Genomic DNA, 54,318 nt, shown 5'->3' on the forward strand with positions numbered 1-54,318 from the left:
CATGAGCGGCTCAACGGCGAGGACGGCCTGGGCGCCATCTTCCCGGCAATGGCCAACAGCGTGATGATGTTCGACGTGCTGGGCGTGCCGCCCGACGACCCGGCGCGCGCGCTGGCGCGGCAATCCGTCGAGCGGCTGCTGGTCGAGCACGGCGACGAAGCCTATTGCCAGCCGTGCCTGTCGCCGGTGTGGGATACAGCGCTGGCCGCGCACGCGCTGCTGGAAACCGGCGAGGCGCGCGCGACGGCCGCGGCCGGGCGCGGCCTGGACTGGCTCAGGCCGCTGCAGGTGCTGGACGTGCGCGGCGACTGGGCCGTGCGCCGCCCGCTGGTGCGCCCCGGCGGCTGGGCCTTCCAGTACGCCAATGCCTATTACCCGGACGTGGACGACACCGCCGTGGTGGCCGCCGCGATGAACCGCTACATGCGCGCCCACGATATGCCGGGCCGCTATGACGAAGCCGTGGCGCGCGCCGCCGAGTGGATCGTCGGCATGCAGGGCGGCGATGGCGGCTGGGGCGCGTTCGAGCCCGAGAACACGCATCTCTACCTGAACAACATCCCCTTTGCCGACCATGGCGCGCTGCTGGACCCGCCCACCGCGGACGTGTCCGCGCGCTGCCTGTCGATGCTGTGCCAGATCGGCGCCACGCCGGGCAAGAGCGAACCCGCCGCGCGCGCGCTGCGCTACCTGCTGGCCGAGCAGATGCCCGACGGCAGCTGGTTCGGCCGCTGGGGCACCAACTATATCTATGGCAGCTGGAGCGCGCTGTGCGCGCTGAACGCGGCGGGCCTGGCACCGGAAGCCCCCGAGATGCGCCGCGCCGTGGCGTGGCTCGAGCAGATCCAGAACGCCGACGGCGGCTGGGGCGAGGACGGCAGCAGCTACCGGCTCGACTACCGCGGCTACGAGCCCGCGCCCAGCGTGGCCTCGCAGACCGCGTGGGCGCTGCTGGCGCTGATGGCAGCCGGCGCCGCGCAGCACGCCGCGGTGGCGCGCGGCATCGACTACCTGCTGCGCACGCAGCAATCCGGCGGCCTGTGGCATGAGCCACGCTTCACCGCGGTGGGCTTTCCGCGCGTGTTCTACCTGCGCTATCACGGCTATGCGCGCTACTTCCCGCTGTGGGCGCTGGCGCGCTACCGCAACCTGCAGCGCGGCGGCGCGCACCAGGTGTCGTGGGGGCTGTGACGGCACCTTTCGTGCTGGTCGTCACCGGCATGGCGTTCGAGGCGCGCATCGCCGCCGGCCCGCATTGCCGCGTGGTGCACGGCCTGCGCGGACTTGCACTGGAACAAGGCGTTTCCGCGATGGCAAGCCGGCACTGCATGGGTATCCTCAGCTTTGGCGTGGCGGGCGGGCTGGATCCCGCGCTGGCGCCGGGCGCCCTCGTGCTGGCGGACTCGGTGTGCGCGGCCGTCGAACGCTACGACACCGACATGACCTGGACCCGGGCGATGCACGCGGCGCTGCCGCATGCCAGGGTCGGGATACTTGCCGGCGCGGACCAGCCGGTGCTTTCGGTCGCCGCCAAGCAGATGCTGCACCGGGCCACGGGGGCGCTCTGCGTCGACATGGAATCGCACCTCGCCGCGCGCATGGCGGCGGCTTGCCGGCTGCCGTTCGCGGCCTGCCGCGTGGTGATCGACCCGGCCAGCCGCGCGGTCCCAGCTGCCGCGGCGGCGGGCATGGGTGAAGATGGCAAGACCGATGTGGGCGCGGTGCTGGGCGGGCTCTTGCGGGCGCCGTGGGAACTGCCGGCGCTGATGCGGCTGGCGGGCGATGCCGCGGCCGCGCGCGGCGCGCTGCGGGCGGCCCGGCTGGCGCTGGGGGACGAATACGGCTTGCGCGATGTGCGGACGCAGCAAGCTGACACCTGAACTGGCCGATGAAATGCTCCCTCTCCCGCAGGCGGGAGAAGGGAGCAAACAAGCAGGCCGCTAAACTCCAACGGCAACCGGTAGCCTGCCCCTCACCCAAACTTCCTCACCGCATCCAGCGCCAGCCCGCTGCCGATGCTGCCGAACCGGTCCCCTTCCACGCAACGCGCTTGCGGCAACAGCGCCGCCAGCCGCTGCCGCAGCAGCGGCACGCTGCTGGAGCCGCCGGTGAAAAAGATGGTATCGACCGCGGCGCCATCCACGCCGGCATCCACCAGCAGCTTCTGCACGGTCTGCTCGGTCTTCACCACCAGCTTGTCGATCGACGCATCGAACTCGTCGCGCGTGATGGTCAGCGTCAGCCCCTGCTCCAGCCGGTGCAGGTCCACGTCGGCGCTGCCGGCGTCGGACAAGGCGATCTTGGCGGCTTCCACCTGGATCGCCAGCCAGTGCCCGGCGCGCTCGCGGATCAGCCGCACCAGGCGGTCGAGCTTCACCGTATCGGCCGCGTCGCGGTAGTTGTCCATCACCAGCGACCACGCCTTGCGCGTATAGACCAGGTTGATGGTGTGCCAGCTGGCCAGGTCGAAATACTGGCTGGACGGCATCGCCTTGCCGTTGCGCAGCGCGCTGCCCAGGCCCAGCAGCGGCATTGCGCGCGCCAGGCTGAGCGCGCGGTCGAAGTCGGTGCCGCCGATATGCACGCCGCCATTGGCCAGGATGTCGTCGCGCCGGTCGCTGCGCGCGGCGCGCTCGGGCGACAGGCGCACCAGCGAGAAGTCCGAGGTACCGCCGCCGATGTCGGCCACCAGCACCAGTTCCTCACCCGTGATCCGGGCCTCGTAGTCGAAGGCCGCGGCGATCGGCTCGTACTGGAACGCGATCTCGCCGAAACCCGCGTCGCGCGCGATCTCGGCCAGGGTGTCTTCGGCGAGCTGGTCGGCGGCCGGGTTCTCGTCGATGAAGAATACCGGGCGGCCCAGCACGGCGCGCGAAAACTCCGTGCCGGCGGCCTGCTCGGCACGCGTCTTCAGCTCGCGGATGAAGTGCGCCAGCAGCTTGCGGAACGGCATCGCCTGGCCCATCACCTCGGTGCTGTCGTCCATCATCGAGGTGCCCAGCAGGCTCTTGAGCGAACGCATCAGCCGGCCTTCATAGCCGGCCAGGTAATCGCCCAGCGCGGCGCGGCCATAGCTGACCAGCGGATCCTCCGCGTGGAAGAAGATCACCGAGGGCAGCGTCACCTTGCCGTCCTCCAGCGGCAGCAGCGCCGCCGGCCGCGCCGGATGGCTCCAGCCGACCGTTGAGTTGGACGTGCCGAAGTCCAGGCCGCATGCGTTTGACATCATTGATTCCGTTTCCTGCAAGACACCACTAAAAAGGCCCGCGCGCCAGCAGGCCGCGCGGACGGGGCGCCATTGTATGGCAGGTGCCGGCCAGGCGCCCGGCTTGACACGCCCAAACGCGGCTCCTATCCTCCGCATGTTCTCTGTTAAAGATCATCATTCTGTTGTACAGAACATGAAAAAGCCCCTGCGCCATATCCGCGTGCTCGACCTGACCAATGTGCTGGCCGGGCCGTTCTGCTGCCACCAGCTTGCCCACCTGGGCGCCGAAGTCATCAAGCTGGAAACCCCCGGCACCGGCGACCTGGCCCGGCAGCTGGGCGCCGATGCCGAGCTGAACCAGCGCCTGATGGGCGTGTCGTTCCTGGCCCAGAACCCAGGCAAGCAGTCGGTCACGCTCAACCTGAAGCACGCGCGCGGCAAGGAGGTGTTCCGCAAGCTGGTGCAAAGCGCCGACGTGCTGGTGGAGAACTTCCGCCCCGGCGTGATGGACCGGCTCGGGCTGGGCTACGAGACCCTGAAGCAGGACAACCCGCGCCTGATCTACTGCGCGATCTCGGGCTTTGGCCAGGACGGGCCGCTGGCCGGGCTGCCGGCCTATGACCAGATCATCCAGGGCATGGCCGGCGTGATGAGCATTACCGGCGATGCGCAGAGCGCACCGTTGCGGGTCGGCTATCCGGTCTCGGACACCATCGGCGGGCTGACCGCGGCGCTGGCGGTGGCGGCGGCGCTGGCGGACCACCAGCGCACCGAAGGCTATTTCATCGACGTATCGATGCTGGAAGCGACGCTGGCCACCATGGGCTGGGTGGTGTCCAACCACCTGATCGCCGGCAAGGTGCCGGCGCCGATGGGCAACGAGAACATGACCGCCAGCCCTTCGGGCACTTTCCGCACCGCGGACGGGCTGCTCAATATCGCCGCCAACAAGCAGGAACAGTTTGAAGCCGTGTGCCGCGTGCTGGGCCGCCCCGAGCTGGCCACCGACCCGCGCTTCGCGCAGCGCCAGGCGCGCCTGGCCAACCGGGGCGAACTGACACAGGCGCTGGAAGCGGAACTGGCGAAAAAGCCGGCCACCGAATGGTGGCCGCTGCTGACCAACGCCGGCGTGCCCGCCGGCCCGGTGCTGGACGTGCCACAGACGCTGGCCCATCCGCAGGTGCGCGAGCGCGGCATGATCGGCGAGTTTGCCGATGCGCCCGGCGTGGGCCGCGATATCCGCGTGGTGCGCACCGGCTTCAAGCTCAACCGCGAGGCCCCGGCCGTGGACACGCCGCCGCCGGAGCTGGGCCAGCATACGCGGCAGGTGCTGGCCAGCCTGGGCTACAGCGATACGGACATCGACCAACTGAGCGAGGAGCGCGCGATATGAGCGGCATCGAAACCAGCGGCCAGCCCCGGGATGACGCCATGGACCCGGGCCAGCGCCTGTCGCAGGACTGGTGGCGCACCGGCATCATCGACATGCGCCCGGGCGAGATCCGCTACCGCGGCTACCCGATCGAACAACTGATCGGCCGGGTCTCGTTTGCGCAGATGATCTGGCTGATGCTGCGCGGCGAGCTGCCCGGCCCCGGCGAGGGCGAGCTGCTGGACGCGGCGCTGATGGCCGCGGTCGACCACGGCCCGCAGGCGCCCAGCATTGCCATCGCGCGCATGGCGGCCACCTGCGGCGTGGGGCTGAACAACGCCATGGCTTCCGCCGTCAACGTGCTGGGCGACGTGCATGGCGGCGCCGGCGAACAGGCGGTGGCGCTGTACCAGGACGTGGCGCAGCGGCTGGATGCGGGCGGCGCCATGGACGACGCCGTCACCGCCGCGCTGCGGCACTACCGCGACCTGCACGGCAAGTTCATTGCCGGCTTTGGCCACCGTTTCCACCCGGTCGACCCGCGTGCGCCGCGGCTGCTGGCGCTGGTCGACCAGGCCGCGGCCGACGGCGTGGTCAGCGGGTGCTACGCGGGGATCGCGCGCGCGGTCGAGGCGGCGCTGGGTGCCGGCCGCGGCAAGCCCATCCCGATGAATATCGATGGCGCCACCGCGGTGATCTATGCCGAGCTGGGCTTTGCCGCACCGCTGGCGCGGGGGCTGTTCTGCCTGTCGCGCTCGGTCGGCATCCTGGCGCATGCCTGGGAGCAGACCTGCGAGGGCGGGCGCAACAAGGGCCCGATGCCGCGCCAGTTCCTGTGGACCTATGACGGTGCGCCGCAGCGCGACGTGCCGGAGCCTGGCCGGCAGGCATAACCGGTTCAGCCGGCCAGGTCGGGCTCTGGCTCCAGCAGCGGCGCCGGCGATGCACTCGCGGCCGCCGGCGCCGCCATGGACGAGGCCAGCACGTAGCGGTCGCGCCCATGTTCCTTGGCGTGGTAGAGGGCGCGGTCGGCATCGGCAAACAGCAGGCGCCACAGCGCTTCCTTGCTGCCCGGGCCGCCGCGCAGCTGCGCCACGCCAATGCTGACGCTGGCATGGCCGCGCCCGGCGGGCAGTTCAATCGCGCGCACCTTGCGCAGGATGCGGTTGGCCAGCGCCGAGGCCTGCTGCTCGTCGGTATGCGGGCACAGGATGCAGAACTCTTCGCCACCGTAGCGCCCGGCCACGTCCGAGGCGCGGCGCGAGTTGTCCAGCGCATGCGCGACTTCGCGCAGCACGGCGTCGCCGGCGTGATGGCCGAAGGTATCGTTGACCTGCTTGAAATAATCGATGTCGATCACCAGGCAGGACAGCGCCTGCCCGTCGCGCTGCCAGCGCGCCACCAGCGACAGTGCCGACATCTCCAGCGCCCCGCGGTTGAGCAGCCCGGTCAGGGCATCCACGCGCGCGCCGCTTTCGTTGTGCGCGACGATCTGCTCCATCGCCATCACGGTAAAGCCGAACAGGCCCAGCAGCGTGGCCATCAGCGGCGCCAGCAGCCAGGCCGAGCCGGCCGGGCCGGCAAAGAACAGCGTCAGCGGCGCGGCGCCCGCACCGCCCGCCACGGGCAGGTTCATGGCATGGCTGAAGCCGGCCAGCTGCGTGGCCAGATGCACCAGGCTGGCCACCAGCACCAGCGGCGCGCCGATGCTGCGGCGCCCGCGCCCGGCACGCGCCAGCGTGGCAAAGGTGGCCAGCGAGACCAGCGCCAGCAGGCCGTAGACGATGCGCAGCACCACCTGCTGCCCGTCGGGCATGCCGCTGGTGGCCGCGATCAGGCCAAGCCCGATCACACCCGCGGCGGCCAGCGCCGCGGGATGGGCCGGCACGCCGTAATAGACCCGCACGCCGCGGTAGATCAGCAGCCAGCCAGCCACGAACGCCAACGCTCCCAGCGTGCCCAGCTGGCCGGTGCCGCTGGCCGCGCTGATGGCCAGCGCCAGGCCCGCGGCCGACACCAGCACGTGCCCGAACGCCCACAGCCGCCCCGCCTCGCTCGCGCGCAGCGCGAACACCAGCCCCGCCGCAATAATCAGCGTGCTGCAAAAAAACACCATCATCACCACCGCAATGGTCTGCTGGTCCAGGTGCACGGGGATTTCCTCAAGGATGCCGTCTGCCGTGCCGTCATATCGAGCGGCGGGCATCGGGCCACAGGGGCGCGGCGCAGGCATCTCTCGCACTTGTTTTCACAAAATGTGACGTGCGTTGTTTTCAATGCCAGCCGCATGATAGCCCGCGCATGCAGGCGCGTGGCACCCCCGACAAGCCGGGTCGGGCCGGCTGCACACGCAAGCCCGGCGGCTCAGCCCGCGGGGGCGTTGTCCGCAATGCTGTCCGGAAAGGAGCCGCCCAGCGCCTGGGTCAGCGCGCGCGCCGCATGCAGCACATCGACGCGGAAGCCTTCACGGTAGCGCGAGGCCGGGCAGGTCAGCGTCAGCGCGCCGCACAGCACATCGCCGGGACCGAACACCGGCGCCGATACCCCGGCAAGATCGGGGCTGCGGTCGCCCACCAGTGCCGCCACGCCCTCGTGCCGGATGCGCTCGTAGAGCGAGCCGGACTCGCCGGCAAAGGCGCGCAGCACGCGCGCGCCGGCGCCCCGGTCGCGCGGCAGCAGTTCGCCGGCGCGGACATGGTCGCGCACCGGCTGCGGCGAATCGACGCGGTACAGGCACAGCCGGTGCTCGCCCTGCTCGACATGGAAGGCCGCGCTTTCACGCGTGATGCGCACCAGCTCGCGCAGCGCCGGCATCACCACCGCCTCCAATGAGAACGACGCGGCGTAGACGGCATTGAGCCGCGCCACCTCGGGGCCCAGGCCATAGCGCCCGTCGGACTGGCGCCGCACCAGCCCGGCGTGCTCAAGCGAGGCCAGCAAGCGCAGCAGCGTGCTCTTGTACAGGCCGCTGCGTTGCGCCAGCTCGGCCAGCCCCAGCGCGGTATCGCCAAGACGGAACACCGACAGCACGAACAGCGCCCGGTCCACGGCGATGGCGCCGCCCGCGGCGGCGTGCTTGTCGGCTTCTGAAACCTGTGCGGCTTTGCGTGGCATGGCTGACGGCGGCGATCCTGGCTGGACCGGATGACGGAACGATGCGCCAACGTATAGAACGCACCCCGGCTTGTCAATCCGCCCTGCCGCGTGTCAATGGCCCGGCACACGTCCGGCGAGGTCGCACCACAGATGGCCGCATGCATTCGCGTATCCGGCCGGCGCGCTGGCGTTTTTCTGCAACACCGTGGCCGGCACCTGTCGCCGCCCGGGGCGGCGCCAAAGCGCCTTCGCCGCTCCCTCGGCTAGCGCATGCGCCACATTGCTTGCGCGTACTCGCCACTCCCCGGTTTGCAAGCGGAATTAGAGGGAAAGTTACCTGCTTTTGATTCAGCAGCCGCTGCACGGGGTGGATAAAATCATGTGTTGCTGACCTTCGCGCAATCCCTGCGCTGCTTTCCGTACCCTCGCTGCAATGTCTCACCGCCGTGCTTTTCCCGACCCTGGTATGACCGTTCCCGCTCTCTCGCTTGGCGCCATCCTGGATGACCTGCGTAGTGCCCCGCGCCCGCTGACTTCCGCGGAGTACACATACCTGGCCCACCTGCGGCAGCGTATCGTCACCGGCGACGCAGACCTCTGGACCACGCTCGAGACCGCGGGCGTGCCATGCAGGGAACGCCGCCTGTCGCCCGAGGTGGTGCAGGCACTGACCGCGATCGGCCATTTGCCGATGCACTGAGCCCGGCGCGCGCCACCCCACATTGCAGAAATTTCCCCGGATCATTTCGGAAAACCGCACCCTCCAGCCTGCCTGCGTCCCGCTACGATCGATTTCCTTTCGATTCGCCGGGCACCGTGCTTTCAGTCAACTGCCAAGCATGCCCCGGCCACGGCCCAGCCATGGCTTACCCATCCAGCAACCGGCGCGTCAGCTTCCTGTCGTTGCGCGCCTATGTCGCAGTGATGCAGAACCGTGATGCCGTCCGCGCCGCGCAAGCGCTGCGCATCCATCCGCAAACGCTGTACTACCACATCCGCGGCCTCGAGGCCGCGCTCGGCAAGCCGCTGTTCAGCACTTGCAGCCCGGACTGGCTGCCGACATCCACGGGCGTGACCGCACTGCCCAAGGTCGTCGCCATGCTGGCCATCTGGGATCAGATCGAGGCCGGCATCCGTGCCAGCCGGCGTGCCGCCGCGGCCCGGGAAGCCGAGCCCGGCGCCATTGCGCGCCACGGCACCGCATTCTGGGTGCGGCAGGCGACGATGTAGCGTCAGGCCAGCCGTTCGCAGCAATAGGCCTCGGTGCGATAAGGGAAGGCAACCTCGGCACGGCCCGCCAGCGCGGGATGTCCGTCGATGACCGCCTCCAGCCGTGCGCGCACGCGGGCCTGCTCCGCCGCCGGCAGCGCGGCAATGAAGCTCACCGACATCACCCGGTCCACGATCACCTGCTGCGGCGCCCCCACATGCGTGTAGGGCAGGCACTGCAGCGCCAGCGGCCCGAAGCCCCCGGCGGGAAAGACCCGCTTCCAGTCACCCTTGTAGAAACGCGGCGCGTCGCCTTCATACGGCGTCATGATGGCTGTCAGCTGCGCCACCCAGTCCACGCTTTCATCGCGCACGTTCCATACCAGCCCGAGCCGGCCGCCAGGGTGCAGCACGCGGCCGATTTCCGCCATCGCGCCCGCATTGGCAAACCAGTGGAAGGCCTGCGCGCAGACCACGGCATCGACGCTGGCATCGGCCAGCGGAATGGCCTCGGCACTGCCTTCCAGCGCCTGCACCGACGGCAGCGCCACGGCCAGCTGAGCGCGCATCTGCGCCACCGGTTCGACGGCGATCACCGTCGCCCCGGTCTCCGCCAGCCGGCGCGTGAACTTGCCGGTGCCAGCGCCCAGGTCCAGCACGGTGCGGCCGGCGCGCAGGCCCAGCGTGCCGCGCAGCCAGGCATCGATTTCAGCGGGATATTCGGGGCGTCCGCGCGCATAGGTATCGGCCTGGCTGGCGAATCCCTGTGCGGCGGCCTGGTGGATGGCGGTCATGGGCGGGCTCCGGTTGCATACCGGAGGCGTAGCCTACGCCCCATGCCGGCACAGGGCAAGCGGGCGGCTACTGCTGCATGCCCCAGCGGCGCACCGTCAGCCGTTCCAGCGTGGTGAACACCAGTCCCTCCACCAGCAGCCCGATCAGGATCACCGCGGCCAGCCCTGCAAAAACGCGGTCGGTGTAGAGCTCGTTGCGGTTCTGGAAGATAAACCAGCCCAGCCCGCCCTGCCCCGACGACGCGCCGAACACCAGCTCGGCCGCGATCAGCGTGCGCCAGGCAAAGGCCCAGCCGATCTTCAGGCCCGACAGGATCGCCGGCAGCGCCGCCGGCACCAGCACCAGCGCGACATAGCGCAGCCCGCGCAGGCCGTAGTTGCGGCCCGCCATGCGCAGCGTCGGCGGCACCGCCCGGAAGCCCGCGTACATGTTCAGCGCCAGCGGCCACAGCACCGAATGGACCAGCACGAAGACCAGGCTTTTGGTGCCCAGCCCGAACCACAGCAGCGCCAGCGGCAATAGCGCGATCGCCGGCAGCGGATTGAACATGGCGGTGAGCGTGTCCAGCACATCGCGCCCGAAGCGCGTGGACACCGCCAGCGAGGTCAGCACGAACGCCAGCACGATCCCGGCGGCATAGCCGCGCAGCAGCACCGACAGCGAAATCGCCGCCTTGCCCGGCAGCTCGCCGCTGGCCACCGCGTCGCCGAAGGCGCGCATCGTGGCCAGGCATGACGGCAGCAGCAGGTCGTTGTCCTGCACGCGCGCCACCAGCTCCCAGATCAGCCCCAGCGCCAGCAGGATCACCGCCTTGCGCAGCCAGCCGTGTTGCCACAGGCGCTGGTGCCACGGCAGCGCGCGCGCAAGCGGGGCTTCGGTGAAGGGTTCAGGCTCGCGTTCGTATTCGGGCCGATGCGTGTCGGCCAGTGTCAGTGTCGGTTGCGTCATGATGCGATGTCCCGGTTCAGCGGCCCGCCGCGCTGCGCGCACGCGGCGCGGCCTCGGCGGCGGGCTCGTCGAACAGCAAGGTATGGATGCGTTGCGCGGCGGCCTGGAATTCGGCGCCGCCCTGGCTGGCCAGGCTGAACTGGTGGCTGTTGAGCTCCGCGCGCACGCGGCCCGGGTGCGGCGACAGCAGCAGGATGCGGCTGCCCACCACCAGCGCCTCTTCGATCGAATGGGTGACGAACAGCAGCGTGAAGGCCGCGTCGTCCCAGAGCGCCAGCAGCTCTTCCTGCATGCGCCGGCGCGTGAGCGCATCCAGCGCGGCAAAGGGCTCGTCCATCAGCAGCACCTTGGGGCGCATCGCCAGTGCGCGCGCGATCGCCACGCGCTGCTTCATGCCGCCCGACAGCGTATGCGGGTAGGCATCGGCAAAATCGGCCAGCCCCACCTTGTGCAGGCTGTCCAGCGCCAGCTCGCGCGCCTCTGCGCGCGACAGCTTGCGCGCTTGCCGCAGCGGGAACATCACGTTCTGCACCACCGTTTTCCACGGCGGCAGCTGGTCGAACTCCTGGAACACCACGATGCGGTCCGGCCCGGGCTGCAGCACACGCCGGCCTTCGAGCCGGATCTCGCCCTCGCTGGGCGGAACGAACCCGGCAACCGCCTTCAGCAACGTGGACTTGCCGCAGCCGGACGGGCCCAGCAGCACGAAGCGGTCGCCGGCATGCACGTCGAAGCTGACGCGATGGGTGGCGCGCACGATGCGCTCGGGCATGCGGTACTCCAGCGACACGCCGTCGACCTGCAGCAACGGCGTGGCGCGCTCCGACACCACGCGCAGGTTATGGGTGGCCATGCTCAGCTCCCCTGCGCGGTGACCGGGTCCTGGAAGAAGTAGTCCTGCCAGGACTTGGGCTGGTTGCGGATCGCGCCCACGCGGTGCATGAAAGCGGCCAGCGCAAAGGTGTTCTGCGGCGCCACGCGGAACTGCACCTGCGGATTCTTCAGCACGCGCAGCAGCAGCGCGCGGTCGGTCTTGGCCTTGCTCTGGCGCAGGTAGATATCGGCGGCCGCTTCCGGATTGGCGGTGGCAAAGGCCGCGGCCTCGGCCAGCGCATCGACGAAGGCGCGATAGGTCTTGGGGTTGTCGCTGCGGAACTTCTCGGTCGCGTACAGCACCGTGGAAGAACTCGGACCGCCCAGCACGTCATAGGAATTCAGCACGATGCGCGCGTTGGGGTTGCCCGCCAGTTCCTGCTCCTGGAACGGCGGATTGCCGAAGTGGCCGGTGATCTCGGTGCCGCCGGAAATGATCGCCGCGGCCGCATCCGGGTGCGGCACCGCCACAGTCCACTTGTCGAGGCGGTTGTATTCCTTGTCGCCCCATTGCCTGGCCGCAGCCAGTTGCAGCACGCGCGACTGCACCGACACGCCCACCGCCGGCAGCGCGATGCGGTCCTTCTCGGTGAAGTCGGCAATCGACTTCACCTTGGGGTTGTTGCTGACCAGGTAGTACGGGAAGTTACCCAGCGATACCACGCCGCGCACGTTCTGCTTGCCGTGGGTGCGGTCCCACAGCGTCAGCAGCGGGCCCACGCCGGCGCCGGCGATATCGATGGCACCGGACAGCAGCGCGTCATTGACCGCGGCGCCGCCCGACAGTTGCGTCCATTCGACCTTGATGTCGACACCCTGCTGCTTGCCGTGCTTTTCGATCAGCTGCTGGTCGCGCGCCACGTTGAGCAGCAGGTAGACCACGCCGAACTGCTCGGCGATGCGCAGCTTGCCTTCGGCGTGCGCGGTGCCGGTGATGGCGAGGCCGGCGCTCAGCGCCAGCAGGCCGAGCTTGCGGGAAAAACGAGTGAACATGATCAGGACTCCGGGGAATACGGTGGATTGGCGCTCGCCGCTGCGAGCGCCCTGGGATGACTTGCGATACCGCTGCCGCCTTCAGCGCGGCACGTCGCCTTCGATGGTGGTGCGGTACATCACGCGCCGCAGTTCCGGCGGACAGCCCGCGGCAAGATGCAGCAGCGAGCGGTTGTCCCAGAACACCAGGTCATGTGGCTGCCACTGGTGGCGGTAGATGTGGGCGGGCTTGACGCTGTGCGCGAACAACTGGTCCAGCAGGTCGCGGCTTTCCTGCTCGGGCAGGCCGACGATGCGGGTGGTGAAGTGCTCGCTGACAAAGAGCGCCTTGCGCCCCGTTTCCGGATGGGTGCGCACCACCGGCTGCAGCACCGGCCTGACCTGCGCGACCTGCTCCGGCGTCAGGTTGGGCCGCCACGGGCTGCGCTGCTGCAGCTCGGCATAGCGCGCCAGGTAAGTGTGCTCGGCCTGCAGGCCATCGACGGCGCGTTGCAGCGCCGCCGGCAGCGTGTCCCAGGCCAGGTGCATGTTGGCGAACAGCGTGTCGCCGCCTTCGGCGGGCAGCTCGCGCGCATGCAGCAGCGAACCGAGGCTGGGCTTTTCCTTGTACGACAGGTCCGAATGCCAGAAGTGGCCGGCATCGCCCAGCCCGATCGGCTTGCCGTTCTCGACCACGTTGGACACCACCAGCACTTCCGCATGGCCCGGCAGCTGGAACTGGTGCAGCACGTGGATCTGCAACGGCCCGAAGCGGCGGCTGAAATCGATCTGCTGCGCCGGCGTGATCTGCTGGTCGCGGAACACCACCACGTGGTAGTCGAGGTGGGCGCGATGGATGCGGGCAAAATCCGCGTCGGACAGTGGCTGCGACAAGTCGAGCCCGATCACTTCCGCGCCCAGCGGCGCGTCCAGCAGACGGATCTCGAAGTTGCCCGCGCCTGCGGACAATGCGGTGGAAAGCGGTGCGCTCTGCTGGCGCGAAACACTGGCGTGGGCGGTTGCGGTCGTCATGGCAAGCTCTGGCACGGGGGAAGCCGATGCGGCATCCGGGATGCCGCGTACAAGCTTGCACTGTAGAGAGCCGGCCACTGCACGGTCAACGAATCAAATCGCTGGCCCTTATCCGCTTATCGCATATCCATGTCTCGACATTGGCGGGCCATCAGGGCTTGCCGGGGCAACCGCTGCGGCACGGCACGTTGGCGGTATCCGGGCGCGCGTCGGCGACAAAGCCATCGCGGTTCGGCATCTTCACCTGCGGCAGCGTGCGCGCGTCCAGCACCGCATCTGCGGGCAGGATGCCGTTCTTGTGCAGCAGCCACGCGGTGACGGCATAGACCTCGTCCGGTGCCAGGCTCTGCGGCGCGTTGTAGGGCATGGCACGGTTGATGAAGTCGAATACCGTGGTCGCGTAGGGCCAGAAGCTGCCGATGGTCTTGACCGGGTCCTTGCCCCTGGCGGCGTCCTTCAGCGTGCCCTGCCCGCCTACCAGCGCATCGGCCGGCTTGCCTTCGCCATTGACGCCGTGACATGCGGCACAGTGCTGCGCATAGACCTGCTGGCCACGCGCGACCGTGCCGCTGCCCGGCGGCAGGCCCGTGCCGTCCGGGGTCACGTCGATATTCCACGCGGCAAGGTCGCGCTCGCTGGCGGGGCGGCCTATGCCATAGGTCTGCGCAACCGCCGTTTGCGCGGTGCAGGCCAGCGCGAGCACCGCGACGGTACCGCTGAATCGTTCAAGCGCGCGCATTGGCAATACTCCCGTCCGCGGCCACGCGCCAGCGCTGGATCGCGTTGTAGTGATAGGTGGAAGCCACGCCGCGCGCGGCCACGAGCTGGTCCGGCGTAGGCTGGACGTTGCCGGCTTCGTCGATGGCGCGGCTCTCCAGCGAAGCTGGCCCGCCATCCCAGCGCCACGGCAGGCGAAAACGCACCAGCGCGCGGTCCAGCACCGGCTCCTGCAGCTGCGCCTCGCGCCAGCTGCGGCCGCCGTCGACCGACACCTCGACGCGGCGGATGCGCCCATGGCCCGACCACGCCAGGCCCGAGATCTCATAGAACCCGCGCTCACGCAGTTTGTGGTCCGGCGCGGGGAAGGTGATCACGGACTTCACGTCCATCAGGAAGGTGAACTGCCGCGCGCTGCCGTCGGGCAAGGAGTCCGTGTACTTCGACGTCTCTTCGCGCGACATGAACGGCGCGCGCCCCAGCTTCAGGCGCCGCAGCCACTTGATGGACATGTTGCCCTCATAGCCCGGCAGGAACAGCCGCAGCGGATAGCCATGCTCGGGCCGCAGCATCTCGCCGTTCTGCGCATAGACCAGCAATGCGTCTTCCAGCGCCTTGGCCAGCGGCACGCTGCGCGTCATGGCTGCACCATCGGCGCCCTCGGCCAGCACCCACGCAGCTTCCGGCGCCACGCCGATTTCGTCCAGCACCACGGACAACGGCACGCCGGTCCACTCACAGCAAGACAGCAGGCCGTGGCTGATCTGAACCGATTTCGCACCGGGCGCCTTCCACTCGCGCCCGGTGTTGCCCGAGCACTCCAGGAAATGGATGCGCGATACCGACGGCAGGCGCACCAGGTCGTTTATGGTGAAGATGCGCGGGCGCGCCACCAGCCCGTGCACCGCCAGCCGGTGCTGCGCCGGGTCGATCAGCGGGATGCCGGCGTGATGGCGCTCGAACACCAGCCCGGTCGGCGTGATGATGCCGCGCAGGTCCTGCAGCGGCGTCATCGACGAGTTGGCGCCGGGCAGCGGCGCCGCGCTGCGGCTGCGCCGCACCACGTCTTTCTCGAACGGGGACGGCTGGCCGTAGGCATGCCACAGCACGGGCTCGCCCGGCGTGCGCGTCCACGGCGCAACCGTCAGCGGCTCAGCGCGCGCCGCGGTGGCGGCGCCAGCCGCGGCGGCGCCCAGCACCGCCCCGCGCTGCAGGAAGCGCCGGCGGCCGGAAGTCAGGTCATTGCTCATCGTGAGGACGTGGTCAGTCTGGTAGCGATCAAAATGCGCAGACTGTAGGACAGCACCGGCACTCGGCCAACGAAGAAGATTGCATGCCGATATGCCAACGCCGCGCCGCGCGCCATATGCGCGGGGCCGATAACCAAAGCCGGAATCATTCGTTCAGGTCCGCGCGCAGCGCCGCTTATCGTGGAGCCGTCCTCCACTTCAAGAAGGTCTGCACGATGACGACCCCGCGCCCCGATGCCACCGCAGCACCCACGCTGACCCGCCGCGAGCTGCTGCGCTGCGCGGCCTGGTCCGGGCTGGGCATGGCCGCGTCGCTGTCGCCGCTGTCCGCGTTCAGCGCCAGCCCGGCAGCGCGGCCCGACGTGATCCGCGTCGGCGTGGCCCAGCCCGCCACCGGCACCCCGCCCAGCTTTGCCGGCAGTTCGCTGGCGATTGCCCATGCGCGCGGCTGGCTCGAGGAATCGTTCAAGCCGACCGGCACGCGCGTGGAGTGGTTCTTCTTCAAGGGCGCCGGGCCCGCCGTCAACGAGGCGCTGGCCAACCGCCAGCTCGACTTCGCGCTGCAGGGCGACCTGCCGTCCATCGTGGCGCGCTCCGCGGGCCTGAAGACGCGGCTGGTGCTGGCCACCGGCGTGCGCGCCAATATCTATGTGGGGGTGCCACCCGATTCGCCGCTGAAGACGGTCAGCGACCTGCGCGGCAAGCGCGTGTCGCTGTTCAAGGGCACCAACATGCATCTGCCGGCGCTGCGCCTGCTGGAAGCGAACGGGCTGTCGGACAAGGACCTGCGCCTGCTCAACCTGGACACGGCCGGCTACCTGGCGGCGCTGTCCACGCGCGACATCGACGCCGCCATCGGCGCCATGGACATCCTGCGCCTGCGCGACAAGGGCGCGGTGCGCATCCTGTACTCCAGCAAGAACCAGTCGCCGACCTACACACGGCAAAGCCATGTACTGGTGAGCGACGATTTCGCCGGGCGCTATCCGGAAGCCACGCAGCACCTGGTGAAGGCCGCGGTCGAGGCGGCGCGGTGGGCCTCGGACGAGAGCCATCGCGAGGAGGTGCTGCGCACCTGGGCGCGTGCTGGCACGCCTTATGACCACTGGAAGGAGGACTTCGACGGCGAGCCGCTGCGGGTGCGGCTGAACCCGAATTTCGATCCCTTCCTGGTCAGCCGCTACAAGGATGCGGTCGAGCAGGCCTATCGCTTCAAGCTGAGCCGTGCGCGCTTTGACGTGGACCAGTGGATCGACCAGCGCTTCCTGAGAGTGGCTCTCAACGACCTGAACCTGCAGAGCTACTGGCCCGTCTACCAACCCAACGGCAAGATCCTGGGAGCCTGACACCATGTCCGTCGCCGAATCGCTTTCACTGCCCGCCGCAGCAGCAGCACCGCGCGCGCCTTCCCCGCGCAGGCCACTGCGCTGGCGGGATGCCACACGCTGGCTGCTGGCCTGGCCGGTGCCGCTGGCGCTGCTGCTGGTGTGGTACGTGGCCGCCCGCAATGCCTGGATTCCGCCGCAGGTGCTGCCCGCACCCGAAGATGTCGCACGCACGCTGGCCGACCTCTGGCAAAGCGGTGAACTGCAGGCCAACCTGGCTATCAGCGCGCTGCGCGTGGCCGGTGGCTTTGCCTTGGGGCTGGCCGGCGGCCTGGCGCTGGGCGCGGCCATGGGCCTGTCGCCGACGTTGCGCGACTACGTCTACCCGACCTTCAAGGCGTTCAGCCAGGTGCCGGTGCTGGGCTGGCTGCCGCTGCTGATGCTGCTGGTCGGCATCGACGAAGCGCTCAAGGTGATCCTGATCGCCAAGGCCGCCTTCGTGCCGGTGGCGCTGAACACGTACAAGGGCATCGGCAGCGTGCCGACCCGCTACCTGGAAGTGGCGCGGGTGCTGCAGCTCACGCGCTGGCAGACGCTGTCGCGCGTGGTGCTGCCCGCCGCGGCCGCGCCGGTGTGGAACGGCGTGCGCTACGGCCTGACGCACGCGTGGCTGGCGCTGGTGGTGGTGGAGCTGCTGGCCTCGTCCGAGGGGCTGGGCTACATGATCGTCTACGGGCGCCAGCTGTTCCAGCTCGACATGGTGCTCGCCGCCGTGGTGGTGGTGGGCGTGGTGGGCTTTGCGCTGGACAAGACGCTGGCGCTGGCCGAAGGCGCGGTGCTGCGCTGGCGCAAGCCGGGCTTCTGAGGCGAGGCCGCGATGACCACTTCCGCTATCCGCCCCCGTATTCGCCTGCCCCGCGCCTTGCGCGGCTGGGTGCTGCCGCTCGCGCTGCTCGCGCTGTGGTGGGCCGCCGTGCGCTTTGGCTGGACCACTTCGCCGCTGCTGGTGCCGGTATCCGGCGTCTGGGACACCGCGGTGCGCCAGGTGCAGAGCGGCGCGCTGGCCACGGCATTGGCCGCCAGCCTGTGGCGCGACCTGGCCGGCTTTGCCATCGGCGCCAGCGCCGGGCTGGTGTTCGGCACGGCGCTGGGCCTGTCGCGCCTGTTCGAACGCATGGTCGGTCCGAGCTTTCACACGGTCAAGCAGATCTCGCTGTTTGCATGGATCCCGCTGATCTCGGTCTGGTTCGGGCTGGGCGATGCCGCCAAGGTGGTGTTCCTGTCGCTGGCCGCATTCTTCCCGGTGGTGCTGAACACCTTCGAAGGCATCCGCGCCGTGCCGGCGGACCTGCTCGAGGTTGCGCGCGTCCTGCGATTCAACCGCACCCAGGTGCTGTGGCGCGTGGTGCTACCGTCGGCGGCGCCGTCGATCTTCGCCGGCATCCACCTGGGACTGATCTATGCGTGGCTGGCCACGCTCGGCGCCGAGTACCTGCTGGTATCCGGCAAGGGCATCGGCAACACCATGACCGACGGCCGCGAGAACTTCTGGATGGACCTGGTGATCTTCGGCGTGATCGTGGTCGGCCTGGTCGGCTTCACGCTGAACTGGATTGCCAGCCGCATCGAGTCCCGCCTGCTCGCCTGGCGCGGGCGCTCGGTGGCCGCGGGCTGAGCCACGCTGCACCTTATTGAACGGAGACCGCAAATGCCACATGCCGGCACGCTAAGCATCGCGCACCTGCACAAGCAGTACGAAGTCGAGGGCCGGGCGCTGCCCGTGCTCGAGGACATCACCCTGACCATCGCCCCGGGCGAGTTCGTCAGCATCGTCGGCGCCAGCGGCTGCGGCAAGTCCACCCTGCTGCGGCTGGTGGTGGGCCTGGAAGAGGACTACCGCGGCGAGATCCTGCTGGACGGCAAGCGCGTATCGGGCACCAGCCTGCAGCGCGGCATCGTGTTCCAGGAGCATCGCCTGTTCCCGTGGCTGACGGTGGAACAGAACATCCGGCTGGCGCTGCTCAACACGCCGGGCAGCGACGCGGAGAAAGGCCGCAACGTGGCCGAGCATATCGCGCTGGTTGGCCTGCGCGGCTTCGAGCAGGCCTATCCGCACCAGCTCTCCGGCGGCATGTCGCAGCGCGTGGCAATTGCGCGGGCACTGGTGACGCGCCCCGAGATCCTGCTGCTCGACGAGCCCTTCGGCGCGCTCGACGCGATGACGCGGGCCTACCTGCAGCAGGAACTGCAGCGCATCTGGCAGGCCGAGGGCATCACCATGATCCTGGTCACCCACGACGTCGAGGAAGCCGTCTTCCTGGGCGACCGCGTGGTGGTGATGGAACCCCGGCCCGGCCGCATCCGCCGCATCCTGCCGGTGGACCTGCCGCATCCGCGCGAACGCGCCGGACCTCCCTTCGCGCGGGCGCGCGATGCCGTGCTGCGCGAATTCGCCGGGCAGGAGCCTGTCGTGCAGCGGACCCCCGAACCTGAACTCGCCTGACCCAACCCTCTTACATCCCCGGAGCTTCGCGATGACCCAAGCCAACGCCACGCAAGACCAGACCGTCCAGCTCGACATCCACCCGGTTGCCGGCCGCATCGGCGCCGAGATCCGCGGCGTCGCGCTGCACGGCGACCTGCCGCCCGCCACCTTCGCCGCCATCCGCGCAGCCTTGCTCAGGCACAAGGTGCTGTTCTTCCGCGACCAGGTCCATCTTGACGATGCCGCGCAGCAGGGCTTTGCGCGCCTGTTCGGCGACACCGTGCCGCACCCGACCGTGCCCTCTCGCGACGGCACGCAATTGCTGGAGCTCGACTCACAGCACGGCGGCCGCGCCAATTCCTGGCATACCGACGTGACCTTCGACCTGGCCTACCCCGCGGTCTCGGTGCTGCGCGCCGTGACCGTTCCCGCCGCCGGCGGCGACACGGTGTGGGCCAACACCGCCGCCGCGTACCAGGACCTGCCCGAGCCGCTGCGTGAACTGGCCGACAAGCTGTGGGCGCTGCACACCAACGACTACGACTACGCGGCCACGCGCGTCAATCCGAGCGACGAAGGGCTGAAGCGCTACCGCGAGCTATTTACCTCGGCGCTCTACGAGACCGAGCACCCGGTGGTGCGCGTGCACCCGGAAACCGGTGAACGCACGCTGGTGCTGGGCCACTTCGTCAAGAAGCTGCTGGACTGCTCGTCGGCCGATTCGGCGCACCTGATTGCCGTGCTGCAGGGCCATGTGCACCGGCTGGAGAACACCGTGCGCTGGCGCTGGCGCGCGGGCGACGTCGCCATCTGGGACAACCGCGCTACCCAGCACTACGCCATCAACGACTATGGCGACGCGCACCGGGTGGTGCGCCGGGCCACCGTGGCCGGCGACATTCCGGTCGGCGTGGATGGCCGCCGCAGCAAGGCGGTGAAGGCGGGCGTGCGCAGCGAAGGCGCGGCGCCGGCCAACCAGTCCGCCGCTGCCGCGCAACGGCAAGCGGCCTGATCCGGCCAGTTGCTTCCGGGGAGCACGATCGATGTCACAGCAAAAGCCGCCGCGCCACCTGCATCTGGGCGCCTTTCTCCAGGCCACCGGGCACCATGTCGCCGGGTGGCGCCATCCGGGAGCGCAGGCCGATGCCGGGCGCAACCTGGCGCACTACATCGCGCTGGCGCAGCGCGCCGAGGCCGCGGGGTTCGATGCGCTGTTCCTGGCGGACGGCGTTGCCATCCGCGGCATGGACGATGCCACCCTGCCGCGCACCGCGCGCGCCGCCACCTTCGAGCCGCTGACGCTGCTGTCGGCACTGGCGGCAGTGACGCAGCGCATCGGCCTGGTGGCGACCGTCTCCACCACCTACAACGAGCCCTTTCATGTGGCGCGCAAGTTCGCCTCGCTCGACCACCTCAGCGGCGGCCGCGCGGGCTGGAACGTGGTGACGTCGTGGTCGGATGCCGAAGCGCGCAACTTCAGCCTCGAACGTCATCCCGCGCACGCGGATCGCTACGCCCGCGCCGAAGAGTTTGTCGACGTGGTCACCGGGCTGTGGGACACCTGGGAGGACAATGCCTTCCTGTACGACAAGGACAGCGGCCGGCATTTCGATGCGGACAAGCTGCACACGCTCGACCATCGCGGCGCGCACTTCCAGGTGCGCGGACCGCTCAACGTCGCGCGCCCGCCGCAGGGCCATCCGGTGATCGTGCAGGCTGGCTCGTCGGAGGCCGGGCAGGAACTGGCGGCCCGCACCGCCGAGGTCATCTTTACCGCGCAGCAGTCGCAGGCCGATGCGCAGGCCTTTTATCGTGGCCTGAAAGCGCGGCTCGCGCGCTATGGCCGCACGTCCGATCAACTCAAGATCCTGCCTGGCGTGTTCCCGGTGGTGGGCCGCAGCGAGGCCGAGGCGCAGGAGAAATTCGAAGCGCTGCAGAGCCTGATCCATCCGTCGGTGGGGCTGGCCCTGCTGTCGCAGCACCTGGGCGGGATCGACCTGAGCGGCTATCCGCTGGACGGCCCGCTGCCCGACAACCTGGCCGAACCGAACGGCGCCAAGAGCCGCTTCCAGCTGGTTACCGGCCTGGCCCGGCGCGAGGGTCTCACCATCCGCCAGCTGTGCCTGCGCGTGGCCACCGCGCGCGGCCACTGGTCGATCCACGGCACGCCGCAGTCCATCGCCGACCAGCTGCAGGCGTGGTTCGAGGGCGAGGCCGCCGATGGCTTCAACGTGATGCCGCCCTGGCTGCCGGGCGGGCTCGATGATTTCATCGAACTGGTGCTGCCGGAACTGCGCCGGCGCGGGCTCTTTCGCGAGCACTATACGGGCACCACGCTGCGCGAGCACCTGGGGCTGCGCCGGCCCGAGAACCTGCGCTGGCGGCAGGTCGAAGCGCCGCTCGCGGTCGGGGCATGACCGCTGCGCTGCGGCACCGCGCATATCCAAATGCAATAAGTTTCCTTGCCTCGCGCGAGCGCCGTCGGCAACCATAGCGGCCACGCCGCAGGGGCGTGCGCGGGCCGGCTGGTACCATCGCACGGCCTGGTGCGCCCGCGCGGCGCACCGCTCGGCATGCCCGGCGCCATGGCAGGCACTGCTCCGTCGCGCCGGTCCGGCACCCAACAGCGAGACGAAGAGAGAAGAAGATGAGACTCGAAACCCTGGCCGTCCATGGCGGCTATTCGCCCGATCCCACCACGCGCGCGGTGGCCGTGCCCATCTACCAGACGGTGGCCTACGCCTTCGACAGCGCCCAGCACGGCGCCGACCTGTTCGACCTGAAGGTGGCCGGCAACATCTACAGCCGCATCATGAACCCGACCAACGACGTGCTCGAGCAGCGCCTGGCCGCGCTCGAGGGCGGCGTGGGCGCGCTGGCGCTGGCGTCCGGCATGGCGGCAATCACGTATGCGATCCAGACCATTGCCGAGGCCGGCGACAACATCGTCTCGTCGAGCCAGCTCTATGGCGGCACCTACAACCTGCTGGCGCACACGCTGCCGCAGTCCGGCATCGAGACGCGCTTTGCCGATGGCCGCAACCCGGCCAGCTTCGGCGACCTGATCGACGCGCGCACCAAGGCGATCTTCGTGGAGTCGGTGGGCAACCCGCTCGGCAACGTGGTCGATATCGAAGCCATCGCGCGCGTGGCGCACAACCACGGCGTGCCGCTGATCGTCGACAACACGGTGCCATCGCCCTACCTGTGCCGTCCGTTCGAGCATGGCGCGGATATCGTCGTGCATTCGCTGACCAAGTACCTGGGCGGCCACGGCAACAGCGTCGGCGGCGCCATCATCGACAGCGGCAAGTTCCCCTGGGCCCAGCACAAGGAACGCTTCAAGCGCCTGAACGAGCCCGACGTCTCCTATCACGGCGTGGTCTACACCGAGGCGCTGGGCCCGGCCGCCTACATCGGCCGCGCGCGCGTGGTGCCGCTGCGCAATACCGGCGCGGCGCTGTCGCCTTTCAATGCCTTCCTGATCCTGCAAGGCATCGAAACCCTGGCGCTGCGGCTGGACCGCATCACCGAGAACGCGCTGGCGATTGCCCGCCACCTGCAGCAGCATGCCAAGGTGGACTGGGTCAACTTTGCCGGCCTGCCCGACCATGCCGACCACGCGCTGGTGCAGAAGTACCTGGGCGGGCGCGGCCCCGGCATCCTGTCGTTCGGCCTGAAGCAAGGCGGCCGTGAAGGCGGCGCGCGCTTCCTGGACGCGCTGCAGCTGTTCACGCGGCTGGTCAATATCGGCGATGCCAAGTCGCTGGCCACGCATCCGGCGTCGACCACGCATCGGCAACTCAATGCGGATGAACTGAAGGCGGCGGGCGTCAGTGAGGACATGGTGCGGCTGTCGGTCGGCATCGAGCATATCGATGATCTGATCGAGGACCTGGATCGGGCGCTGGCGGCAGTCTGACCGCAGGCGTCACAGGGATCCGCAGGGTTTCTCCCTCTCCCGCTTGCGGGAGAGGGGAGCGTACGCGAAGGGTGGTAGCACTCCCGAAAGCTATCGGTCGCCAGCACGACCTACCTCCCACCACGCTTGCCGTGCGCCTCCAGCACAAAGTAGCCGATCGCCCCGATCATCAGCGGAATCAGGTAATACATCGCGCGATACGCAATCAGCGCCGCCAGCAGCAGCCCGTGCGGCACCTGGCCGCCCAGCATCGTCAGGAACACGGTCTCGATCACGCCGAGACCCCCGGGGATCCGCACCACCACGCCCGCCAGCCCCGACGCCAGCAATACCCCAAGCACCGTGAAGTACCCCGCATGCGTATGCAGCAGCGAAAACAGGATCGCCGCCATCGCCATCCAGTGGGCTGCAGACAAGAGGATTTGCAGCGCCGCGAAGCCGACCGACGGAACGTAGATATCGTGGTCGCGCACGGTCCGGTGCCGGCCGTGCCAGGTGGCACAGGCAGCCAGGTAGGCAGCCGGCACCGCCAGCATCAGCGCGCCCAGCACCCGTGTCAGCGCCGCGGGAACGCCCCACTCCGGCGGCAGCACCACCAGCTGCGCCACCAGCATGCCCCCCGCCAGCAAGGCATAGCCAAGCCAGTTGCTGCTCACCACCACCACGAACAGGCTCCAGATCTGCGGCAGGGTCAGCCCGGCGCGCGTGTACAGGCGGTAGCGCACGCCCGCGCCGCCCAGCGTGGCCCCGAGGTTGAGGCTGAGCGTGTAGCTGACATAAGAGATCGCCATCACCCGCCGCGCCGGCAACGGGTGTCCGGCATAGTGGCAGCCGAGGCGGTCGAACTGGCTGTACAGCAAGCCGCTCAGCGCAACGAAGGCCGCCGCCGGCGCCAGCGTGCGGGCGTTGAAGCCGCGCAGCGCGGCCAGCACCGCGTCCCAGTCGATGGTGCCCAGCTTGCGCGCGATCAGCGCCAGCACCGCGGCAATGAACAGGATGCCGATGGCACGGCGCCACGCGGGCCAGTGCGCGTGCTGGCGGATCGCCGAGAAGGTCGTCGCGCCCATCATTGCGCGCCTCCCCTCGTCGCCGCGCACCGCAAGACCGGCGTCAGGAATGTGCAGGAATGCAGGCCTGCGTGCGCCAGCCCGGCATGCAATTTCTGGCCTGCCTCGGCTTCAAACAGGATAAAAGTTTCCGGCAGCGCGCTTTCGCGCGCGCACGGGATCGCGCCGGGTCCGCACGACAGGCGCCGCTCTGCGCCGTGCCCTGGCCGGCGGAAACGATTGGAGGCGGACTGCATCGGTGTCATGACCTGAGAAAGCCGCAAACACCGTGCCAGCGCCGGCACGTCAACCACGGCCACGGCTGCGCCGCCAGCGCGCCAGGGCCGCGGCCGCCAGCGCGCCGGCGGCAAGCCCGGCAATGAACACCGCGGCAGCGGTCCCCTCCCAGCCCGCCGCGGCCGCAACATCTGCACGGTCCCGCGCAAGGGGCGCGAGCGACTGCCAGTCGGCAGCCGTGAACTGCGTCATCGCCTGCGCCCCGTCCAGGCCATACACGCAGATCTCCCCGCCGGGCAGCTTGCAGAAGCGCTCGCGCGGGCAGGCCTTGAGGATGGCCTGCGGGGCGCCCTCGCCGCAGCTGGCCCCGGCGCTGCGCAAGACCTGGATCGTGACTTCGGGATGCCGGGTAAGTTGTTCGGGCATGGCGGCCTCCATACGGGTGACGCTGCCCTTCAGCGTAGTGCAGCCAGGCGCCGGCGCCCTTATTCGCCAGCGGCATATGACCATGCGTAATAACTCGTTCGCCTATTGCCTGCCTTTCCATACAATGAGCCGACGCCGCGGCGGGACGCTGCCGGCCTCCAACAACATAACGGGGAGCATCAGATGCAATACGGGAAATTCGGCTTCGTCGCACGGCTGGCGGCAGCGGTGCTGGCACTGGGCGTGATGCAGGGTGCGGGCGCGGCCGATCCGGACAAGAAGGAAATCCGCTTCGGCGCCACCGCTGGCCCCTACGCCGACCAGATCCGCTATGGCGTGAAGCCGGTGCTGGAAAAGCGCGGCTACAAGGTCACCATCATTGAGTTCAGCGACTACGTGCAGCCCAACCTGGCGCTGGCCGACGGCGCCATCGACGCCAATGCGTTCCAGCATGTGGCCTACCTGAAGAAGTTCTCAGCCGACCGCAAGCTGGCGCTGACCGACGTGATCCAGGTGCCGACCGCGCCGATCGGCATCTACAGCCGCAAGCACAAGGGCCTGGCCGAGGTGAAGCCCGGCAATACCGTGTCGCTGCCGAACGATCCCACCAACCTGGCGCGCGCCATCGCCATCCTGCAGCAGATCGGCTGGGTCACGCTCAAGCCGGGCACCGACCCGATCCGCGCCAGCGAGCGCGACATCGACGCCAACCCGCACAAGCTCAAGCTGATCCAGCTGGAAGCCGCCCAGCTGCCGCGCTCGCTCGACGACGTGGACTATGCCTTCGTCAACGGCAACTATGCGCTGGCCTCCGGCCTGAAGCTGACCTCGGCGCTGGCGCTGGAGAAGATTCCCGACTACTACATGAACCTGGTCGCGGTGAAGACGGCGGACCTGAACAAGCCCTTCGTCAAGGACATCCGGGAGGCCTACGAGTCGGCGGAGTTCAAGGCCGTGACGCAGCAGCGCTTTGCGGGCTTCGTGCAGCCGCCGTACCAGCGCTGAGCCACCGCGCTCTCGCCCCGAAAGCAAGGAAGCGCCGCCAGGCGCTTTCTCGCTTTTGGGGGGCAGCTGTCGCGCGCATTGTGCGCAGCAAGACAATTTTGCGCCGCGCGCGCCGCGCAAATGCCCTACACTCAAGCTCAAGTCCCCCGCGCCCAAAAAGCACGGCAGGGATCACAACGCGATCATTGCTGCGGATAGCTGCGAAGATCCTCGCGGCCGTCCCAGCGGATCCTGTCGAGACAACCGCATCGAGAGACCTGCCATGTCCACGGTTGCGCGCTTTGAGATCGGCTACACCCGCTACCTTGCCCCGCCGGGCGACACCTCCTCCCCCACTTCTCCTCCCCCACCCCTTGCCAGCAACCCCGACGCGCTGCTGCCGCTGTACCAGGCGATGGTGCTGACGCGCCAGTTCGACCTGAAAGCGATTGCGCTGCAGCGCACCGGCAAGATCGGCACCTTTGCCTCGGCACTCGGCCAGGAAGCCATCGGCGTGGGCGTGGCCTTTGCGATGCGGCCCGAAGACGTGCTGGTGCCCTCGTACCGCGACCACGCGGCACAGTTTGTGCGGGGCGTCACGATGACCGAGAGCCTGCTCTACTGGGGCGGCGACGAACGCGGCAGCGGCTTTGCGGCGGCGCCGCATGACTTTGCCAACTGCGTGCCGATCGGCACCCAGGTCTGCCACGCGGCCGGCGCCGCCTATGCGTTCCAGCTGCGCGGCGAGCCGCGCGTGGCGGTCTGCCTGCTGGGCGACGGCGGCACCTCCAAGGGCGATTTCTATGAGGGCATGAACATGGCCGGCGCGTGGCACGCGCCGCTGGTGATCGTGATCAACAACAACCAGTGGGCAATCTCGATGCCGCGCAGCGGCCAGACCGCGGCGCAGACGCTGGCGCAGAAGGCCATTGCCGCCGGCATCCCCGGCGAGCAGGTCGACGGCAACGACGTGGTCGCGGTGCGGCACCGCGTCGGCGAGGCCATCGCGCGCGCGCGCGACGGCGGCGGCCCGGCGCTGATCGAGGCCATCACCTACCGCCTGGGCGACCACACCACCGCCGACGACGCCTCGCGCTACCGCGACGAGGCCAGCGTCAAGGCGCACTGGCAGGAAGAGCCGCTGCTGCGGCTGCGCACGCACCTGCTGGCGCTGCACGCGTGGGACGCGGCGCGCGAGGAAGCGCTGGTCAAGGCCTGCTCGCAGCAGGTGGCGCAGGCCGTGGAGACTTACCTGGCCGTGCCGCAGCCGGACCCGGCCGCGATGTTCGACTGCCTGTACGCAACCATGCCGGCCGAATTGCAGGCGCAGCTGGAGATTGCCCGGCGCTTCCCGGCGCCGCACGGATAACCAGCAAACCCTGCGCCTTCACCTGGCGACCACAGCGAGCGAACCATGGCGGAAATCAATCTGGTCGAAGCAGTCAACCTGGCGCTGGCCCATGCGCTGGAGCACGATCCCGATGTGCTGCTGCTGGGCGAGGATATCGGCGTCAATGGCGGCGTGTTCCGCGCCACCGCGGGCCTGCAGGCGCGCTTTGGCGCGGCGCGCGTCATGGATACGCCGCTGGCCGAAGGCGGCATCGTCGGCGCGGCGATCGGCATGGCGGCAATGGGGCTCAAGCCGGTGGCCGAGATCCAGTTCACCGGCTTTATCTACCCGGCGGTCGATCACATCATCAACCACGCCGGACGCATGCGGCATCGCACGCGCGGGCGCTTGTCATGTCCGATGGTGGTGCGCTCGCCGTGCGGTGCCGGCATCCATGCACCCGAGCATCATTCCGAAAGCCCGGAGGCGATGTTCGCGCATATGCCCGGCATCCGCGTGGTGGTGCCTTCATCGCCCGCGCGCGCGTACGGGCTGCTGCTGGCGGCCATCGCCGATCCGGACCCGGTCATCTTCCTCGAACCCACGCGGCTGTACCGCCTGTTCCGCCAGGAAGTGGCCGACGACGGCGCCGCGCTGCCGCTGGACACCTGCTTCACGCTGCGCGAAGGCAGCGACATCACGCTGGTGAGCTGGGGCGCGATGGTGCAGGAGACGCTCGCCGCCGCGGACGCACTGGCCGGCGAAGGCGTGACGGCCACGGTCATCGACGTGGCCACGCTCAAGCCGCTGGACATGCAGACCATCCTGGAATCGGTGACGCGCACGGGCCGCTGCGTGATCGTGCACGAGGCCCCGCGCACCGCCGGCTTCGGCGCCGAGATCGCGGCGCAGCTGGCCGACGCGGGCCTCTACTCACTGGCCGCGCCGGTGCAGCGCGTGACCGGCTTCGACACCGTGGTGCCGCTGGCGCGGCTGGAATACACCTACCTGCCTGGCGTCGCCCGCATCGTCGACGCGGCGCGCAAGGCGATGGCAGCGTAACGCGAGAGTTGCCGACGATAGGCAAGGAGTGCCGATGAGAGTCTTCAAGCTGCCCGACCTGGGCGAAGGCCTGCAGGAGGCCGAGATCGTGACCTGGCACGTCAAGACCGGCGACACCGTGGCCGCTGACCAGCCGCTGCTGTCGGTGGAGACGGCCAAGGCCATCGTGGAAATCCCGTCGCCCTATGCCGGCACCATCGCCAAGCTGTTTGCGCAGCCCGGCGATATCGTCCACCTTGGCGCGCCGCTGGTCGGCGTCGAGGGTGCGGGCGACGATGCCGACGCCGGCACCGTGGTGGGCTCGGTCCAGGTCGGCACGCACGTGGTCAATGAAGCCGCGCCCGCGGGCTCCGCGGCACCCGCCGCGGCGATGGCCGCGCGCGTCAAGGCCACGCCGGCGGTGCGCGCGCTGGCGCGCCGGCTCGGGGTGGACCTGGCAATGGCCACGGCATCGGGTCCCGAGGGCGTGGTCACCGCCGCCGACGTGGAGCGGGTAGCCAGCACGCTGGCCGAGCTGGGCGCGCCGGAACAGCTGCGCGGCGTGCGCCGGGCGATGGCGCAGAACATGGCGCGGGCACAGGCCGAAGTGGCCGCCGCCACGGTGATGGACGACGCCGACATCCACGCCTGGCAGCCCGGCGCCGATGTGACCATCCGGCTGGTGCGCGCCCTGGTGGCCGGCTGCCGCGCCGAGCCCGGCCTCAATGCCTGGTACGAAGGCCAGACCGCCCGCCGCCACGTGCTCAAGAAGATCGACGTCGGCATCGCGGCGGACCTGCCCGAGGGCCTGTTCGTGCCCGTGCTGCGCGACGTCGGCAACCGCGATGCCGCGGACCTGCGCCACGGCCTGGACCGCATGCGCGCCGACATCCGCGCGCGCACCATTGCTCCGGAAGAGATGCGCGGCAACACCATCACGCTGTCCAACTTCGGCATGATCGCGGGGCGCTATGCCGCGCCCATCGTGGTGCCGCCGACCGTGGCAATCCTGGGTGCGGGACGCGTGCGCGAGGAAGTGGTGGCAGCCGGCGGCGTGCCGGCGGTGCACCGGGTGATGCCGCTGAGCCTGACCTTTGACCATCGCGTGGTGACGGGTGGGGAGGCGGCACGGTTTCTGGCGGCGGTGATTGCGGATCTGGAGATGGCGGCGTAGCGGTGGAAGGCAACAGGGAGCCGACGAGCCAATAGCCTCGGAGAATACTGCCGCCCCTCGTGTACGCTCCCCTCTCCCGCAAGCGGAAGAGGGGAGCAAACCGCCGGTGTGCTGGCACCGATCGGGAATCGGGCGCTGCGGTGGCCCTGTATATAATGCGTTTCCGATCGCCGCTGCCGTCAAGCCGGACCTATCCGGACAGCCGGACACCCCTCATGGAATCCAAGACCGCCCGCCTTACCATCCTGATCGATCCGGTCAAGAAGAAGGCCTTTGAAACCCTGTGCGCCTCGCAGGACCTGACACCGTCGCAGGTCGTGCGCCAGCTGATCCGCGAGTACCTGGCCCAGCATGGCGTGGAATATGCCACCAAGCCCAAGCCTGCGGGCAGCACCCGGCAGAAGAAGTGACTCAGCGCGGGGCGTCGCCCTCGCCTGCAGCTTCGCTTGCCAGCTCGCCGCAGCGCTGCACCGCCTGCGCCAGCGAATCCACGTAGTTGCCCTCCCCCAGCGCCGCCAGCACGCCCGCGCGCGCCAGCTTTTCCCTGACCCGCTCGTTGGCTTCGGCCAGCACCACCGCCACGCCGCGTTTCTGCAGCGTCACGATCACGGCCTCCAGCGTCTGCAGCCCGGTCATGTCCATAAAGGGCACGCGGCCCAGGCGGATCAGCAGCACGCGCGGCTCGGTATGGGTCTGCACCAGTGCGCGCTCGCAGGCTTCCACGGCACCGAAGAAGAACGGTCCGTCGATGGCATAGACCAGCACGCCCGGCGGCATCCGCGCGGGCAGGCCGGCGCCGGTATCGCCGAGTTCCCGCTCTACGTCCACGGCATCCTGGCGCGCCACCTCGACTGACGCCGACATGCGCCGCAGGAACTGCAGCATGGCCAGGATCACGCCGATATTGACCGCCACCACCAGGTCGGTCAGCACGGTCAGGGTGAAGGTGATCAGCAGGATGGCGACGTCGGCGCGCGGCGCGCGGCGGACCATGCGCGCGAACTGGCGCCCCTCGCTCATGTTGTAAGCCACCACGAACAGGATCGCGGCCAGCGTCGCCAGCGGCACGCTGGCCGCGAGCGGCGCCAGGAACAGCAGCACCATCACCAGCGTGAGCGCATGCACCACGCCGGCCAGCGGGCTGTTGCCGCCATTGCGGATATTGGTGGCGGTGCGGGCAATGGCGCCGGTGGCGGCAAACCCGCCGAACAGCGGCGCCAGGATATTGGCGATGCCCTGGCCGACCAGCTCCTGGTTGGAATCGTGCCGCGTGCCAGCCATGCCGTCGGCCACCACCGCGGACAGCAATGACTCGATCGCGCCCAGCATGGCGATGGTGAAGGCCGGCCCGGCCAGCTCCAGCACGCGCGCCAGCGTGATGTCCGGCAGCGCGGGCACGGGCAGCCCGCGCGGCAGGCCGCCAAAGGCGGTGCCGATGGTGGCGACGCCGTCAAAGCGGAACAGCGCCTGCACCGCGGTGGCAACCAGCAGCGCCACCAGCGGCCCGGGGATGCGCCGCAGCCAGCGCACGCGCGGCGCGCCCACTACCAGCGCCAGGCTGCCCAGCGCCAGCGCGGTGGTGGCCGGGTGCCATTGCGGCAGCGCCTGCAGCAGGTGCCAGAGTTTTTCGTGGAAATGCTCGCCGGCGACCGGCGGCAGGCCGAAGAAATCGCGCCACTGGCCGACAAAGATGATCACGCCGATGCCAGCCGTGAAGCCGACGATCACCGGTGCGGGAATGAACCGGATCACGCTGCCCAGCCGCGTCAGCCCCATCGCCAGCAGGATCAGCCCCGCCATCAGGGTGGCGATCTGCAGGCCGTCGATGCCGTGGCGCGCGGTCACGGCGGACAGCACCACGATAAACGCGCCGGTGGGCCCCGCGATCTGCAGCCGGCTGCCGCCGAACAGCGACACCGCCAGCCCGGCGACGATGGCCGTGTACAGGCCCTGCTCCGGCTTGGCGCCCGACGCGATCGCAAACGCCATGGCCAGCGGCAGCGCCACCACCCCGACGATCACGCCCGACACGATGTTCGGCAGCCAGTTGCCGCGTCGGAACAGTCCGGCCAGCCAAGCTTCGCGCAGCGCGATCATGCGTCAATCCCTCGGGTTCGTGCAGGATGATGATGGTGCATTGGATGATAACAGCATGTTAATGCCCGCCGGCTTGCAGCTCGCGCCGTGATATTCGCCACGCCTGCACTGTCGCTTATGCCACTCAATTCCTATACTGGATTGGCTCGCCCGGGCGTACGGGGTATGGGCCAGGGCGGACGCGGCAAACTTCTGCAATCGGAGGCCCATCATGTTCAAGCACCTCCTTGTGCCTACCGACGGCTCCGCACGCGCCGACGCGATGGCGGCCCGCGCCATGGCCTTTGCCAGCCGCATCGGCGCCCGCGTGACCGGGCTGCATGTGATTCCCGAGTACCACGTACTGACCTACCGGCTGACCAGCCTGCAGGACACCAAGGACACCTTTGCCGCAGAAGCAGCGCGCCACGCGGATACCTTCCTGGCCACGCTCAGCCACACCGCGGCGCAGGCCGGCGTGGCCTGCGAGACCGTCACCGCCACCGACGACCATCCCTGGCAGGCCATCATCCAGTGCGCGCAGCAGCGCGACTGCGACCTGATCGTGATGTCGTCGCATGGCAAGCGCGGGCTGCAGGCGCTGCTGATCGGCAGCGAGACCCACAAGGTCCTGACCCACAGCACGATCCCGGTGCTGGTCTTCCGCTAGGCGGCCGGGCGAACAACGAGACAGCGCGATAGCGGGCAACAGTGCGCGGCGACGCGCGTATCCAAACCACGCCAACTGCAAGGAGCGCAACCATGGCGATTCGACTGGGCGAGCAAGCCCCTGATTTCACCGCCGACACCACGGAAGGCAAGATCAGCTTCCATGAGTGGATCGGCGACAACTGGGCCATCCTGTTCTCGCATCCCAAGGACTTCACGCCGGTGTGCACCACCGAACTGGGCTATATGGCCCGGCTCAAGCCCGAATTCGACAAGCGCAATACCAAGATCATCGGCCTGAGCATCGACCCGGTCGGCGACCACCAGCGCTGGGTCAAGGACATCGAGGAAACGCAGAACTGCACCATCAACTATCCGATGATCGGCGACGCCGACCTGAAGGTGGCCAAGCTCTACGACATGATCCACCCCGAGGCCAGCGGCAGCGGCCCGCGCACGGCGGTAGACAATGCCACCATCCGCTCGGTGTTCATCATCGGCCCGGACAAGAAGGTCAAGGCCATGCTGGTGTACCCGATGAGCGCCGGGCGCAATTTCGACGAGGTGCTGCGCCTGCTGGATTCGCTGCAGCTCAATGCCAAGCACACCGTGGCCACGCCGGTGAACTGGAAGCCGGGCGAGGACGTCATCATCCCGACATCGGTCTCGGACGAGGATGCCAAGAAGAAGTACCCGCAGGGCTTCAAGACCCTGAAGCCCTACCTGCGCACGGTGGAGCAGCCCAAGTAAGGGGGAGCGAGGAGCGCCAGCACCAGGGAGTGCGGCCGGGCGTGGGGGTCACGCCGGCCGCCGCCGGACCTCCCGGGCAGTCACGGCCGGGAGGCCCGACTTGTCCACAGGAACTATCCACAGCTTCAGTGGATATCCCCCCTCTTGACAACCGCAAAGGGCGCGCCGGTGCTGGAATTCACTGGAGTGCCCGTTTTATAGGCAACCCGCCGGGCTACGGGAATGGTTGCGGGCGTTCGAATTTTGTGCCTGTTGCGATTCTTCCGCCACGGGGCGCTCAGCGCGTCAGCACTTCGCGGATGGTGTCGGCCAGTTCCTTGGCCACGAATTTCGCCACATAAGCGTCTGCGCCCACCTTGCGCACATGCTCCTCGCTGGCCTCTCCGGACAGTGACGAGTGAATCACCACCGGCAGCGACTTCAGCCGGCTGTCCGCCTTGATCTTGCGGGTCAGGGTGAAACCGTCCATCTCCGGCATCTCCAGGTCGGTCAGCACCAGCGCCACCTCGTCCTGCACTGACCTGCCATGGCTGGCCGCCTCGGCGGCGATGCGGTCGAGCAGCTCCCACGCCTCCTTGCCGGACTTGGTCATCACCACCGGCGCGCCCAGCGCCTTCAGCCCCTGCTCGATCAGGCCGCGCGCCAGTGCCGAATCGTCGGCGGCAATGACCTTGGCGCCGGGGCGCAGGCTCAACTGCGGGCCGACCGTGCCCGGATCCACGTCCGGCTGCCGCGTCGGCAGCACATCGCGCAGGATCTGCTCGACGTCCAGCACCTGCACCAGCCGCGACGGGTCCGTGCCCCCGGCGGTGTCCCCGTCCAGCTTGGCGATGCTGGTGACGTGGCCGGTCCGCACGCTGGCCTCGGCCGAATGCACCTGGTTCCACTCCAGGCGCACGATTTCCTCCACTGCCTCCACCGCGAAGCCCTGCGTCGAACGAGCATATTCCGTCACCAGCAGGATGCCCAGGCCGCTGCGCGGCTTGCAGCCCACCAGCCGGGGCAGGTCGATCACCGGGATCACCTGGCCGCGGATATCCGCCATGCCCAGGATCGACGGGTCGGCCCCCACCACGGTCGTCACGTGCGGCATCACGAGGATCTCGCGCACCTTGAAGACATTGATCCCGAACAGCTCCGTCTGGCCGGAATGCTCGGCTTCGCCAAGCCGGAACAGCAGCAGCTCGAACTGGTTGTTGTTGGTCAGGTTGGTCCGTTCGTCGATGTCCCTCATGGAACTGCTCATGCTGCGCTCCCGTGCCGTGCGTGTGGTTTTTGCCGCCGTCGTTGTCATCTGCCTGCGGCCGCGGCGGATGGCGGACGGCAGGGTTCATGACTGGATATCGGCGCGGGGCAACGGGAGTTGAGAGGCACACGCAGCGCATGTTCGGATTTCATCCTTGCATATCCGGATTGCTTCGTTCCTCCGGCACAGCGTCGTCCATATAGTGGTTCCCAACTTGTCATAACACGCTATGTCGATCCCCATGACGACCCGGACCAACGTGGTACCCGTCCCCGCCGCCGCAGCCATGCCGGCACCGATCCCGCTGCCGCTCTATACGCAAATCAAGGACGCCTTGCGCGCCCGCATCCTGGACGGCACCTATCCGCCGCACCACCAGATGCCGTCGGAAAGCGAGCTGGGCGAGCGCTTTCGCGCCAGCCGCATCACCGTGCGCCAGGCGCTGGGCGACCTGCAGAAGGAGGGGCTGATCTTCAAGATTCATGGCAAGGGCACCTTCGTCTCCAAGCCCCGCGCCTTCCAGAACGTGACCTCGCTGCAAGGCTTTGCCGAGGCCATGTCGAGCATGGGCTACGAGATCCTGAACCAGATACGCAGCTGCAAATGCGTACCTGCCAGCCGTCACGTTGCCACGCAGCTGCGGCTGCGCGAAGGCGATCCGGTGGTGGAGATCCGGCGCGTGCGCCTGCTCAACCGCGAGCCGGTGTCGCTGGAGCTGACCTGGGCGCCCGAGGCCGTCGGCCGCCGCCTGCTCACTGCCGACCTGGCCACGCGCGACATCTTCCTGATCCTGGAAAACGACTGTGGCGTGAAGCTCGGCCATGCCGACCTGAGTGTCGACGCCATCCTCGCCGACGACGACCTGACCCAGGCCCTGCGCATCCAGGAAGGCGCGCCGGTACTGCGCATCGAACGCCTGACCCATGACGCGCAAGGCACGCCGATCGATTACGAGTTCCTCTACTTCCGCGGCGACGCGTTCCAGTACCGGCTGCGCGCAGACCGGCACAAGACCGCGCCAGCCGCCAGCGTCACCAGCCCGGCCGGCCGTGCACGGCCCCGCAAACCAGCCAGCAAGGGGAAGCCCTCCGCATGAATACCCTGACTCACGAATACGACATCGTTGTCGTCGGCGGCGGCACCGCCGGCCCGATGGCCGCGATCAAGGCCAAGGAACGCAACCCCGCGCTGCGCGTGCTGCTGCTCGACAAGGCGCACGTCAAGCGCAGCGGCGCCATCTCGATGGGCATGGACGGGCTGAACAATGCCGTGATCCCCGGCCACGCCACGCCCGAGCAGTACACCCGCGAGATCACCGTGGCCAACGACGGCATCGTCGACCAGTCCACCGTTTATGCCTACGCGCGTCACAGCTTTGCCACCATCGAGCAGCTGGATCGCTGGGGCGTCAGGTTCGAGAAGGACGAGACCGGCGACTACGCAGTGAAGAAGGTCCATCACATGGGCTCCTATGTGCTGCCGATGCCGGAAGGACACAACGTCAAGAAGGTGCTGTACCGCCAGCTCAAGCGCGCGCGGGTAGAGATCACCAACCGCATCGTCGCCACGCGCGTGCTGACCGACGCCAGCGGCGCCGCCGGCGGCGTGATGGGCTTCGACTGCCGCACCGCGGACTTCCACGTGATCCGCGCGCGCGCCGTGATCCTGTGCTGCGGCGCGGCCGGCCGCCTGGGCCTGCCCGCTTCCGGCTACCTGATGGGCACCTACGAGAATCCGACCAATGCCGGCGACGGCTATGCCATGGCCTATCATGCCGGCGCCGCGCTGGCCAACCTGGAGTGCTTCCAGATCAATCCGCTGATCAAGGACTACAACGGCCCGGCCTGCGCCTACGTGACCGGCCCGCTGGGCGGCTATACCGCCAACGGCAAGGGCGAGCGCTTTATCGAATGCGACTACTGGAGCGGCCAGATGATGTGGGAGTTCTACCAGGAGCTCCAGGGCGGCAACGGCCCGGTGTTCCTGAAGCTTGACCACCTGGCGGAAGAAACCATCCAGACCATCGAGACGATCCTGCACACCAACGAACGGCCCAGCCGCGGCCAGTTCCACGCCGGGCGCGGCACCGACTACCGCAGGCAGATGGTGGAGATGCATATCTCGGAGATCGGCTTCTGCAGCGGCCACAGCGCTTCCGGCGTGCATGTGAACGAGCGCGCCGAGACTACCGTGCCGGGCCTGTACGCAGCCGGAGACATGGCTGCCGTGCCGCACAACTACATGCTGGGCGCCTTCACCTATGGCTGGTTTGCCGGGCACAACGCGGCCGGCTACGTCGCCGGCCGCGGCCTGCCTGAAGCCGATGCGGCCCAGGTCGAGGCGGAGCGCGCGCGCGTGTTCGCACCGCTGGCGCGAGAGAGTGGCCTGCCGCCCGCCCAGGTGGAATACAAGCTGCGCCGCATGGTCAACGACTACCTGCAGCCGCCCAAGGTCACGCGCAAGATGGAAATCGGCCTGCAGCGCTTTGACGCCATCGCCGAGGACATCGGCCAGATCCGCGCCGCCAATCCGCACGAGCTGATGCGCGCGGTCGAGGTGATGGCGATCCGCGACTGCGCGGAGATGGCGGCACGTGCTTCCCTGTTCCGCACCGAGAGCCGCTGGGGTCTCTACCACCATCGCGTCGACTATCCGCAGCGCAATGATGCGGACTGGTTCTGCCATACGCACCTGAGCAAGGATGAAGCCGGGCGCATGGTCAGCCACAAGCGCGCGATCGAGCCGTACATCGTCCCGGTGGCAGGCGGCGACGCCACCGCCTACCAGCGGCTGCGTGTCAGCCGCGGCCAGGCTGCCGCCACGGCCGCCACTGCCGAACCCGCCACCCTGGCTGCCGCCTGAAGGAACCCACGCCATGGCCTACACCCCGCATGAGATCGCCCAGCGCAGCAGCGCGCCGGTCACCATCGATGAAGACAAGTGCATTGCCGACAAGGGCTGCACGGTCTGCGTCGATGTCTGCCCGATGGACCTGCTGGCCATCGACCTGACCAAAGGCAAGGCATTCATGCAGTTCGACGAGTGCTGGTACTGCATGCCCTGCGAGAAGGATTGCCCGACGGGCGCGGTCAGGGTCGAGATCCCGTACCTGCTGCGTTGATTGCCCCGCTTCATGACAACAGCACCACAGAGATGACCCCATGAAAGCCCTCCACAAGCGCCAGGGCTGGGACCCGCGTCACCTTCGCCAACGTGCCCGCGCCCAGCGATGTGGTTCCGGCGGCCTGGCAACTGCTGCAGTCACCCAAGCTGGTGCTGCACCTGGGCAACAGCCTGTACCGCGTGTTTGCCGGCTTTGGCGCGGCGGCCGTGGCGGGCATCGTGCTCGGCATGGCGATCGGCCGCTCGCGCTGGCTGGAAGACCTGCTGCTGCCGCCGCTGGAGGTGCTGCGCCCGATCCCCGGCGTGGCGTGGATTCCGCTGGCAATCCTGATGTTCCCGTCTTCGGAGCTGAGCATGATCTTCATCACCTTCATCGGGGCGCTGTTCCCGATCCTGCTCAACACCATCCACCGCGTGGAGCGCACCGACCCGCGCCTGGTCGCCACGGCGCGCAGCCTGGGCGCGCGCCGCTGGACCGTCTTCCCCGAGGTGCTGCTGCCCGCGGCGCTGCCGAGTATCGTCACCGGGCTGGCGATCGGCATGGGCACGTCCTGGTTCTGCCTGGTCACCGCCGAGATGATCGCCGGCCAGTACGGCATCGGCTATTACACGTGGGAGGCCTACAGCCTGCAGAACTATGCGGACATCGTCGTCGGCATGCTGCTGATCGGTGCCTTCGGCATGGGCAGCAGCGCGCTGATCAAGCGCTTCGGTGCGTGGCTGATGCCGTGGACCCGCCTGCAGCAGGTGCGCACATGACGAGCCAACCGATCCGCGCGGGCCGCCTGCAGGTGCGCGGCCTGGATGTGGCGCTGGGCCAGGGCGATGCCGCCTTCACCGCCGTGCACCAGCTATCCATCGACATTCCCGCAGGGCAGTTCGTCTGCATCCTGGGGCCGTCGGGCTGCGGCAAGTCCACGCTGCTGGGCGCCATCGCCGGACACCTGCCGGCGGCGGCGGGCGAGATCCTGCTCGACGGGGCGCCAGTGCGCGGCCCCGCGCCGGAGCGCGGGCTGGTGTTCCAGCAGCACTCGCTGTTCCCGTGGAAGCGCGTGCTCGACAACGTCGCCTTCGGCCTGAAGATGCAGGGCGTGCCCACCGCCGAGCGCAAGCGCGAGGCGCAGGCCCTGCTGGACCTGGTCGGCCTGGGTGGCTTCGCGCAGCGCTACCCCGCCCAGCTTTCCGGCGGCATGCAGCAGCGCGCGGAGATTGCGCGCGTGCTGATCAACCGGCCGCGCGTGCTGCTGATGGACGAGCCCTTCGGTGCGCTCGACGCGCAGACCCGCGCCCATATGCAAGCCCTGCTGCTCGAGGTCTGGGCGCGGATGCGCACCACCGTGGCCTTCGTCACCCATGACATCGACGAGGCGCTGTTCCTGGCCGACCGCGTGCTGGTGATGTCGCCACGGCCCGGACGCATCCTTGAAGATATCGCCATCCCCTTCGAGCGGCCCCGCCGCGCCGAGCTGATGACCGACGACGATTTCATCCGGCTCAAGCGCCGCTGCCGCGGCCTGCTGCACGACCACACCCAGGCCAGCGCGCTCGCGACCGCCGCCTGACCGCTATCGACCTGACTGCCATCCATGCCGCAAGCTTCCGCCCTGCCTGACGAATCCCTGTTGGATCTCGATCCCGCCATCGGCGCGCTGACGCTGCGCCTGGCCGACCCCGACCCCGCGGTTCGACGCGTGGCCGTGCTGCAACTTGCCGACCTGGAGGATGAAGACGGCGTGCCGCTGCTGCTGCAGCGCCTGCAATCGGACCCTGCCGAATCCGTGCGCGCGGAAGCCGCGCGCACGCTGGCCAGCTGGGAGCAGGAAGCGGTCGTCCCGGCGCTGGCCGCGGCACTGGCCGACCCCAGCCGCGAGGTGGCCGAAGCCGCAGCACAGGGACTGTCGGAACTGAAGGCGCCCGCCTCCGGTGCCGCCCTGCTGCCGTGGGTCACGCACCGCGATCCCTTTGTCCGGGCGGCCGCGTGGCGCGGCCTGCGCGAGCTGCGCTATGCGGCCGGCTTCGATGCGGCCATGGCGGCACTGTCCGACGCGGCCGCCCCGGTGCGCCGCGAAGCCGTGGCCGTGCTGGGCTGGCTCAGGCGCAGCGAAGCCCTGCCCGCGCTGGCACAAGCTGCGACCAGCGATGCCGATACCGACGTCAGGCGCGCCGCCGCCGGCGCGCTCGGCCTGGCTGCCGACCCGTCGGCGCGCGATGCGTTGCTGGCGGCCCTGCGCGACGGCGCCTGGCAGGTGCGGGACGAAGCCGCGCAGACGCTGGGAAAACTGAAATTCCCTGAAGCCGTGGGCCCGTTGATCGACGCGCTGGAAGACCGCTACTGGCAGGTCCGCCTGCAGGCCGCCAGGGCTCTCGGCAAGCTGCGCGACCGCGCGGCGCTGGTGCCGCTGACGGTGCAGCTGGCCCACGCCATCAGCAACCTGCGCAAGGAGGCCGCGCTGTCGCTGGGGAGCCTGCGGGATGCGGCAGCCGTGCCGGCCCTTGCCGCAGCCGCCGACGATGCCGATCCGGAGGTACGCAAGGCCGTGCGCATTGCGCTGGCGCAGATCGGCGCGCAGGAGGGTCATGCATGAGCAGCGGCATGGTCGTACCCACGCGCCTGGAGCTCTCCCGCGCCAACGGCGCGCTGCGCGTCTACTGGCCAGACGGCCAGTGCCAGTCGCTGGACCCGGGCCGCTTGCGCGCAGCCTGCCGTTGCGCCGCCTGCCGCGGCAAGCCCTCGGAGGCCGGGCCAGGCGACACGCAAATCGTCGCCCTCGGCGAAATGGGCTATGGCGTGCAGATCGTGTTCAGCGACGGGCACGACCGCGGCATCTACCCGTGGCCGTACCTGCAGGCGCTGTAGCCGGGCGCTTACCCGCCCGCCAGCGCCTGCAGGATATGCACCTCGTCGGTTTCCTTCAATGGCGCGTCCAGCCGCATCAGCTGCGCGCGGTTGACGAAGACGCGGATATACGGCCGCAGCTTGCCCTGCTCATCGACGATGCGAAAGCGCATGCCGGGGAACTGGCGGTCGAGGTCGTCGAGCAGCTCGGCGATGCTGGCGCCACGGGCCTCGACGTATTCGCGCTGTCCGGTATAGGAGAAGAGCGGCGTCGCGATACGGACCTGCATGGAAGTTCTCCGGTCGGCTGATGGCATTCAGGCAGGGCGCGCCACGGTGACCGCGTAGACCTGCGGCAGGTTGCGGGCGATGCATTGCCAGCCCTCGCCCTCATCGGCACTGGCCCAGATCTCGCCGCCGGTGGTGCCGAAGTACACGCCCACCGGCGCGTGGCCGTCGGTGGCCATGGCCTGGCGCTTGACCGTGAACCAGCCCTGTTCGGCCGGCAGGCCGCGGTCCTGCCGTTGCCAGGTTTCGCCGGCATCGCGCGTGACATAGGCTGCCGGGCGGCCGCCCGGGCTGACGCGCGGCCAGACGTCGCTGCCATCCATCGGGAACACCCACACCGTGCGCGGATCGCGGCGGTGGGCGACGATGGGGAAGCCGATATCGCCCACTTCCGCCGGCATGGCTTCGCCGATGCGTTTCCACACGCCTTCGCGGCGGTCCATGCGGTAGATGCCGCAATGGTTCTGCTGGTACAGGATATCCGGGTCGGCGGGATGCTGCAGCATGCAGTGCGGGTCCTGGCCGTATTCGGGATTGGGGTCGGGCAGGAAGGTGGCAAGGCTGCCGCGGTTCAGCGGCTTCCAGTCCGCGCCGCCGTCGGTGCTCTCGAACACGCCGCCGCTGGACATGCCAATATACAGGTGGCGCGCGTCGCGCGGATCGACCAGCACGGAATGCATCTTGGGGCCGTCGGGCGTGCCGTCCTGCTCGCCGCCGGTCCAGGTGCGCCAGTTCGGGTGGTCGTTGAAGCCTGATACCGGCTCCCAGGTCGCGCCGTGGTCGGCGCTGCGGAACAGGCCCTGCGGCGAGGTGCCGGCATACCAGGTGCCGGGCTCGCTGGCGTGGCCGGGCGTGAGCCAGAACACGTGGTCGACGACGCGGCCGGTCTCGCCCTCCGGGGCCTTGTCGAAGGCGGGCGGGCGCGCGGCTTCGGTCCAGTTGCGGCCGCCGTCGGCGGAGCGGAACACGGTCGGGCCCAGGTGGCCGGTGCGCGCCGCCATCAGCATGCGCGACGGTTCGCGCGGGTCCTGCACGATATGGTGGATGGTATGGCCGAGGAACGTCGGGCCCTCGATCTGCCAGCTGCGACGCGCGGCGTCGCTGGTCAGGAACCAGGCGCCCTTGGTGGTGGCCACCAGCAGCCTGACGGGGCCGGTGTCGGTTTCGGGAATGGGGGAAGTCGTCATCTTGGCTCCTGCAAGAAGGCCGGTGAACGATGCTTCCGAGTCTAGTACATGTAGACAGTGTTCACAATTAAAGATGGCGGAGCTGTGGCCGGCAGGCCGGCCACAGCCACCATGAGTACGAAGTAGCACGGAGTTAAAAGCGGAAGCCTGCAACTTGCCTGGACATTGCGCGCAAAGTGTGGCATAAGCAATGTTCCCCCGATGCTTTCGCGCCCCATACCCATGCTTCGCACTGTCCGCTTCGCCACCCTGAACCGCCCGGCCCTGCCGGCGGCAGGCGTGCGCGCCGCGCAGCGCGCGGGCGCCGCCATCGACCTGGCCGACCGCTTCCACGCGTACGCCCAGGTCCGCCGCGCCGTGCTTTTCCTGGCCGTGCGGGCAGCTCGGGACGCCACCCTCCAGCCCTGAGCTTTCCCGCACGGCCCATGTCGCGGATGCCATCCGGCACCCGCTTGATCATGCAGCCAGGAGAAAGCCAGACATGTCCCCGCTCTACCGCCATACCCTCTGCGCCATGGTGGCGCTTGCCGCCCTCTACCTGATCCTCAATCCCTGAGCCCGGTGGAGTCTTGCCATGGCGAATTTCCATGCCCTGCGCCTGCCGGCGCCGGCCCTGGCGCGCGCGCTCGAACTGCGCATCGATGTTGAGCTGGCGCCGGGCGATATCGAACGCGAGCTGGGTGCCCTGCACGACCGCATCGGCCAACCCGGCGACCGCCTGAATGCGATGCCGGCGCTGCCAGCGGGCGCGCCAGGCCTGCGCCTGCGCTATCGCGAGGCCGACGGCGAGTACTACGTGTATGTGGAAGATGTGATGCAGCGCCGGCTGGCCGGTTATACCGTTTTCAACCGGCTGATCGAGGTCGGCCGCCGGGCCGACCCATAGGTACGGGCGCCGCACACAAAGTTTGCGCCCGCTTACCAGCGCCGCGGCCTGGCTCGGGCGCTGTACCGCTGGGCGCTGGACGGCGGGCTGTGCCTGCTGAGCGGGGCGCGCCAGTCGGCCGGCGCCAACGCCCTATGGCAGGCGCTGGCCGCCGATTACCCGATGGGCTATGTGGACTTGCGCCAGAAGACGCTGACCTGGCTGGGCCAGGCCGTCGACGCGCCCGTGCGTGAGGGCCTGCATACGCGCATGCTGCTGCTCGGGCGCGGCTGGACGCTGGACGCGTTCATGGCGCGCACCGGCATGTACTGAGGCAGCGCGCCCGCTTACAGCCAGCGGATCGGCGCGGCCTCGCGGGCGTTGGCTACGTACAGGGTCCAGCCCTGGGCAAAGTAGGCGCGCACCCGCGCGGCCAGCGATTGGCCGCCGCCCACGCGGGCGTAGTAGGCAACATCGCGTGCCGGCTGGGCGGCGGGCTTCGATGCCTTGGCTTGAGCGGGCTGGCGATAGAGGGTGTCGGCGAGCACTTGCATGGCGAATATCCTTTCCGGTTGGGATCGAAGTTGGTGCGCCTCACGAAGCACATCGAGCCGTGGTTCGGCCCGGATCGGGAGGCGGCTCAGGGTTATCCCTAGTATAGAGAAGTTGCGCCTGAATCATCCGGGTCTGTACCTATAGGCCGTATATGGGGTGCGTGATAATGGCCGCCTGCCGCAAGCGCCACCTGATGCCAATCCATCAACCCAAGACGATCAATCATCACATTCGATATTCCTCGATGCACATGCCGCGCATTGCCTGCCGGTGATGATGCATGGCGCGTGGTCACCTAGCCTTCAGCCTTGCCCGGATCGCGCCCGCAGAGGCACCGACAAGCGGCACACCGATAACAGCGGGTTGGCCAGGTTTGCGCCTCCAGCCCAGACCAGAACCACGTGAGACACGCCTGACGACAGTCCGTACGACGGACGTTGCAGCGCCCGCAAGGAGACAGCTCATCATGATCGAACAGCCCTATCCGTCGTCCGCGACGGAAGCCGATGCTGCACGCCCCCAAGTCCCCGAAGTCCGGAGCCGGATCGACGCGTTCTTCGAGATCACCGCGCGCGGCAGCACCCAGCGCAAGGAAGTGGTCGCCGGGGTGACCACCTTCATGGCGATGGTCTACGCCGTCTTTGTCGTTCCCGGCATGCTGGGCAAGGCCGGCTTCGACACCAGCGCGGTCTTTGTCGCGGTGTGCCTGACCACCGCCTTCGGCTCCCTGCTGATGGGCCTGTGGGCCAAGCTGCCGATCGCCATCGGCTGCGCCATCTCGCTGACCGCATTCATGGCCTTCGGGCTGGTGCTGGGGCAGGGCCTGTCGCCGGCGGTCGCGCTCGGCGCCGTGTTCCTGATGGGCGTGATCTTCACCGCGATCTCCGTCACCGGCGTGCGCTCCTGGATCCTGCGCAACCTGCCCGCCGGCGTGGCGCACGGCACCGGCATCGGCATCGGCCTGTTCCTGCTGCTGATCGCCTCGAATGAAGTCGGGCTGGTGGTCAAGAACGCTCACCCCGGCCTGCCGGTGGCGCTGGGCAAGATCACCTCGTTCCCGGTGGTGATGTCGGTGCTGGGCCTGGCCGCGATCTTCGGCCTGGAGCGCCGCAAGGTGCCGGGCGGCATCCTGCTGGTGATCATCGCGATCTCCGCGCTGGGCTTGGCCTTCGACCCGGCGGTGAAGTTCACCGGCGTGTTCGCGCTGCCGTCGCTGAGCGCACCCGGCCATGAATCGCTGATCGGCGCCATGGACGTGCGCGGCGCGCTGACGGCAGCGGTGCTGCCGAGCGTGCTGGCACTGGTGATGACCGCGGTGTTCGATGCCACCGGCACGATCCGCGCGGTCGCCGGACAAGCCGGCCAGCTCAACGCTGCCGGCCATATCCACAACGGCGGGCGCGCGCTGACCGCGGATTCGGTCAGCTCGATCTTCTCGGGGATGTTCGGCGGCGCTCCGGCTGCAGCCTACATCGAGTCGACCGTCGGCGTTGCGGCCGGCGCCAAGACCGGCCTGACCGCCGTGGTGGTGGGCCTGCTGTTCGTTGCGGTGATGTTCTTCTCGCCGCTGGCCGGGCTGGTGCCGTCGTACGCCACCGCGCCCGCGCTGATGTACGTGGGCCTGCTGATGCTGTCGAGCGTGAGCCGCCTGCATATGGACGACATGGTCGACGCGATGGCTGGCCTGGTCTGCGCCGTGTTCATCGTGCTGACCTGCAATATCGTGACCGGCATCATGCTCGGCTTCTGCACCCTGGTGGTGGGCCGCGTGGTGGCTGGCGAATGGCGCAAGCTCAATGTCGGCACGGTGGCCATCGCGGTTGTGCTGGCTGCGTTCTATGCCGGGGGCTGGGCCATCTGATCCTGCCGAAAGCTACTGCCGCGTCCCGGGCGCCACGCCCGGGACGCTGACAACCAGATGTCTCCTCCACCGTGATCCAGGTGGATTTCAAGCCCGGGCTTCCTGCTTTCCCGGGCTGTTTTTTTGGTGGCTTGCCTGAAAGGTCCCGCGCTTGGCGAATGGCGTTTCGCTAAATCGCCTTCATTGCCCGGCCTGCATTGCCGCCACATCCATGTACACCAGTTCCCAGACATGGCCATCGGGATCCTGGAATCCATGCCCGTACATGAATCCCAAATCCATCGGCGGCTTGTAGGTATTGCCACCCGCCGCGACCGCGGCATTGACCATTTCATCCACGCGCGCGCGGGTTTCCATCGACAGGCAAACCAGCACCTCAGTCGATTTCCGTGCATCGCAGATTTCATTGGGCGAGAAGCTGCGGAACTTGGCTTCGGTCAGCAGCATCACGAAAATGTTTTCGCCGACGATCATGCAGGTGGCAGTGTCGTCGGTAAATTGCGGATTGAAGGAAAAACCCAACTGCGTAAAGAAGGCAATCGACTTTTGCAGGTCGCGGACGGGCAAATTGACAAAAATCTGCTGGCTCATCAGGGGCTCCGGTAGTCGTGTCAGAGGGGGCTGCGCCGGGCGCAGACAAGCAGTCTAGGCGCTAAAGGCCGGGGGCGTGCGTATTTTCATTGTCCTTAAATGCGGGCAAAACGGGCGATGCCCAGCCCAATACCGGCTGCATCGTGGGCTGTGCGACCGTCAATTCAGGCCGGCAAACAATCAGTCCGTGCAATCTCCGTTATTTTTTGTAAAATTTTTTTAGGTGAACCGACACCACAACTTCTAGTACCATGCAGCGGCCTATTTGCAGAAAGGGGATATAAATGGCGACATACAAGCAACTCCTGGCTGAGAAGGAAGCGCTGGAAGCCAAGCTGAATGAAGTGCGTGCGACGGAAGTCGCCGGCGTGATCGACAAAATCCGGGACCTGATGACTGAATACGGCCTGACCGCCGAAGACATCCTGCCGCGCCGCAAGCGTGGCCGCCCGGCTGGCTCGAGTGCCAAGAAGCCCGCATCCGCCTTGCCGCCGAAGTACATGGACCCCAAGACCGGCAAGACCTGGTCGGGCCGCGGCCGCGCGCCGGCATGGCTGGGCAAGCGCCCCGAGCGTTTCCTGATCGAGCAGTAAGCCGCCTGCGCGGCCAGCGGGCGCCTGCCTCAGACGGCCGCTTCAATCGATGGTGCCATCGGCCTGCCGGGCGCGTCACTGCGCCTGGCAGACATACTCCTTGCGCAGCGCCCTGAAGCCCTGCTGGGTCGGCTCCGCCGTCAGGCGCGCGCCGCCGCCGGCCAGCGGCTGCATGCGCAATACCTGCGCCGAGCACTGGCTCGCGGTCTCGTCCCGCTGGTAGCGGATCTCATACTGGCCGCCGGCAACCGGCACGAATGACACGCCCGCCGCGCAACGCAGCTCGGGCAGCGGCGGCGCCGCGGCCGAGGTCACCGCCACGTAGATGCGCCGGCCCGCCTCCACCAGCCGCTCGCGCGTGCGCGCCGGCGGCTCAGGCGAGCGCCCGGCCATGTCCAGGCTCCGGTCCCGTCCCATCGCAGACAATTGCCTGCCGGTTCCCGCCAGCACCAGCGGCCGCGCGGGCACCGGGCATTTGGCCGGATCGACCACGGTGAACGAAGTGTTGTCGTCGGTGCTGGTCAGCAGCCGCACACTGGCGGCCGGGGCGCCGGCAGGCACCCGGTATTGCGCCACGCAGCCGGACAGCGCCACGGCGGCGGCAAGCATCGGCAACAGGGCAAGGCGAGGCAGGACTGCGGACGACCGGTCATGGCGCATGGCGGCGGGCAGGTGGAACGATTGGGCCAACAGCGGACGTTGGCGGCACGATGGCGGCAAATCCGACATGGATGCCACACGATGACGGCGCGGCCAGGCAACACGCCGCGCCCTCAAACCAACCAGCATACCTGCATCCGGCGCTTGGCGGCAGCCGCATAAACCCATGTTGAAAACCTGCGTGTGATATCCACAGAATCTGTGGATATCCTGGCCCTACACTCCCCGAAAGCCCCGGTCTGTGCGGCAACCCACCGGAGCGCCCAAATTTTAGGCAACGGGTTGCAGGCGCCCCGGAACCCGGCAACGGTGCGGCACCCCCGCCGCCAGCACGCCGTTGCGCTGCCCAGGCCACACTTCATCCCCCCGCACGCCCTTGAAGGGGGCACCGGCACCGCGTAATCTCAGTGTTACCGGGGGCTGCACTGGCGCACTTGCGCCAACTTGCCAGCCAGATAATGACAATGACACAACAAGAGCCTATCCAGGCCGGGCCGTTGCCTCGTGACCTGCTGCACGCACTGCGTGACGGCGGCTACGACGTATCGGGACTCGCGCCTGCCCCGGAATCCGACACCGACTCCGACACCAGCGACCTCAGGCCCGCCATGCCGGCGGCCGGCCCGCAACAGGCCTGCCACGTGCTCTGCGCGGTCTACCGTGCCACTGGCGATCCAACCATCGGCCTGTGGCTGGGCAGCCGGATGCAGACCGACCTGCTCGGGCTGGCGGGCCTGACGGCCATGGCCGGGCCGTCGCTAGGCACCGCGCTGCGGCGCATCGCGCGCTACCAGAAGCTGCTCGCCGGCGACCGCATCGAACTGCGCCGCCAGGGCGACGAAGCCTGGGTCTGTATCCGCCCGAGCGATCCCGAGGCGCCCGACACCCGACCGCGCATCGACATGGAGCTGTGCTCGCTGCTGGCCTTCGGGCGCCAGTTCACGCGCAAGCCGCTGCATCCGCTGCGGGTGTCGCTGCGCATCGGCCAGCCGGACTGGCACCTGCGCTATACCGAGGCCTTCGACTGCCCGGTGCGCTTTGGCGAGCCCGAAGACGCCATCGTGTTCGGCCGCCGCGACCTGGCCTTGCGCCTGGCTGCCCGCGTGCGCAGCGGACCGGCCGGCACGGGCGCGGGCCATGCCGCGCGCGAAGCGCGGCCGGCGTCCGCGTCGCTGGACGATGTGCGCGCGGCCCTGCAGGCGCTGGCCGGCGACCGCGCCCTCAGCCTGGCCGCGGTGGCACGCCACCTGGACATCAGCGAGCGCACGCTGCAGCGCCGGCTGATGGCGGCGGGCACGAGTTTCCGCACGCTGTGCGAAGAGGCGCGCCGCGAGCTGGCTGGCGGCTACCTGGCCGGAGGCGCGATGTCGCTCGGAGAAATCGCGTTCCGGCTCGGCTTTGACGATGCCAACTCGTTCTTCCGCGCCTTCCGCCGCTGGACCGGCATGACCCCTGGCGACTACCGGCGCGCGGCGGCACCTCCACCCGCGTAGGGCAGGCCGGCTCACCCGCCGTCGGGTTGCTCCCACGGTGGGTTGTCGCCGAAGCGCCCGGCCAGGAAATCGACAAAGGCGCGCACGCGCGGCGGCACCAGCCGCCGCTGCGGCATCACGGCGTAGATGCCGGTGTCGGCGAGCGGGTAATCGGGCAGCACCTGCACCAGCCGCCCGGCGCGCAGGTCGGCACAGACATGCCAGGTGGAATGCAGGGCGATGCCAAAGCCCGCCAGCGCCGCATCGGACAACAGCTCGCCGGTATTGGCCTCGATCCGGCCGCGCACGCGCACGGCAATCTCCCCGCCGGCGCCGTCGCCCAGGCGCCAGACATCCTGCCGGCCCTGGCTGCCCACCAGCACCAGGCAATCGTGCCGCGCCAGGTCCTGCGGGGTGCGCGGCGTGCCGCGCCGGCGCAGGTAGTCCGGCGCGGCACACAGCAGCCGCCGGTTATTGGCCAGCCGCCGCGCGACCAGCGTCGAATCGTCCAGCGCACCGATGCGGATGGCCAGGTCGAAACCCGCGCTGACCAGGTCCAGCACGTTGTCGGTCAGGTTGACGCTGAGCGTCAGCCCGGGATGCTGCGCCAGGAATTCCGGCAACAGCGGCGAGATATAGAGCCGCCCGAACGAGGACGACGTGGTCACCCGCAGCGTGCCCGACACCCCGGTGCCGGCCTGCCGCAACGAGGTGCCCAGCGCTTCCAGGTCGTCCACCAGCGCACGCCCCTGCTCGGCCAGCACCGCGCCTTCCGGGGTGGCGTGCAGCCGCCGCGTGGTGCGATGCAGCAGGCGCACGCCCAGTTCACGCTCCAGCCGCTGCAGCCGCTGGCTGGCCACCGCCACCGACAGGTCCAGGCTGCGTGCCGCGGCGCTGATCGAGCCCAGGTCGAGCACGCGCAGGAACAGGCCGATATCGCCGATCCGGTCCATGATTTTCAAGATTTCATTGAAACTGATTATGGATCATGCCGGTTTTTACTGAAGACGGAAAGTCACAGACTGCGGGCTTCCTTCCTTTTGCCGAAGCCCCCCCGAACATGGCCTCTCCAGTCCCCACCACCGCCACCTCCGGCGCTGCATCCGCCCGCGGCCGGCTGCCGGTTGCGCTCTACGCGCTCACCGCCGGTTCCTTCGGCATCGGCTGCGCCGAATTCGTGATCATGGGCCTGCTGCTGCAGGTTGCCGCCGACCTGCAGGTGACCATCGCCGCCGCCGGCATGCTGGTGTCCGGCTACGCGCTGGGCGTCTTCGCCGGCGCGCCGGTGCTGACCCTGCTGACGCGGCGCATGCCGCGCAAGGCCGTGCTGCTGGCGCTGATGGTGATCTACACCGTCGGCAATGCCGCCTGCGCGCTGGCGCCCGACTACACCACGCTGATGATCGCGCGCGTGCTGACCTCGCTCACGCATGGCACCTTCTTCGGCGTCGGCGCGGTGGTGGCCACCGGGCTGGTGCCGGAGGACCGCCGCGCCTCGGCGATCTCGGTGATGTTCTCCGGCCTGACGCTGGCCACGTTGCTGGGCATGCCCGCCGGCGCCTGGCTGGGCCTGCACCTGGGCTGGCGCTCGACCTTCTGGGCGATGACCGTGATCGGGCTGCTGTCGCTGGCGGTGATCGCGCTGCTGGTGCAGAAGAGCCAGGACCACGGCGCCCCCGTGGCCCTGCGCGACGAACTGGCCACCATCGGCCGCCCGCAGGTGCTGCTGGGCCTGTTGATGACGGTGCTGCAGTCGATGGGCATCTTTGCCGTGATCACCTACGTGCAGCCGCTGCTGACGCGCGTGTCCGGCTATGGCGAGGCGGCGGTGTCACCGATCCTGCTGCTGTTCGGCGCCGGCATGATCCTTGGCAACGTGCTCGGCGGCCGCTTTGCCGACCGCACCCCGACGCGCGCGGTGCTGGCCACGCTGACCACGCTGACGCTGGTGCTGGCGGCGATGACGCTGGCCATCCACAGCCAGGTGCTGGTGGTGGCCTTCGTCGGCATCCTGGGCATCGCGGCCTTTGCCACGGTCTCGCCGCTGCAGCTGCGCGTGCTGCGCCACGCCCAGGGCGCGGGACAGAACCTGGCATCGAGCTTCAATATCGCGGCATTCAACCTGGGCAATGGCCTGGGCGCGTGGATGGGCGGCGTGGTGGTCGATCACGGGCCGGGGCTGGCGGCATTGCCGTGGATTGCGGCCCTGGCGCCGATGGCTGCGCTGGGGGTGGCGTGGCTGAGCGTGAGGATGGAAAACGGCAGCCACGCCGCCGTGCCCGTGGCTCAAGCCTGCCCCTGATCCCGCACTTCAGCCCGGCTTGCCGTCCACCCGCGGACGCGCAAGCCGCGGCGCATACGCCAGCGCATAGAGGCCGAACCCGGCCACCCAGCACGCCCCGGCTCCCCACACCCAGTGCAGGTAGCCGCACGGCCAGGCCATCGGCCCGAACACCCGCAACACCGCAGCCGCGGCCACCAGCCAGTACGCCGCGGTTTCCGCGCGGCCGGCCACCAGCATGCGGCCGGTGTGGCCCAGCGCGGTGCGCGTGATCATGGCGATGATCGCCACGCCGAGCACGCCCACCGTGAACGCATGCGTCGCCAGCCCCGCCATCACCAGCCCCAGCGCACCCAGCGCCTGCAGCAGCAGCGCCACCGGCAGCCACGCATAGGCCAGGTGCAGCACCCACAGGATCGGCCGGTTGCCTACCGCATGGCTGCGCCAGCCAGCCACGCGCACGGCCAGCACCGCCGCGGCCAGCAATGACAGCGCCGCCGCCAGCCAGACCGGCAAGGGCAGCACCCCCGCAGCCAGTCCCAGCAGCGCGGCCGGCACCACCATGCGCTCCACCTGCCGGTATTGCCGCAGGCGGAACCCCGGAATCGCGTTGGTCGTGAACATCGGGATGACGCGCCCGCCGATCACCACCACGAACAGCGTGACCAGCGCCACGCCCGCGCGGCAGGCCAGCATTGCACCGGCGTCATGGCCGCGCGCCTGCAGCCACAGGCTGGCGATATCGGCCGCGCCCAGCAGCCACAGCGCCAGGGCCAGCGGATAGTTGCGGCGGTTGCCGGCGCGGGCCAGCGTGCGCGTGAAGGCCAGCGCGGCCAGCGGCAGGAACGCGCCCTCGATCACCAAGGCCGCCGTTCCCGGCGCCACCCACATGCCCACGCGCCCGGCCAGCCACAGCAGGAACAGCGCGGCCAGCGCGGCGCCGGTGGGCGTCGGCTGGCCGGTCCAGGCCCGCCCCGCGGTGAACAGGAAGCCCACCACGATGGCCGCGGCAAAGCCGAACACCATCTCGTGCGCATGCCAGAACATCGCCGCCATCACCGGCGCCGGGCCGACTGCGGTGACGCCCGCCAGCATCGCCGACCACGCCGCGATGGCCAGCGCGGCGAACACCGCCCCGCCCAGGTAGAACGACCGGAAGCCCAGCGCAAACAAGGCAAAGCCGCGCGGCGGCGGCCCGGCGGGCGCCTTGCCAGGGGGTGGCGCGCGCCGCGCGGGAAGAATGGGAATGGTGTCCATGGCTGGCTACGGGAATCAGGTGGTGCGGCGCGCGCCGGTTTCTTGATCCGGCGCACGGTTTGCCGCAGGTGCGCGAACGGATGCCATTCACGCTGACTGCACGATAGCACCGCCGCCGCGCCGGCGACCTCCGCCGGTAGAACTACCTCCAAAGGCAGGCTGCGCGCCCGCGTGCGCTGTGCGGCCGGCGAATAGGCAGCACCAGTGGCGGCCCCTACTCTGGCATCACCCCCGCCAAAGTTGACACAGGAGCATGGCCATGGCCACCCACCCACGCGCGCCGGAGCCCATTGCGCCCGGCGCCGCAATCACGCTGGCGTCCAGCACTTTCGCCTTCACCATCTGCTTTGCCGTCTGGATGCTGTTCGCGGTCCTCGGCATCCCGCTCAAGCAGGAGCTTGGCCTGAGCGACACCGAATTCGGCCTGCTGGCCGCCACGCCCGTCCTCAGCGGCTCGCTGATCCGCGTGCCGCTGGGCATCTGGACCGACCGCTACGGCGGGCGCATCGTCTTCTTCGTGCTGATGCTGGCCACCGTGATCCCGATCTGGCTGATCTCGTATGCGCACACGCTGTGGCAGCTGCTGGTGCTGGGCTTGTTCGTCGGCCTCGCGGGCGGCTCGTTCTCGGTCGGCACGCCGTATGTGGCGCGCTGGTTCCCGCGCTCGCGCCAGGGCCTGGCGATGGGCATCTTCGGCGCCGGCAACTCGGGCGCGGCGCTGACCAAGTTCGTCGCGCCGGCGATGATCCTGGCCGCCGGCACCTGGACCGTGGTGCCGCGCGTGTATTCGGTGGCGATGCTGGTCACCGCGCTGCTGTTCTGGGTGTTCTCGCGCAGCAACCCGGCGCACCTGGTCAAGTCCAGCGTCGGCTGGCGCGAGCAGCTCGCCGTGATGCGCGACCCGCGCGTGTGGCGCTACTCGCAGTACTACTCGGTGGTGTTCGGCGGCTATGTCGGCCTGTCGCTGTGGATGACCAAGTACTACATCGGCGAATACGGCTTCGACATCAAGACCGCCGCCTTCCTGGCCGCGTGCTTCTCGCTGCCCGGCGGCGTGCTGCGCGCCATCGGCGGCTGGATCTCCGACCGCTACGGCGCCCACCGCACCACCTGGTGGGTGATGTGGGTGAGCTGGGTCGGCTTCTTCCTGCTGAGCTACCCGCAGACCGACTTCATCGTCCAGACCACCAGCGGCCCGCAGGGGTTTCGCATCGCGCTGACGCCCACGGTCTTCACCTTCCTGCTGTTCGTGGTCGGCATCGCCTTTGCCATCGGCAAGGCCTCGGTGTTCAAGTTCATCTCCAACGACTTCACGCACAACATCGGTGCGGTTTCCGGTGTGGTCGGCCTGGCTGGCGGGCTGGGCGGCTTCGTGCTGCCGGTGCTGTTCGGCATGCTGGCCGACCTGACCGGCGTGCGCAGCAGCTGCTTCATGCTGATGTACGGCACCGTGTGCGTGAGCCTGGTGTGGATGCACTACAACCAGCGCGCCGAACGCCAACGCAAGGCACAGGCCGTCGGCCTCACGCAGGCCGCCTGAGCGACGGCCCCTGTTACGCACAACAACCAAGGCACACTGTCATGTCCTCTTCCGTACTGACCCGCTGGGAGCCCGAGAATAAGGTCTTCTGGCAAAGCCAGGGCGAGCGCATCGCCTACCGCAACCTGTGGATCTCGATCCCGGCGCTGATGCTGGCCTTCGTGGTCTGGATGCTGTGGAGCGTGGTCGCGGTCAACCTCGACCGCGCCGGCTTCCAGTTCACCAAGAACCAGCTGTTCTGGCTGACCGCGCTGCCGGCGCTGTCCGGCGCCACGCTGCGCATTTTTTATTCATTCCTGGTGCCGGTGTTCGGCGGGCGGCGCTTCACCGCGATCTCCACCGCACTGCTGCTGATCCCCGCGCTGGGCATGGGCTTCGCGCTGCGCGACCCGTCCACCGGCTATCCGACGCTGCTGGTGCTGGCGCTGCTGTGCGGGCTGGGCGGCGCCAACTTCAGCTCGTCGATGGCCAATATCAGCTTCTTCTTCCCGAAGGCGAAGAAGGGGCTGGCCACCGGGCTGAACGCGGGCATCGGCAACCTCGGCGTGTCGGTGGTGCAGTTCGTCACGCCGCTGGTGGTGTCGATCGCCGTGTTCGGCGCGCTCGGCGGCGAGCCGCAGCAGTACACGGCCAACGGCGCCACGCATGACCTGTGGCTGCAGAACGCGGGCTTTGTCTGGGTGCCGTTCATCATCGTGTCGGCACTGGCGGCGTGGTTCGGCATGCATGACATCGCGGATGCCAAGGCATCGTTTGCCGAGCAGGCGGTGATCTTCAAGCGCAAGCACAACTGGCTGATGTGCTGGCTGTACGTGGGCACCTTCGGTTCGTTCATCGGCTTCTCTGCGGGGCTGGCGCTGCTGACCAAGTCGCAGTTCCCCGGCGTCAATCCCACCGCTTATGCCTTCCTGGGGCCGCTGGTAGGCGCGCTGACGCGTCCCGTGGGTGGCTGGATCTCCGACAAGCTGGGCGGCGCGCGGGTCACGCTGTGGACCTTCGTCGGCATGATCGCCGCGGTGTTCGCGG

General features: G+C 68.9%; 54 protein-coding genes and 2 pseudogenes (2 of these 56 running past the window's edge). 35 read left to right on the top strand and 21 right to left on the bottom strand.

The genetic code is table 11. The annotated features are described in order from the left end of the window. A protein-coding gene (gene shc / locus AC3WLF_RS11590; protein ID WP_492358229.1) for a squalene--hopene cyclase crosses the window boundary here: on the top strand, positions 1–1,191 show its 3' portion. It extends 828 nt beyond the left edge of the window; the window shows 1,191 of its 2,019 coding nt (coding positions 829–2,019); its start codon lies beyond the left edge, outside the window; it ends in the stop codon at positions 1,189–1,191. Beyond that, positions 1,188–1,880 carry a phosphorylase gene (locus tag AC3WLF_RS11595; protein ID WP_492318441.1) on the top strand — a complete coding sequence of 231 codons (693 nt, stop codon included), beginning with the start codon at positions 1,188–1,190 and terminating at the stop codon, positions 1,878–1,880. Before shc ends, AC3WLF_RS11595 begins: the two co-directional genes overlap by 4 nt. Before the next feature lie 92 nt (positions 1,881–1,972). Here AC3WLF_RS11595 and AC3WLF_RS11600 read toward each other — a convergent pair whose 3' ends face one another. Next, a complete protein-coding gene (locus AC3WLF_RS11600; protein ID WP_492358230.1) occupies positions 1,973–3,229 on the bottom strand; it encodes an Hsp70 family protein in 1,257 nt (418 codons plus the stop codon). Between the two features lie 172 nt (positions 3,230–3,401). Between AC3WLF_RS11600 and AC3WLF_RS11605 the strand changes: the two genes are divergently transcribed. Beyond that, positions 3,402–4,601: a CaiB/BaiF CoA transferase family protein gene (locus AC3WLF_RS11605; RefSeq protein ID WP_492358231.1), complete on the top strand. Its 1,200-nt coding sequence runs from the start codon at positions 3,402–3,404 to the stop codon at positions 4,599–4,601. Next, entirely contained in the window at positions 4,598–5,473 is an 876-nt protein-coding gene (locus AC3WLF_RS11610) for a citryl-CoA lyase (RefSeq protein WP_492358232.1), read from the top strand. Before AC3WLF_RS11605 ends, AC3WLF_RS11610 begins: the two co-directional genes overlap by 4 nt. 5 nt (positions 5,474–5,478) lie before the next feature. On the opposite strand, the gene AC3WLF_RS11615 is transcribed toward AC3WLF_RS11610, so the two are convergent. Then, positions 5,479–6,732, bottom strand: a complete 1,254-nt coding sequence (locus tag AC3WLF_RS11615; RefSeq protein WP_454751066.1) for a GGDEF domain-containing protein — start codon at positions 6,730–6,732, stop codon at positions 5,479–5,481. A 212-nt stretch (positions 6,733–6,944) separates the two neighbouring features. Next, on the bottom strand, positions 6,945–7,694 hold the full coding sequence (locus AC3WLF_RS11620; protein WP_492358233.1) for an IclR family transcriptional regulator: 750 nt from the start codon (positions 7,692–7,694) through the stop codon (positions 6,945–6,947). Between the two features lie 448 nt (positions 7,695–8,142). Here AC3WLF_RS11620 and AC3WLF_RS11625 point away from each other — a divergent pair, with 448 nt between their 5' ends. Together AC3WLF_RS11625 and AC3WLF_RS11630 are read left to right on the top strand one after the other, a co-directional pair. Beyond that, on the top strand, positions 8,143–8,376 hold the full coding sequence (locus tag AC3WLF_RS11625; RefSeq protein WP_010810922.1) for a hypothetical protein: 234 nt from the start codon (positions 8,143–8,145) through the stop codon (positions 8,374–8,376). 161 nt (positions 8,377–8,537) lie between these two features. Next, positions 8,538–8,906 carry a LysR family transcriptional regulator gene (locus tag AC3WLF_RS11630; RefSeq protein WP_492358234.1) on the top strand — a complete coding sequence of 123 codons (369 nt, stop codon included), beginning with the start codon at positions 8,538–8,540 and terminating at the stop codon, positions 8,904–8,906. Positions 8,907–8,908: 2 nt separating this feature from the next. Here AC3WLF_RS11630 and AC3WLF_RS11635 read toward each other — a convergent pair whose 3' ends face one another. The 7 genes from AC3WLF_RS11635 to soxC all read right to left on the bottom strand — a co-directional run bounded on the left by AC3WLF_RS11635 (position 8,909) and on the right by soxC (position 15,472). Further along, on the bottom strand, positions 8,909–9,679 hold the full coding sequence (locus AC3WLF_RS11635) for a class I SAM-dependent methyltransferase (protein ID WP_492358235.1): 771 nt from the start codon (positions 9,677–9,679) through the stop codon (positions 8,909–8,911). Positions 9,680–9,746: 67 nt separating this feature from the next. Further along, positions 9,747–10,628: an ABC transporter permease gene (locus tag AC3WLF_RS11640; protein WP_492318433.1), complete on the bottom strand. Its 882-nt coding sequence runs from the start codon at positions 10,626–10,628 to the stop codon at positions 9,747–9,749. Positions 10,629–10,644: 16 nt separating this feature from the next. Next, the gene (locus AC3WLF_RS11645) at positions 10,645–11,481 is read right to left on the bottom strand and encodes an ABC transporter ATP-binding protein (protein WP_492318432.1); all 837 of its coding nucleotides are present in this window, start codon (positions 11,479–11,481) and stop codon (positions 10,645–10,647) included. A gap of 2 nt (positions 11,482–11,483) precedes the next feature. Next, positions 11,484–12,494, bottom strand: coding sequence for an ABC transporter substrate-binding protein (locus AC3WLF_RS11650; RefSeq protein ID WP_492318431.1), 1,011 nt, complete (start codon positions 12,492–12,494; stop codon positions 11,484–11,486). An 81-nt stretch (positions 12,495–12,575) separates the two neighbouring features. Continuing rightward, on the bottom strand, positions 12,576–13,505 hold the full coding sequence (locus AC3WLF_RS11655) for a TauD/TfdA dioxygenase family protein (protein WP_492353315.1): 930 nt from the start codon (positions 13,503–13,505) through the stop codon (positions 12,576–12,578). A 151-nt stretch (positions 13,506–13,656) separates the two neighbouring features. Then, positions 13,657–14,244, bottom strand: coding sequence for a c-type cytochrome (locus tag AC3WLF_RS11660; RefSeq protein ID WP_492318429.1), 588 nt, complete (start codon positions 14,242–14,244; stop codon positions 13,657–13,659). Beyond that, positions 14,231–15,472, bottom strand: a complete 1,242-nt coding sequence (gene soxC, locus AC3WLF_RS11665) for a sulfite dehydrogenase (RefSeq protein ID WP_492358236.1) — start codon at positions 15,470–15,472, stop codon at positions 14,231–14,233. The genes AC3WLF_RS11660 and soxC overlap by 14 nt, the downstream gene beginning before the upstream one ends. A 215-nt stretch (positions 15,473–15,687) precedes the next feature. Between soxC and AC3WLF_RS11670 the strand changes: the two genes are divergently transcribed. The 7 genes from AC3WLF_RS11670 (at position 15,688) to AC3WLF_RS11700 (ending at position 23,204) form a co-directional block, all read left to right on the top strand. After that, positions 15,688–16,818 carry an ABC transporter substrate-binding protein gene (locus AC3WLF_RS11670; protein WP_492353314.1) on the top strand — a complete coding sequence of 377 codons (1,131 nt, stop codon included), beginning with the start codon at positions 15,688–15,690 and terminating at the stop codon, positions 16,816–16,818. A 4-nt stretch (positions 16,819–16,822) separates the two neighbouring features. After that, entirely contained in the window at positions 16,823–17,662 is an 840-nt protein-coding gene (locus tag AC3WLF_RS11675; protein ID WP_492353313.1) for an ABC transporter permease, read from the top strand. Positions 17,663–17,674: 12 nt separating this feature from the next. Beyond that, positions 17,675–18,472, top strand: a complete 798-nt coding sequence (locus tag AC3WLF_RS11680) for an ABC transporter permease (RefSeq protein WP_492353312.1) — start codon at positions 17,675–17,677, stop codon at positions 18,470–18,472. 33 nt (positions 18,473–18,505) lie between these two features. After that, positions 18,506–19,300: an ABC transporter ATP-binding protein gene (locus tag AC3WLF_RS11685; protein WP_492318424.1), complete on the top strand. Its 795-nt coding sequence runs from the start codon at positions 18,506–18,508 to the stop codon at positions 19,298–19,300. A gap of 31 nt (positions 19,301–19,331) precedes the next feature. Next, positions 19,332–20,294 (top strand): TauD/TfdA dioxygenase family protein, encoded by a 963-nt coding sequence (locus AC3WLF_RS11690; RefSeq protein WP_492318423.1) that lies wholly within the window; start codon positions 19,332–19,334, stop codon positions 20,292–20,294. A 31-nt stretch (positions 20,295–20,325) separates the two neighbouring features. Then, entirely contained in the window at positions 20,326–21,699 is a 1,374-nt protein-coding gene (locus tag AC3WLF_RS11695; protein ID WP_492358237.1) for an LLM class flavin-dependent oxidoreductase, read from the top strand. A 230-nt stretch (positions 21,700–21,929) separates the two neighbouring features. Beyond that, positions 21,930–23,204, top strand: coding sequence for an O-acetylhomoserine aminocarboxypropyltransferase/cysteine synthase family protein (locus AC3WLF_RS11700; RefSeq protein WP_492318421.1), 1,275 nt, complete (start codon positions 21,930–21,932; stop codon positions 23,202–23,204). A 110-nt stretch (positions 23,205–23,314) separates the two neighbouring features. On the opposite strand, the gene AC3WLF_RS11705 is transcribed toward AC3WLF_RS11700, so the two are convergent. Both AC3WLF_RS11705 and AC3WLF_RS11710 read right to left on the bottom strand, forming a co-directional pair. Continuing rightward, the gene (locus AC3WLF_RS11705; RefSeq protein WP_492358238.1) at positions 23,315–24,274 is read right to left on the bottom strand and encodes a lysylphosphatidylglycerol synthase domain-containing protein; all 960 of its coding nucleotides are present in this window, start codon (positions 24,272–24,274) and stop codon (positions 23,315–23,317) included. Between the two features lie 282 nt (positions 24,275–24,556). Beyond that, a complete protein-coding gene (locus AC3WLF_RS11710; protein ID WP_492357551.1) occupies positions 24,557–24,913 on the bottom strand; it encodes a hypothetical protein in 357 nt (118 codons plus the stop codon). Between the two features lie 183 nt (positions 24,914–25,096). On the opposite strand from AC3WLF_RS11710, the gene AC3WLF_RS11715 reads away from it, so the two are divergent. From AC3WLF_RS11715 to AC3WLF_RS11735, 5 genes are all read left to right on the top strand, one after another. Beyond that, positions 25,097–25,918 (top strand): MetQ/NlpA family ABC transporter substrate-binding protein, encoded by an 822-nt coding sequence (locus AC3WLF_RS11715; RefSeq protein WP_010810904.1) that lies wholly within the window; start codon positions 25,097–25,099, stop codon positions 25,916–25,918. Positions 25,919–26,180: 262 nt separating this feature from the next. Further along, positions 26,181–27,266 carry a pyruvate dehydrogenase (acetyl-transferring) E1 component subunit alpha gene (pdhA, locus tag AC3WLF_RS11720; RefSeq protein ID WP_492318418.1) on the top strand — a complete coding sequence of 362 codons (1,086 nt, stop codon included), beginning with the start codon at positions 26,181–26,183 and terminating at the stop codon, positions 27,264–27,266. Positions 27,267–27,311: 45 nt separating this feature from the next. Then, complete coding sequence (locus tag AC3WLF_RS11725; protein ID WP_492318417.1) at positions 27,312–28,289, top strand: alpha-ketoacid dehydrogenase subunit beta; 978 nt, start codon at positions 27,312–27,314, stop codon at positions 28,287–28,289. Positions 28,290–28,323: 34 nt separating this feature from the next. Continuing rightward, positions 28,324–29,442 (top strand): dihydrolipoamide acetyltransferase family protein, encoded by a 1,119-nt coding sequence (locus tag AC3WLF_RS11730; protein ID WP_492318416.1) that lies wholly within the window; start codon positions 28,324–28,326, stop codon positions 29,440–29,442. Between the two features lie 215 nt (positions 29,443–29,657). Next, positions 29,658–29,852 carry a ribbon-helix-helix domain-containing protein gene (locus tag AC3WLF_RS11735; protein ID WP_010810900.1) on the top strand — a complete coding sequence of 65 codons (195 nt, stop codon included), beginning with the start codon at positions 29,658–29,660 and terminating at the stop codon, positions 29,850–29,852. A gap of 1 nt (position 29,853) precedes the next feature. Here AC3WLF_RS11735 and AC3WLF_RS11740 read toward each other — a convergent pair whose 3' ends face one another. Further along, positions 29,854–31,539 carry a SulP family inorganic anion transporter gene (locus AC3WLF_RS11740; protein ID WP_492358239.1) on the bottom strand — a complete coding sequence of 562 codons (1,686 nt, stop codon included), beginning with the start codon at positions 31,537–31,539 and terminating at the stop codon, positions 29,854–29,856. Between the two features lie 211 nt (positions 31,540–31,750). Between AC3WLF_RS11740 and AC3WLF_RS11745 the strand changes: the two genes are divergently transcribed. Both AC3WLF_RS11745 and AC3WLF_RS11750 read left to right on the top strand, forming a co-directional pair. Then, entirely contained in the window at positions 31,751–32,188 is a 438-nt protein-coding gene (locus AC3WLF_RS11745) for a universal stress protein (protein WP_035823164.1), read from the top strand. Positions 32,189–32,280: 92 nt separating this feature from the next. Next, positions 32,281–32,937 carry a peroxiredoxin gene (locus AC3WLF_RS11750; protein ID WP_492318414.1) on the top strand — a complete coding sequence of 219 codons (657 nt, stop codon included), beginning with the start codon at positions 32,281–32,283 and terminating at the stop codon, positions 32,935–32,937. A 277-nt stretch (positions 32,938–33,214) separates the two neighbouring features. On the opposite strand, the gene AC3WLF_RS11755 is transcribed toward AC3WLF_RS11750, so the two are convergent. Beyond that, the gene (locus AC3WLF_RS11755; RefSeq protein ID WP_492318413.1) at positions 33,215–34,183 is read right to left on the bottom strand and encodes a chemotaxis protein; all 969 of its coding nucleotides are present in this window, start codon (positions 34,181–34,183) and stop codon (positions 33,215–33,217) included. Positions 34,184–34,424: 241 nt separating this feature from the next. Between AC3WLF_RS11755 and AC3WLF_RS11760 the strand changes: the two genes are divergently transcribed. From AC3WLF_RS11760 to AC3WLF_RS11790, 7 genes and pseudogenes are all read left to right on the top strand, one after another. Beyond that, complete coding sequence (locus AC3WLF_RS11760) at positions 34,425–35,279, top strand: GntR family transcriptional regulator (RefSeq protein WP_492358240.1); 855 nt, start codon at positions 34,425–34,427, stop codon at positions 35,277–35,279. After that, positions 35,276–37,045 (top strand): fumarate reductase/succinate dehydrogenase flavoprotein subunit, encoded by a 1,770-nt coding sequence (locus AC3WLF_RS11765; protein WP_492358241.1) that lies wholly within the window; start codon positions 35,276–35,278, stop codon positions 37,043–37,045. Before AC3WLF_RS11760 ends, AC3WLF_RS11765 begins: the two co-directional genes overlap by 4 nt. Positions 37,046–37,058: 13 nt before the next feature. After that, positions 37,059–37,304 (top strand): 4Fe-4S dicluster domain-containing protein, encoded by a 246-nt coding sequence (locus AC3WLF_RS11770; protein WP_010810893.1) that lies wholly within the window; start codon positions 37,059–37,061, stop codon positions 37,302–37,304. Between the two features lie 77 nt (positions 37,305–37,381). Continuing rightward, positions 37,382–38,065 (top strand): annotated as a pseudogene (locus AC3WLF_RS11775) (ABC transporter permease); the annotation flags it as partial. After that, positions 38,062–38,868: an ABC transporter ATP-binding protein gene (locus tag AC3WLF_RS11780; RefSeq protein ID WP_492318410.1), complete on the top strand. Its 807-nt coding sequence runs from the start codon at positions 38,062–38,064 to the stop codon at positions 38,866–38,868. The pseudogene AC3WLF_RS11775 and the gene AC3WLF_RS11780, both read left to right, overlap by 4 nt. A 24-nt stretch (positions 38,869–38,892) precedes the next feature. Then, on the top strand, positions 38,893–39,891 hold the full coding sequence (locus AC3WLF_RS11785; protein WP_492358242.1) for a HEAT repeat domain-containing protein: 999 nt from the start codon (positions 38,893–38,895) through the stop codon (positions 39,889–39,891). Further along, positions 39,888–40,163, top strand: a complete 276-nt coding sequence (locus AC3WLF_RS11790) for a gamma-butyrobetaine hydroxylase-like domain-containing protein (RefSeq protein WP_492358243.1) — start codon at positions 39,888–39,890, stop codon at positions 40,161–40,163. Before AC3WLF_RS11785 ends, AC3WLF_RS11790 begins: the two co-directional genes overlap by 4 nt. An 8-nt stretch (positions 40,164–40,171) precedes the next feature. Here the strand turns inward: AC3WLF_RS11790 and AC3WLF_RS11795 are convergent, their stop codons facing one another. Together AC3WLF_RS11795 and AC3WLF_RS11800 are read right to left on the bottom strand one after the other, a co-directional pair. Then, positions 40,172–40,432, bottom strand: coding sequence for a MoaD/ThiS family protein (locus AC3WLF_RS11795; RefSeq protein WP_492318409.1), 261 nt, complete (start codon positions 40,430–40,432; stop codon positions 40,172–40,174). A 27-nt stretch (positions 40,433–40,459) separates the two neighbouring features. Continuing rightward, entirely contained in the window at positions 40,460–41,617 is a 1,158-nt protein-coding gene (locus tag AC3WLF_RS11800) for a glycosyl hydrolase (RefSeq protein ID WP_492358244.1), read from the bottom strand. 222 nt (positions 41,618–41,839) lie between these two features. On the opposite strand from AC3WLF_RS11800, the gene AC3WLF_RS11805 reads away from it, so the two are divergent. Both AC3WLF_RS11805 and AC3WLF_RS11810 read left to right on the top strand, forming a co-directional pair. Then, positions 41,840–42,025, top strand: a complete 186-nt coding sequence (locus tag AC3WLF_RS11805) for a glycosyl hydrolase (protein ID WP_492318407.1) — start codon at positions 41,840–41,842, stop codon at positions 42,023–42,025. A 166-nt stretch (positions 42,026–42,191) separates the two neighbouring features. Next, positions 42,192–42,815: pseudogene (locus AC3WLF_RS11810) on the top strand (N-acetyltransferase). 14 nt (positions 42,816–42,829) lie between these two features. On the opposite strand, the gene AC3WLF_RS11815 reads toward AC3WLF_RS11810, so the two are convergent. Then, the gene (locus AC3WLF_RS11815) at positions 42,830–43,036 is read right to left on the bottom strand and encodes a hypothetical protein (RefSeq protein ID WP_010810883.1); all 207 of its coding nucleotides are present in this window, start codon (positions 43,034–43,036) and stop codon (positions 42,830–42,832) included. A gap of 467 nt (positions 43,037–43,503) precedes the next feature. Between AC3WLF_RS11815 and AC3WLF_RS11820 the strand changes: the two genes are divergently transcribed. Further along, positions 43,504–44,898 (top strand): NCS2 family permease, encoded by a 1,395-nt coding sequence (locus AC3WLF_RS11820; RefSeq protein ID WP_492318405.1) that lies wholly within the window; start codon positions 43,504–43,506, stop codon positions 44,896–44,898. 180 nt (positions 44,899–45,078) lie between these two features. Here the strand turns inward: AC3WLF_RS11820 and AC3WLF_RS11825 are convergent, their stop codons facing one another. Continuing rightward, positions 45,079–45,489: a VOC family protein gene (locus tag AC3WLF_RS11825; RefSeq protein ID WP_010810881.1), complete on the bottom strand. Its 411-nt coding sequence runs from the start codon at positions 45,487–45,489 to the stop codon at positions 45,079–45,081. 284 nt (positions 45,490–45,773) lie between these two features. Here AC3WLF_RS11825 and AC3WLF_RS11830 point away from each other — a divergent pair, with 284 nt between their 5' ends. Beyond that, positions 45,774–46,082: an H-NS histone family protein gene (locus AC3WLF_RS11830; RefSeq protein WP_010810880.1), complete on the top strand. Its 309-nt coding sequence runs from the start codon at positions 45,774–45,776 to the stop codon at positions 46,080–46,082. Positions 46,083–46,157: 75 nt separating this feature from the next. Here the strand turns inward: AC3WLF_RS11830 and AC3WLF_RS11835 are convergent, their stop codons facing one another. Continuing rightward, on the bottom strand, positions 46,158–46,772 hold the full coding sequence (locus tag AC3WLF_RS11835; protein WP_492340401.1) for a hypothetical protein: 615 nt from the start codon (positions 46,770–46,772) through the stop codon (positions 46,158–46,160). Positions 46,773–47,206: 434 nt separating this feature from the next. Between AC3WLF_RS11835 and AC3WLF_RS11840 the strand changes: the two genes are divergently transcribed. Next, a complete protein-coding gene (locus AC3WLF_RS11840) occupies positions 47,207–48,235 on the top strand; it encodes an AraC family transcriptional regulator (RefSeq protein ID WP_492358245.1) in 1,029 nt (342 codons plus the stop codon). Positions 48,236–48,246: 11 nt separating this feature from the next. Here AC3WLF_RS11840 and AC3WLF_RS11845 read toward each other — a convergent pair whose 3' ends face one another. Next, complete coding sequence (locus AC3WLF_RS11845) at positions 48,247–49,167, bottom strand: LysR family transcriptional regulator (RefSeq protein ID WP_492318403.1); 921 nt, start codon at positions 49,165–49,167, stop codon at positions 48,247–48,249. A 107-nt stretch (positions 49,168–49,274) separates the two neighbouring features. Between AC3WLF_RS11845 and AC3WLF_RS11850 the strand changes: the two genes are divergently transcribed. Then, a complete protein-coding gene (locus tag AC3WLF_RS11850) occupies positions 49,275–50,516 on the top strand; it encodes an MFS transporter (RefSeq protein ID WP_492358246.1) in 1,242 nt (413 codons plus the stop codon). Positions 50,517–50,525: 9 nt separating this feature from the next. Here AC3WLF_RS11850 and AC3WLF_RS11855 read toward each other — a convergent pair whose 3' ends face one another. Beyond that, complete coding sequence (locus tag AC3WLF_RS11855; protein ID WP_492358247.1) at positions 50,526–51,752, bottom strand: NnrS family protein; 1,227 nt, start codon at positions 51,750–51,752, stop codon at positions 50,526–50,528. Positions 51,753–52,011: 259 nt separating this feature from the next. Here AC3WLF_RS11855 and AC3WLF_RS11860 point away from each other — a divergent pair, with 259 nt between their 5' ends. Both AC3WLF_RS11860 and AC3WLF_RS11865 read left to right on the top strand, forming a co-directional pair. Further along, positions 52,012–53,292, top strand: a complete 1,281-nt coding sequence (locus AC3WLF_RS11860; RefSeq protein ID WP_492352206.1) for an MFS transporter — start codon at positions 52,012–52,014, stop codon at positions 53,290–53,292. Between the two features lie 41 nt (positions 53,293–53,333). Then, a protein-coding gene (locus AC3WLF_RS11865) for a NarK family nitrate/nitrite MFS transporter (protein WP_492358248.1) crosses the window boundary here: on the top strand, positions 53,334–54,318 show its 5' portion. It continues 401 nt past the right edge of the window; only the first 985 of its 1,386 coding nucleotides appear in the window; the start codon lies at positions 53,334–53,336; the stop codon falls past the right edge of the window.

The sequence above is a fragment of the Cupriavidus sp. FW306-01-F10A genome (assembly GCF_058782785.1).

What these genes read in the sequence shown, in the direction of transcription:
- AC3WLF_RS11600 (WP_492358230.1), bottom strand. Translation starts at nt 3,229, where the DNA reads ATGATGTCAAACGCATGCGGCCTGGACTTCGGCACGTCCAACTCAACG.
- AC3WLF_RS11605 (WP_492358231.1), top strand. Translation starts at nt 3,402, where the DNA reads ATGAAAAAGCCCCTGCGCCATATCCGCGTGCTCGACCTGACCAATGTG.
- AC3WLF_RS11610 (WP_492358232.1), top strand. Translation starts at nt 4,598, where the DNA reads ATGAGCGGCATCGAAACCAGCGGCCAGCCCCGGGATGACGCCATGGAC.
- AC3WLF_RS11620 (WP_492358233.1), bottom strand. Translation starts at nt 7,694, where the DNA reads ATGCCACGCAAAGCCGCACAGGTTTCAGAAGCCGACAAGCACGCCGCC.
- AC3WLF_RS11625 (WP_010810922.1), top strand. Translation starts at nt 8,143, where the DNA reads ATGACCGTTCCCGCTCTCTCGCTTGGCGCCATCCTGGATGACCTGCGT.
- AC3WLF_RS11630 (WP_492358234.1), top strand. Translation starts at nt 8,538, where the DNA reads ATGGCTTACCCATCCAGCAACCGGCGCGTCAGCTTCCTGTCGTTGCGC.
- AC3WLF_RS11635 (WP_492358235.1), bottom strand. Translation starts at nt 9,679, where the DNA reads ATGACCGCCATCCACCAGGCCGCCGCACAGGGATTCGCCAGCCAGGCC.
- AC3WLF_RS11640 (WP_492318433.1), bottom strand. Translation starts at nt 10,628, where the DNA reads ATGACGCAACCGACACTGACACTGGCCGACACGCATCGGCCCGAATAC.
- AC3WLF_RS11645 (WP_492318432.1), bottom strand. Translation starts at nt 11,481, where the DNA reads ATGGCCACCCATAACCTGCGCGTGGTGTCGGAGCGCGCCACGCCGTTG.
- AC3WLF_RS11650 (WP_492318431.1), bottom strand. Translation starts at nt 12,494, where the DNA reads ATGTTCACTCGTTTTTCCCGCAAGCTCGGCCTGCTGGCGCTGAGCGCC.
- AC3WLF_RS11655 (WP_492353315.1), bottom strand. Translation starts at nt 13,505, where the DNA reads ATGACGACCGCAACCGCCCACGCCAGTGTTTCGCGCCAGCAGAGCGCA.
- AC3WLF_RS11660 (WP_492318429.1), bottom strand. Translation starts at nt 14,244, where the DNA reads ATGCGCGCGCTTGAACGATTCAGCGGTACCGTCGCGGTGCTCGCGCTG.
- soxC (WP_492358236.1), bottom strand. Translation starts at nt 15,472, where the DNA reads ATGAGCAATGACCTGACTTCCGGCCGCCGGCGCTTCCTGCAGCGCGGG.
- AC3WLF_RS11670 (WP_492353314.1), top strand. Translation starts at nt 15,688, where the DNA reads ATGACGACCCCGCGCCCCGATGCCACCGCAGCACCCACGCTGACCCGC.
- AC3WLF_RS11675 (WP_492353313.1), top strand. Translation starts at nt 16,823, where the DNA reads ATGTCCGTCGCCGAATCGCTTTCACTGCCCGCCGCAGCAGCAGCACCG.
- AC3WLF_RS11680 (WP_492353312.1), top strand. Translation starts at nt 17,675, where the DNA reads ATGACCACTTCCGCTATCCGCCCCCGTATTCGCCTGCCCCGCGCCTTG.
- AC3WLF_RS11685 (WP_492318424.1), top strand. Translation starts at nt 18,506, where the DNA reads ATGCCACATGCCGGCACGCTAAGCATCGCGCACCTGCACAAGCAGTAC.
- AC3WLF_RS11690 (WP_492318423.1), top strand. Translation starts at nt 19,332, where the DNA reads ATGACCCAAGCCAACGCCACGCAAGACCAGACCGTCCAGCTCGACATC.
- AC3WLF_RS11695 (WP_492358237.1), top strand. Translation starts at nt 20,326, where the DNA reads ATGTCACAGCAAAAGCCGCCGCGCCACCTGCATCTGGGCGCCTTTCTC.
- AC3WLF_RS11700 (WP_492318421.1), top strand. Translation starts at nt 21,930, where the DNA reads ATGAGACTCGAAACCCTGGCCGTCCATGGCGGCTATTCGCCCGATCCC.
- AC3WLF_RS11705 (WP_492358238.1), bottom strand. Translation starts at nt 24,274, where the DNA reads ATGATGGGCGCGACGACCTTCTCGGCGATCCGCCAGCACGCGCACTGG.
- AC3WLF_RS11710 (WP_492357551.1), bottom strand. Translation starts at nt 24,913, where the DNA reads ATGCCCGAACAACTTACCCGGCATCCCGAAGTCACGATCCAGGTCTTG.
- AC3WLF_RS11715 (WP_010810904.1), top strand. Translation starts at nt 25,097, where the DNA reads ATGCAATACGGGAAATTCGGCTTCGTCGCACGGCTGGCGGCAGCGGTG.
- pdhA (WP_492318418.1), top strand. Translation starts at nt 26,181, where the DNA reads ATGTCCACGGTTGCGCGCTTTGAGATCGGCTACACCCGCTACCTTGCC.
- AC3WLF_RS11725 (WP_492318417.1), top strand. Translation starts at nt 27,312, where the DNA reads ATGGCGGAAATCAATCTGGTCGAAGCAGTCAACCTGGCGCTGGCCCAT.
- AC3WLF_RS11730 (WP_492318416.1), top strand. Translation starts at nt 28,324, where the DNA reads ATGAGAGTCTTCAAGCTGCCCGACCTGGGCGAAGGCCTGCAGGAGGCC.
- AC3WLF_RS11735 (WP_010810900.1), top strand. Translation starts at nt 29,658, where the DNA reads ATGGAATCCAAGACCGCCCGCCTTACCATCCTGATCGATCCGGTCAAG.
- AC3WLF_RS11740 (WP_492358239.1), bottom strand. Translation starts at nt 31,539, where the DNA reads ATGATCGCGCTGCGCGAAGCTTGGCTGGCCGGACTGTTCCGACGCGGC.
- AC3WLF_RS11745 (WP_035823164.1), top strand. Translation starts at nt 31,751, where the DNA reads ATGTTCAAGCACCTCCTTGTGCCTACCGACGGCTCCGCACGCGCCGAC.
- AC3WLF_RS11750 (WP_492318414.1), top strand. Translation starts at nt 32,281, where the DNA reads ATGGCGATTCGACTGGGCGAGCAAGCCCCTGATTTCACCGCCGACACC.
- AC3WLF_RS11755 (WP_492318413.1), bottom strand. Translation starts at nt 34,183, where the DNA reads ATGAGCAGTTCCATGAGGGACATCGACGAACGGACCAACCTGACCAAC.
- AC3WLF_RS11760 (WP_492358240.1), top strand. Translation starts at nt 34,425, where the DNA reads ATGACGACCCGGACCAACGTGGTACCCGTCCCCGCCGCCGCAGCCATG.
- AC3WLF_RS11765 (WP_492358241.1), top strand. Translation starts at nt 35,276, where the DNA reads ATGAATACCCTGACTCACGAATACGACATCGTTGTCGTCGGCGGCGGC.
- AC3WLF_RS11770 (WP_010810893.1), top strand. Translation starts at nt 37,059, where the DNA reads ATGGCCTACACCCCGCATGAGATCGCCCAGCGCAGCAGCGCGCCGGTC.
- AC3WLF_RS11780 (WP_492318410.1), top strand. Translation starts at nt 38,062, where the DNA reads ATGACGAGCCAACCGATCCGCGCGGGCCGCCTGCAGGTGCGCGGCCTG.
- AC3WLF_RS11785 (WP_492358242.1), top strand. Translation starts at nt 38,893, where the DNA reads ATGCCGCAAGCTTCCGCCCTGCCTGACGAATCCCTGTTGGATCTCGAT.
- AC3WLF_RS11790 (WP_492358243.1), top strand. Translation starts at nt 39,888, where the DNA reads ATGAGCAGCGGCATGGTCGTACCCACGCGCCTGGAGCTCTCCCGCGCC.
- AC3WLF_RS11795 (WP_492318409.1), bottom strand. Translation starts at nt 40,432, where the DNA reads ATGCAGGTCCGTATCGCGACGCCGCTCTTCTCCTATACCGGACAGCGC.
- AC3WLF_RS11800 (WP_492358244.1), bottom strand. Translation starts at nt 41,617, where the DNA reads ATGACGACTTCCCCCATTCCCGAAACCGACACCGGCCCCGTCAGGCTG.
- AC3WLF_RS11805 (WP_492318407.1), top strand. Translation starts at nt 41,840, where the DNA reads ATGCTTCGCACTGTCCGCTTCGCCACCCTGAACCGCCCGGCCCTGCCG.
- AC3WLF_RS11815 (WP_010810883.1), bottom strand. Translation starts at nt 43,036, where the DNA reads ATGCAAGTGCTCGCCGACACCCTCTATCGCCAGCCCGCTCAAGCCAAG.
- AC3WLF_RS11820 (WP_492318405.1), top strand. Translation starts at nt 43,504, where the DNA reads ATGATCGAACAGCCCTATCCGTCGTCCGCGACGGAAGCCGATGCTGCA.
- AC3WLF_RS11825 (WP_010810881.1), bottom strand. Translation starts at nt 45,489, where the DNA reads ATGAGCCAGCAGATTTTTGTCAATTTGCCCGTCCGCGACCTGCAAAAG.
- AC3WLF_RS11830 (WP_010810880.1), top strand. Translation starts at nt 45,774, where the DNA reads ATGGCGACATACAAGCAACTCCTGGCTGAGAAGGAAGCGCTGGAAGCC.
- AC3WLF_RS11840 (WP_492358245.1), top strand. Translation starts at nt 47,207, where the DNA reads ATGACACAACAAGAGCCTATCCAGGCCGGGCCGTTGCCTCGTGACCTG.
- AC3WLF_RS11845 (WP_492318403.1), bottom strand. Translation starts at nt 49,167, where the DNA reads ATGGACCGGATCGGCGATATCGGCCTGTTCCTGCGCGTGCTCGACCTG.
- AC3WLF_RS11850 (WP_492358246.1), top strand. Translation starts at nt 49,275, where the DNA reads ATGGCCTCTCCAGTCCCCACCACCGCCACCTCCGGCGCTGCATCCGCC.
- AC3WLF_RS11855 (WP_492358247.1), bottom strand. Translation starts at nt 51,752, where the DNA reads ATGGACACCATTCCCATTCTTCCCGCGCGGCGCGCGCCACCCCCTGGC.
- AC3WLF_RS11860 (WP_492352206.1), top strand. Translation starts at nt 52,012, where the DNA reads ATGGCCACCCACCCACGCGCGCCGGAGCCCATTGCGCCCGGCGCCGCA.